This is a genomic window from Aeromicrobium sp. IC_218, from assembly GCF_004336805.1.
Taxonomy (GTDB): domain Bacteria; phylum Actinomycetota; class Actinomycetes; order Propionibacteriales; family Nocardioidaceae; genus Aeromicrobium.
In genome coordinates, this window is sequence record NZ_SJXM01000009.1 from 57,400 (window position 1) to 112,481 (window position 55,082).

56 protein-coding genes and 2 riboswitches (2 of these 58 only partly in view) are annotated in these 55,082 nt (G+C 74.7%); of the genes, 29 read left to right on the plus strand and 27 right to left on the minus strand.

Features of this window, described 5'->3' with window-relative positions:
• Positions 1-230, plus strand: partial view of a hypothetical protein gene (locus tag E0W78_RS11330; protein WP_131404066.1) — the end only. It extends 319 nt beyond the left edge of the window; the window shows 230 of its 549 coding nt (coding positions 320-549); its start codon lies off the left edge, out of view; it ends in the stop codon at positions 228-230.
• 33 nt (positions 231-263) lie between these two features.
• Here E0W78_RS11330 and E0W78_RS11335 read toward each other — a convergent pair whose 3' ends face one another.
• Positions 264-719: a hypothetical protein gene (locus tag E0W78_RS11335; protein WP_207392729.1), complete on the minus strand. Its 456-nt coding sequence runs from the start codon at positions 717-719 to the stop codon at positions 264-266.
• Positions 720-829: 110 nt separating this feature from the next.
• Here E0W78_RS11335 and E0W78_RS11340 point away from each other — a divergent pair, with 110 nt between their 5' ends.
• From E0W78_RS11340 to E0W78_RS16970, 4 genes are all read left to right on the plus strand, one after another.
• Complete coding sequence (locus E0W78_RS11340) at positions 830-1,945, plus strand: AI-2E family transporter (protein WP_131404067.1); 1,116 nt, start codon at positions 830-832, stop codon at positions 1,943-1,945.
• A complete protein-coding gene (locus E0W78_RS11345) occupies positions 1,935-2,861 on the plus strand; it encodes a YhjD/YihY/BrkB family envelope integrity protein (protein WP_131404068.1) in 927 nt (308 codons plus the stop codon). The genes E0W78_RS11340 and E0W78_RS11345 overlap by 11 nt, the downstream gene beginning before the upstream one ends.
• A gap of 80 nt (positions 2,862-2,941) precedes the next feature.
• Entirely contained in the window at positions 2,942-4,219 is a 1,278-nt protein-coding gene (locus E0W78_RS11350; protein ID WP_131404069.1) for a hypothetical protein, read from the plus strand.
• 77 nt (positions 4,220-4,296) lie between these two features.
• Positions 4,297-5,661 carry a LuxR family transcriptional regulator gene (locus E0W78_RS16970; protein WP_278249433.1) on the plus strand — a complete coding sequence of 455 codons (1,365 nt, stop codon included), beginning with the start codon at positions 4,297-4,299 and terminating at the stop codon, positions 5,659-5,661.
• A gap of 16 nt (positions 5,662-5,677) precedes the next feature.
• Here the strand turns inward: E0W78_RS16970 and E0W78_RS11360 are convergent, their stop codons facing one another.
• Genes E0W78_RS11360 through E0W78_RS11375 form a run of 4 tightly spaced genes read right to left on the minus strand, consistent with a single transcriptional unit; the run spans position 5,678 to position 10,401 of the window.
• Positions 5,678-6,166 (minus strand): RDD family protein, encoded by a 489-nt coding sequence (locus E0W78_RS11360; protein ID WP_131404070.1) that lies wholly within the window; start codon positions 6,164-6,166, stop codon positions 5,678-5,680.
• Positions 6,163-6,933, minus strand: a complete 771-nt coding sequence (locus E0W78_RS11365) for a hypothetical protein (protein ID WP_131404071.1) — start codon at positions 6,931-6,933, stop codon at positions 6,163-6,165. Before E0W78_RS11365 ends, E0W78_RS11360 begins: the two co-directional genes overlap by 4 nt.
• A gap of 60 nt (positions 6,934-6,993) precedes the next feature.
• The gene (locus E0W78_RS11370; protein WP_131404072.1) at positions 6,994-7,599 is read right to left on the minus strand and encodes a hypothetical protein; all 606 of its coding nucleotides are present in this window, start codon (positions 7,597-7,599) and stop codon (positions 6,994-6,996) included.
• 15 nt (positions 7,600-7,614) lie between these two features.
• On the minus strand, positions 7,615-10,401 hold the full coding sequence (locus tag E0W78_RS11375; RefSeq protein ID WP_131404073.1) for a cation-translocating P-type ATPase: 2,787 nt from the start codon (positions 10,399-10,401) through the stop codon (positions 7,615-7,617).
• Positions 10,402-10,607: 206 nt separating this feature from the next.
• Here E0W78_RS11375 and E0W78_RS11380 point away from each other — a divergent pair, with 206 nt between their 5' ends.
• The 3 genes from E0W78_RS11380 (at position 10,608) to E0W78_RS11390 (ending at position 12,792) form a co-directional block, all read left to right on the plus strand.
• A complete protein-coding gene (locus E0W78_RS11380) occupies positions 10,608-11,096 on the plus strand; it encodes a DUF6325 family protein (protein ID WP_242686324.1) in 489 nt (162 codons plus the stop codon).
• Positions 11,097-11,239: 143 nt separating this feature from the next.
• The gene (locus E0W78_RS11385; RefSeq protein ID WP_131404074.1) at positions 11,240-11,527 is read left to right on the plus strand and encodes an SHOCT domain-containing protein; all 288 of its coding nucleotides are present in this window, start codon (positions 11,240-11,242) and stop codon (positions 11,525-11,527) included.
• Positions 11,524-12,792: a LuxR family transcriptional regulator gene (locus E0W78_RS11390; protein WP_131404075.1), complete on the plus strand. Its 1,269-nt coding sequence runs from the start codon at positions 11,524-11,526 to the stop codon at positions 12,790-12,792. Before E0W78_RS11385 ends, E0W78_RS11390 begins: the two co-directional genes overlap by 4 nt.
• Here the strand turns inward: E0W78_RS11390 and E0W78_RS11395 are convergent.
• The 8 genes from E0W78_RS11395 to E0W78_RS11425 all read right to left on the minus strand — a co-directional run bounded on the left by E0W78_RS11395 (position 12,789) and on the right by E0W78_RS11425 (position 19,429).
• Positions 12,789-13,247 (minus strand): hypothetical protein, encoded by a 459-nt coding sequence (locus E0W78_RS11395; RefSeq protein WP_131404076.1) that lies wholly within the window; start codon positions 13,245-13,247, stop codon positions 12,789-12,791. The genes E0W78_RS11390 and E0W78_RS11395 overlap by 4 nt on opposite strands.
• The gene (locus tag E0W78_RS11400; protein WP_131404077.1) at positions 13,244-13,624 is read right to left on the minus strand and encodes a PLDc N-terminal domain-containing protein; all 381 of its coding nucleotides are present in this window, start codon (positions 13,622-13,624) and stop codon (positions 13,244-13,246) included. Before E0W78_RS11400 ends, E0W78_RS11395 begins: the two co-directional genes overlap by 4 nt.
• An 89-nt stretch (positions 13,625-13,713) precedes the next feature.
• Positions 13,714-14,235: a DUF1269 domain-containing protein gene (locus tag E0W78_RS11405; protein ID WP_165570482.1), complete on the minus strand. Its 522-nt coding sequence runs from the start codon at positions 14,233-14,235 to the stop codon at positions 13,714-13,716.
• Between the two features lie 31 nt (positions 14,236-14,266).
• A complete protein-coding gene (locus E0W78_RS16575; protein WP_165570483.1) occupies positions 14,267-14,683 on the minus strand; it encodes a hypothetical protein in 417 nt (138 codons plus the stop codon).
• Between the two features lie 96 nt (positions 14,684-14,779).
• On the minus strand, positions 14,780-17,449 hold the full coding sequence (locus tag E0W78_RS16880; RefSeq protein ID WP_242686325.1) for a LuxR C-terminal-related transcriptional regulator: 2,670 nt from the start codon (positions 17,447-17,449) through the stop codon (positions 14,780-14,782).
• A 177-nt stretch (positions 17,450-17,626) separates the two neighbouring features.
• Positions 17,627-18,046, minus strand: a complete 420-nt coding sequence (locus E0W78_RS11415; RefSeq protein ID WP_131404079.1) for a hypothetical protein — start codon at positions 18,044-18,046, stop codon at positions 17,627-17,629.
• A 177-nt stretch (positions 18,047-18,223) separates the two neighbouring features.
• Positions 18,224-18,721, minus strand: coding sequence for a DUF1269 domain-containing protein (locus E0W78_RS11420; protein WP_131404080.1), 498 nt, complete (start codon positions 18,719-18,721; stop codon positions 18,224-18,226).
• 120 nt (positions 18,722-18,841) lie between these two features.
• Positions 18,842-19,429 (minus strand): DUF4203 domain-containing protein, encoded by a 588-nt coding sequence (locus E0W78_RS11425; protein WP_131404081.1) that lies wholly within the window; start codon positions 19,427-19,429, stop codon positions 18,842-18,844.
• Between the two features lie 250 nt (positions 19,430-19,679).
• Between E0W78_RS11425 and E0W78_RS11430 the strand changes: the two genes are divergently transcribed.
• The 9 genes from E0W78_RS11430 (at position 19,680) to E0W78_RS11470 (ending at position 32,155) form a co-directional block, all read left to right on the plus strand.
• On the plus strand, positions 19,680-19,883 hold the full coding sequence (locus E0W78_RS11430) for a hypothetical protein (RefSeq protein WP_131404082.1): 204 nt from the start codon (positions 19,680-19,682) through the stop codon (positions 19,881-19,883).
• Positions 19,884-19,886: 3 nt separating this feature from the next.
• Complete coding sequence (locus tag E0W78_RS11435; RefSeq protein WP_131404083.1) at positions 19,887-20,420, plus strand: potassium channel family protein; 534 nt, start codon at positions 19,887-19,889, stop codon at positions 20,418-20,420.
• An 81-nt stretch (positions 20,421-20,501) separates the two neighbouring features.
• Positions 20,502-21,302: a CPBP family intramembrane glutamic endopeptidase gene (locus E0W78_RS11440; protein ID WP_131404084.1), complete on the plus strand. Its 801-nt coding sequence runs from the start codon at positions 20,502-20,504 to the stop codon at positions 21,300-21,302.
• A 64-nt stretch (positions 21,303-21,366) separates the two neighbouring features.
• Positions 21,367-24,063 carry an Ig-like domain-containing protein gene (locus tag E0W78_RS11445; protein ID WP_131404085.1) on the plus strand — a complete coding sequence of 899 codons (2,697 nt, stop codon included), beginning with the start codon at positions 21,367-21,369 and terminating at the stop codon, positions 24,061-24,063.
• Positions 24,064-24,147: 84 nt separating this feature from the next.
• Complete coding sequence (locus E0W78_RS11450; RefSeq protein ID WP_131404086.1) at positions 24,148-27,891, plus strand: nitrate reductase subunit alpha; 3,744 nt, start codon at positions 24,148-24,150, stop codon at positions 27,889-27,891.
• Positions 27,891-29,558 (plus strand): nitrate reductase subunit beta, encoded by a 1,668-nt coding sequence (gene narH, locus E0W78_RS11455; RefSeq protein ID WP_131404087.1) that lies wholly within the window; start codon positions 27,891-27,893, stop codon positions 29,556-29,558. The genes E0W78_RS11450 and narH overlap by 1 nt, the downstream gene beginning before the upstream one ends.
• Complete coding sequence (gene narJ, locus E0W78_RS11460; RefSeq protein ID WP_131404088.1) at positions 29,555-30,199, plus strand: nitrate reductase molybdenum cofactor assembly chaperone; 645 nt, start codon at positions 29,555-29,557, stop codon at positions 30,197-30,199. The genes narH and narJ overlap by 4 nt, the downstream gene beginning before the upstream one ends.
• On the plus strand, positions 30,196-30,939 hold the full coding sequence (gene narI, locus E0W78_RS11465) for a respiratory nitrate reductase subunit gamma (protein ID WP_131404089.1): 744 nt from the start codon (positions 30,196-30,198) through the stop codon (positions 30,937-30,939). The genes narJ and narI overlap by 4 nt, the downstream gene beginning before the upstream one ends.
• Positions 30,940-30,952: 13 nt before the next feature.
• Positions 30,953-32,155, plus strand: a complete 1,203-nt coding sequence (locus E0W78_RS11470) for an MFS transporter (RefSeq protein ID WP_131404090.1) — start codon at positions 30,953-30,955, stop codon at positions 32,153-32,155.
• A 53-nt stretch (positions 32,156-32,208) separates the two neighbouring features.
• Here the strand turns inward: E0W78_RS11470 and ykgO are convergent, their stop codons facing one another.
• The 4 genes from ykgO to E0W78_RS11490 are packed head-to-tail and all read right to left on the minus strand — an operon-like array spanning position 32,209 to position 33,852.
• Positions 32,209-32,331, minus strand: a complete 123-nt coding sequence (ykgO, locus tag E0W78_RS11475) for a type B 50S ribosomal protein L36 (RefSeq protein ID WP_019145831.1) — start codon at positions 32,329-32,331, stop codon at positions 32,209-32,211.
• Positions 32,328-32,519, minus strand: coding sequence for a 50S ribosomal protein L32 (gene rpmF / locus E0W78_RS11480; RefSeq protein WP_131404091.1), 192 nt, complete (start codon positions 32,517-32,519; stop codon positions 32,328-32,330). The genes ykgO and rpmF overlap by 4 nt, the downstream gene beginning before the upstream one ends.
• Before the next feature lie 29 nt (positions 32,520-32,548).
• Positions 32,549-33,610, minus strand: coding sequence for a GTP-binding protein (locus E0W78_RS11485; RefSeq protein ID WP_131404092.1), 1,062 nt, complete (start codon positions 33,608-33,610; stop codon positions 32,549-32,551).
• A complete protein-coding gene (locus E0W78_RS11490; RefSeq protein WP_131404093.1) occupies positions 33,607-33,852 on the minus strand; it encodes a type B 50S ribosomal protein L31 in 246 nt (81 codons plus the stop codon). The genes E0W78_RS11485 and E0W78_RS11490 overlap by 4 nt, the downstream gene beginning before the upstream one ends.
• Positions 33,853-33,912: 60 nt before the next feature.
• Between E0W78_RS11490 and rpmB the strand changes: the two genes are divergently transcribed.
• From rpmB to E0W78_RS11515, 5 genes are all read left to right on the plus strand, one after another.
• Positions 33,913-34,149, plus strand: a complete 237-nt coding sequence (rpmB, locus tag E0W78_RS11495) for a 50S ribosomal protein L28 (RefSeq protein ID WP_131404094.1) — start codon at positions 33,913-33,915, stop codon at positions 34,147-34,149.
• Positions 34,149-34,319: a 50S ribosomal protein L33 gene (gene rpmG, locus E0W78_RS11500; RefSeq protein WP_131404095.1), complete on the plus strand. Its 171-nt coding sequence runs from the start codon at positions 34,149-34,151 to the stop codon at positions 34,317-34,319. The genes rpmB and rpmG overlap by 1 nt, the downstream gene beginning before the upstream one ends.
• Positions 34,319-34,624 carry a 30S ribosomal protein S14 gene (gene rpsN, locus E0W78_RS11505; protein WP_131404096.1) on the plus strand — a complete coding sequence of 102 codons (306 nt, stop codon included), beginning with the start codon at positions 34,319-34,321 and terminating at the stop codon, positions 34,622-34,624. The genes rpmG and rpsN overlap by 1 nt, the downstream gene beginning before the upstream one ends.
• A gap of 97 nt (positions 34,625-34,721) precedes the next feature.
• Entirely contained in the window at positions 34,722-36,185 is a 1,464-nt protein-coding gene (locus tag E0W78_RS11510) for a cobyric acid synthase (protein ID WP_131404136.1), read from the plus strand.
• On the plus strand, positions 36,182-36,922 hold the full coding sequence (locus E0W78_RS11515; protein ID WP_131404097.1) for a cobalt-precorrin-6A reductase: 741 nt from the start codon (positions 36,182-36,184) through the stop codon (positions 36,920-36,922). Before E0W78_RS11510 ends, E0W78_RS11515 begins: the two co-directional genes overlap by 4 nt.
• Here E0W78_RS11515 and E0W78_RS11520 read toward each other — a convergent pair.
• From E0W78_RS11520 to E0W78_RS11545, 6 genes are all read right to left on the minus strand, one after another.
• The gene (locus E0W78_RS11520; RefSeq protein ID WP_131404098.1) at positions 36,861-37,820 is read right to left on the minus strand and encodes a cobalamin biosynthesis protein; all 960 of its coding nucleotides are present in this window, start codon (positions 37,818-37,820) and stop codon (positions 36,861-36,863) included. The genes E0W78_RS11515 and E0W78_RS11520 overlap by 62 nt on opposite strands.
• On the minus strand, positions 37,817-38,248 hold the full coding sequence (locus tag E0W78_RS11525; protein ID WP_131404099.1) for a histidine phosphatase family protein: 432 nt from the start codon (positions 38,246-38,248) through the stop codon (positions 37,817-37,819). Before E0W78_RS11525 ends, E0W78_RS11520 begins: the two co-directional genes overlap by 4 nt.
• The gene (cobA, locus tag E0W78_RS11530) at positions 38,245-39,015 is read right to left on the minus strand and encodes a uroporphyrinogen-III C-methyltransferase (protein ID WP_242686328.1); all 771 of its coding nucleotides are present in this window, start codon (positions 39,013-39,015) and stop codon (positions 38,245-38,247) included. The genes E0W78_RS11525 and cobA overlap by 4 nt, the downstream gene beginning before the upstream one ends.
• Positions 39,016-39,209: 194 nt before the next feature.
• Entirely contained in the window at positions 39,210-41,630 is a 2,421-nt protein-coding gene (locus E0W78_RS11535; RefSeq protein ID WP_131404101.1) for a cobyrinate a,c-diamide synthase, read from the minus strand.
• Complete coding sequence (cobO, locus tag E0W78_RS11540; protein ID WP_131404102.1) at positions 41,627-42,241, minus strand: cob(I)yrinic acid a,c-diamide adenosyltransferase; 615 nt, start codon at positions 42,239-42,241, stop codon at positions 41,627-41,629. The genes E0W78_RS11535 and cobO overlap by 4 nt, the downstream gene beginning before the upstream one ends.
• Positions 42,241-44,271 (minus strand): VWA domain-containing protein, encoded by a 2,031-nt coding sequence (locus tag E0W78_RS11545; protein ID WP_131404103.1) that lies wholly within the window; start codon positions 44,269-44,271, stop codon positions 42,241-42,243. The genes cobO and E0W78_RS11545 overlap by 1 nt, the downstream gene beginning before the upstream one ends.
• A 44-nt stretch (positions 44,272-44,315) precedes the next feature.
• Positions 44,316-44,459, minus strand: a riboswitch (cobalamin riboswitch).
• Between the two features lie 71 nt (positions 44,460-44,530).
• On the opposite strand from E0W78_RS11545, the gene cbiE reads away from it, so the two are divergent.
• Both cbiE and cobM read left to right on the plus strand, forming a co-directional pair.
• Positions 44,531-45,739 (plus strand): precorrin-6y C5,15-methyltransferase (decarboxylating) subunit CbiE, encoded by a 1,209-nt coding sequence (cbiE, locus tag E0W78_RS11550; RefSeq protein ID WP_131404104.1) that lies wholly within the window; start codon positions 44,531-44,533, stop codon positions 45,737-45,739.
• The gene (cobM, locus tag E0W78_RS11555) at positions 45,736-46,491 is read left to right on the plus strand and encodes a precorrin-4 C(11)-methyltransferase (RefSeq protein WP_131404105.1); all 756 of its coding nucleotides are present in this window, start codon (positions 45,736-45,738) and stop codon (positions 46,489-46,491) included. Before cbiE ends, cobM begins: the two co-directional genes overlap by 4 nt.
• A gap of 99 nt (positions 46,492-46,590) precedes the next feature.
• Here cobM and E0W78_RS11560 read toward each other — a convergent pair whose 3' ends face one another.
• From E0W78_RS11560 to E0W78_RS11575, 4 genes are read right to left on the minus strand one after another with little or no spacing between them, the layout of a single operon-like run.
• A complete protein-coding gene (locus E0W78_RS11560) occupies positions 46,591-46,956 on the minus strand; it encodes a hypothetical protein (protein ID WP_131404106.1) in 366 nt (121 codons plus the stop codon).
• 3 nt (positions 46,957-46,959) lie between these two features.
• Positions 46,960-48,468 (minus strand): precorrin-2 C(20)-methyltransferase, encoded by a 1,509-nt coding sequence (locus E0W78_RS11565; RefSeq protein WP_131404107.1) that lies wholly within the window; start codon positions 48,466-48,468, stop codon positions 46,960-46,962.
• A complete protein-coding gene (locus tag E0W78_RS11570; RefSeq protein ID WP_131404108.1) occupies positions 48,465-49,130 on the minus strand; it encodes a precorrin-8X methylmutase in 666 nt (221 codons plus the stop codon). The genes E0W78_RS11565 and E0W78_RS11570 overlap by 4 nt, the downstream gene beginning before the upstream one ends.
• Positions 49,127-50,005, minus strand: a complete 879-nt coding sequence (locus E0W78_RS11575) for a sulfite reductase subunit beta (protein ID WP_131404109.1) — start codon at positions 50,003-50,005, stop codon at positions 49,127-49,129. The genes E0W78_RS11570 and E0W78_RS11575 overlap by 4 nt, the downstream gene beginning before the upstream one ends.
• 49 nt (positions 50,006-50,054) lie before the next feature.
• Positions 50,055-50,235: riboswitch (cobalamin riboswitch) on the plus strand.
• 53 nt (positions 50,236-50,288) lie between these two features.
• On the opposite strand from E0W78_RS11575, the gene E0W78_RS11580 reads away from it, so the two are divergent.
• The 5 genes from E0W78_RS11580 to cobN form a co-directional block, all read left to right on the plus strand.
• Positions 50,289-51,278, plus strand: a complete 990-nt coding sequence (locus tag E0W78_RS11580) for an ABC transporter substrate-binding protein (protein WP_207392731.1) — start codon at positions 50,289-50,291, stop codon at positions 51,276-51,278.
• A 62-nt stretch (positions 51,279-51,340) separates the two neighbouring features.
• A complete protein-coding gene (locus tag E0W78_RS11585) occupies positions 51,341-52,339 on the plus strand; it encodes an iron chelate uptake ABC transporter family permease subunit (RefSeq protein WP_207392739.1) in 999 nt (332 codons plus the stop codon).
• Positions 52,336-53,097 (plus strand): ABC transporter ATP-binding protein, encoded by a 762-nt coding sequence (locus E0W78_RS11590; RefSeq protein WP_131404111.1) that lies wholly within the window; start codon positions 52,336-52,338, stop codon positions 53,095-53,097. Before E0W78_RS11585 ends, E0W78_RS11590 begins: the two co-directional genes overlap by 4 nt.
• Positions 53,094-53,780, plus strand: a complete 687-nt coding sequence (locus E0W78_RS11595) for a (2Fe-2S) ferredoxin domain-containing protein (protein ID WP_207392732.1) — start codon at positions 53,094-53,096, stop codon at positions 53,778-53,780. The genes E0W78_RS11590 and E0W78_RS11595 overlap by 4 nt, the downstream gene beginning before the upstream one ends.
• A protein-coding gene (gene cobN, locus E0W78_RS11600; protein ID WP_131404112.1) for a cobaltochelatase subunit CobN crosses the window boundary here: on the plus strand, positions 53,777-55,082 show its start. It continues 2,294 nt past the right edge of the window; 1,306 of the gene's 3,600 nt are visible here — the first part of the coding sequence; its start codon is at positions 53,777-53,779; its stop codon lies beyond the right edge, outside the window. Before E0W78_RS11595 ends, cobN begins: the two co-directional genes overlap by 4 nt.

Consider the following 55,082-nt stretch of genomic DNA (forward strand, 5'->3'; position numbering starts at 1 on the left):
TGCTCGGCGGGGTGCCGGCGCTGGCCACGGTCGGCATCCTGACGACGTCGGGCGTCGCGCTCACGACGGCCATGACCGCCGGCCTGTGGGTGACGGTGGTCCTCATGGGGGCGTACGGCTACCTCGCGGCGCACCTGGCCGGGGTGTCGGGCTGGCGGACGGTGGTCGAGACCGGGTTCGCCGCGGTGCTCGGGCTGGTCATGGTCGGCCTCAACATGCTGCTGCACTGAGCCGGCGTCGCGGACGGCCGCGGTGCCCCCGCGTCACGCGTCCTTCATCTCGGTGCCGTGCACGATGACGGCCCAGATCACCAGGACGTCGAGGGTGATCATGATCGTCGACCAGAACGGGTAGGCGGCCAGGAACGAGAAGTTGACCACGGCGCTGGCCATCGCCACGAGCGCGGCCACGATGCGGGCCCACAGGTGCCCGGTCAGCAGGCTGACGCCGGCCGCGACCATGATCAGGCCGGCACCCAGGTGCACCCAGCCCCACACCGTGTAGTCGGCGGTGACCACCAGGCCGTTGCTCTCGACGACGAAGTACTGGTCGCGGAACAGCGCGACGAGCCCGGTGATGGCGTGCAGGATGCCCAGGAGCACGAGCATGAACGTGGCGAAGAAGATCCAGGCCGCCCAGCCGGTGACGGGCGTCGAGCGGACGCCCTGGTACGGCGGGGTCGACTCGAGGCTGCCGGGGATCGGGTCGGTGCGGGACATGGTGGTGCCTCTCTGTGTGGGAACCGGCCCAGTCTCGGCGCCGGCGCCGGGCCCCGGCCTCACCCGACGCGAGTGATCCGCCCCGGCCCGGGCGCGCCGTCAGATGAGGCATGGACGCTTCGGACCCCGGTCGTGACGCCCCCGCCGGCGTGCCCGCGAGCAGGAGCGGCCGCGCGTGGCCGCTCGGACTCGTCGTGCTCGTCGCGCTGGCCGCCGCGACGATCACCGTCGGTGGGCTGCACGCCATCTCCGACCTCGTCGGGCCGGTCTTCCTCGGGCTCGTCATCACCGTCACCGTGCACCCCGTCCGGCGCTGGCTGGAGCGGACGTCGATGCCGGAGTGGCTGGTCTCGGTGCTGATGCTGGTCACCGCCTACCTGCTCATCGTGGCGATGACCCTCGCCCTCGTCGTGTCGGTCGCCCAGCTCGCCTCGTTGCTGCCGGAGTACTCCGACGACCTGGCCGACCTCGCCGCCGACGTGGGGGGCGTGCTGCGGTCGTTCGGGGTCGACGAGGAGCAGATCGACACCGTGGTGGGTGCCGCCGACGCCGCGCAGCTGGTCGAGATCGTGGTGTCGCTGCTCGCGGGCACGCTCGGGGTGCTGACCGACGTCTTCTTCCTGTTCACCGTGCTGCTGTTCATGGCGTTCGACACCAACTCGTCGCGGCGCAACCTGGCCGTGCTCGGGCACCGGTTCCCGGACGTCGTCGCGGCCGCCGGCGGTTTCGCGGCCGGGACCCGGCGCTACATGGCGGTCGCCGCGATCTTCGGCCTCGTGGTCGCGGTGGTGGACGGTGCCGCCCTCTACGTGATCGGCGTCCCGGGGGCCTTCGTGTGGGCGGTGCTGTCGTTCGTCACGAACTTCATCCCCAACATCGGGTTCGTCATCGGCCTCGTGCCGCCGGCGCTGGTGGCGCTGCTCGAGGACGGCCCCGGCCTCATGCTGACGGTCATCGTCGTCTACTGCGTCGTCAACTTCGTGATCCAGTCGATCATCCAGCCGCGGGTCGTGGGGGAGAACGTCGGCCTGTCGCCGACCATCACCTTCCTGTCGCTGGTGTTCTGGGCGTGGGTCCTGGGTCCGGTCGGCGCCCTGCTCGCCGTGCCGCTGAGCCTGCTCGCGCGGGCCGTGCTGGTCGAGGCCGACACCCGGACGGCCTGGGCGCTGCCGCTGATCTCCGGCCGGACCGACGCGTCCGCGCCGGTGCGGGCCGATGGCGGCTGACCCGCTCCGGGACGAGCACCCGGAGCCGCTGCTGGGCACGCGTCGCGTCGACGAGCTGCTGGCCCGGCTGCCCGCCCGGGCCCGCCGCCCGGTCGACTGGCTCCTGTCCCGCTGGGTCGGCCGGACGCTGCTGCGCACCACCGTGGCCTGCGTGCGCGTGGAGATCTTCGACCGGTCGATGACGATCGCGGCCCAGTTCTTCACGTCCGTCCTTCCCCTGCTCATCGTCACCGCGACGCTCGTCGCCTCCGGCAGCAGCGACGCGGTGTCCGACCTGGTGGGCGCGTCGGACTCGTCGGGCGAGCTGATCGACCAGGCCGTCGACGGGTCCGGCGACGCGGCGTTCGGCGCCGTCGGCGTGCTGCTCGTGCTGGTGTCGGCGACCAGCCTCTCGCGCGCCCTCACCCGGGCCTTCGCGGTGATCTGGCAGGTCGCGCGTCCGCAGGTCGGCCTCCGGTCGGCGTGGCGCTGGCTCGCGGTGGTGCTGGTGATGGTGCTGGCCGTGGTCGTCACGCAGAACCTCGCGCAGCAGGTGCGCCTGCTGCCGCCGCCGGTGGTGTGGCCCGCGGCCCTGTCGCTGGCCACCGACGTCGCGGTCACCCTGTTCGTCCCGTGGGTGCTGCTGTCCGGGCAGGTCGCGGCCCGCGTGCTGCTGCCGGCCGCGGTGTGCTTCGGCGTGGTGATGCTCGGCCTGCGCCCCGCGGCGGACGCGTGGCTGCCCTGGGCGCTGGAGGTCAGCTCGGACCGGTACGGACCCATCGGCATGGCGTTCACCTACCTCGCCTGGCTGTACGTGGTGTCGTTCGTGCTGCTGGCGACCGCCGTGCTCGGACGGGTGCTCGCCGGCGACGAGGGCCGGCTCGGGTCGTGGATCCGCGGGGGCGCGGACCGGGACGCGCCGGGTGGCTCGGACTGACCGATCTCACTCGTCGCGTACGAGGTCGGGGCCCGGCGCCGCGCGCGACGATGGCCGCCCGACCCAGGAGGGAGCCGACCATGGTGACGAACGGTCCGGTCGTCGACGAGCGCGCGGCGCCGCGCTCCACGTGGGGCCGCACGGCCGGTGCGGTGCTGTGCCTGGTGCTGGCCGCGGTGCTCACCACGCCCGCTGCCATCGCCTACTGGGGCCAGCGCACGCTCAACGACGGCCAGCGGTACGTGGCCACGGTGGGGCCGCTCGTGCAGGCCCCGGAGGTGCAGGAGGTGCTCGCCGGGACCGTCACCGACGCGATCCAGCAGCAGGTCGACGTGGACGCGCTGCTGGAGGAGGCGTTCGCGAGCGTGAGCGACCGCGCCCCGCGGCTGCAGCTGCTGGTCGGTCCGCTGTCCGCGGCGATCGACAGCGCCGTCGAGCGTCAGGTCCGCAGCTTCCTGGCCTCGGACGCCTTCGCCGAGATCTGGACGCGGGTCAACACGCGGGCCCAGCAGGCGCTGCAGCGCGTCCTGGAGGGGCGCGACGGCGGCGCCGTCTCCCTGCAGGGCGACGACGTCGTGCTGGACGTGTCGGAGGTCGTCGACCAGGTGAAGCAGCGGCTGGCCGACCGGGGGATGACCTTCGTCGAGAACGTCCCGGTGCCGCAGACGAGCCGCGAGATCGTCCTGATGGAGGCCCCTCGGGTCAAGCAGATGCGCACCATCTACGCCTTCACCGACCCGGTCGCGCGCTGGCTGCTGCCGGTCGTGGGCGTCCTCTACCTCGCCGCGTTCGTCCTGGCCCGGCGGCGCCCGCCGATGGCGGTCGCGATCGGGGCCGTGGTGGCGGCGAACGCGCTGCTGCTGGCGCTGCTGCTCTCGGTGGGCGGGCAGCTGTTCGACACCGAGCTCTCGGGGACGCGGTTCGGCCCGGCGAGCACCGTGTTCTACGAGACGATGATCGCGTACCTCCAGCGCGCCCGGGAGGTCGTGCTGTGGCTCGGCCTGACGCTCGTCGCCGCCGGCTGGTTCGCCGGCGCCAACCGGTCCGGCACGGCCGTCCGCACCACGGTGGCGCGGGGCCTGGAGCGGGCCGGCGCCGCGCTCCCCGCCGCGCAGCTCGCCGGTCCGGGGACGTGGGTCGCCGCCAACGTCCCCTGGTTGCGGGTCGTGGTCGTCGTCCTGGCCGGCGTCGTGCTGCTGTGGGGCAACGAGGCGACCCCCGAGCGGTGGTGGTGGTCGCTCGCGCTCGCCGTCGTGCTGCTGGCGGTGCTGCAGGTGCTCGTGGGCGCGGGGCGAGCCGCCGGCAGCGGGACCGACGCCCGTCGCCCGGGACCGACCGTGCCCGTCGGCGCAGCCTGACCGCGCACCGGGGTCACCCGAATCGGGTGAGCCCGCCCCGGCCCGCGCTCGCTACCTTCCCCGCGGAGGTGCGACAGGTGCAGCTGCAGCCCGGGGAGTCCTCACGTCGAGGCGCCGCACGGCCGGCCCGCGAGGAGCCCGCGGCCGCCGGCTGGCCCGGCGTCCCCGACCGACCGCGTCGGCTGCTGCGTCGCGACCGCCTGCTCGACCGGCTCGACGCCACGCCCCGCACGCCGCTGGTGCTGGTGAGCGCGCCCGCGGGCACGGGGAAGACCACGCTCGTCGCCGACTGGGTGTCCACGCGGTCCCGGGAGCGGACGGAGTGGCAGACGCTGGAGCGTGAGGACCCGTTCTGGGCCGGCGTCGTGGGCGGCCTGGCCCGGCTCGGCGTCCCGGTGCCGACCAGCGGACCGCCTCCGGACGGCGGACCGCTCGGCCCCGCGACGCGCCGGTCCCTCGCGCTCTCGCTGGCGTCCGAGGCCGAGCCGATGACGCTCGTGGTGGACGGCCTCGGACCGGTGTCGGCGGCCGTGGCCGGCGACGTCGACTTCCTGCTCCGGCACTGCGGGCACCGGCTCCGCCTGGTGCTGCTGACGCGGACCGACCCGGCGCTCCCGCTGTACCGGTACCGGCTCGAGCAGACCGTGACGGAGGTGCGGACGGCCGATCTCGCGCTCACCGACGACGAGGCCGCGGCGCTGCTGCGGGCGATGGGCGTGCCGCTGCCGGCAGCCTCGGTGCACCGCATGAACGAGCACCTCGCCGGCTGGGTGGCGGGAGTGCGGTTCGCGGGCCGCACCGTGGCCGGACGCGAGGACGAGCCCGGGCTTGCTCTCGGCGGCGGGTGGGACGACGACATGGCCGCCTACCTGCGCAGCGAGGTGCTCGGGACGCACCCACCGGACGTCCGGGCACTTCTCATGGCGCTGAGCATCCCGGACACCTTCGACCCGGGGCTCGCCGAGACGCTCGGTGGCCCGTCCGCCCGGCGGACCCTCGCCCGGCTGGGCGCGGCCAACGCGTTCGTCGAGGACGTGCCGGGCCGGCCGGGCCACCACCGGTTCGCCCCGTTCTTCCGCGACCTGCTGCGGGCCGAGCAGGCGTACGCCTCCCCGGCGACCACGGCCGACCTGGAGCGACGGGTGCGCGAGTGGTGGCAGGCCCAGCGCAGTCCTGCCGTGCGACGGCTCTCGGCTGCGCGCCCGCGGCCGGCGCGCGACCCGGTCGGCGCCGACGTGCCGGTGGAGTCGCTGACCGAGAAGGAGCGGGAGGTGCTGGGCCACCTGGCGGAGCTGCTCACGACCGAGGAGATCGCCGCGACGATGTTCATCTCGGTCAACACCGTGCGCACCCACGTGCGGAACATCCTGCGCAAGCTGGGTGTCTCGCGCCGCAACGCGGCCGTGCGCGTCGCCCGCGAGCGCGACCTGCTGGCCGGCTGAGCCGGCCGCTTCCGCGTCAGGTCCAGGTCGCCCAGTCGTACCGGACGCTCGTGCGCAGCACGAGGTCGTGCCAGGCCGCGTCCCGCCGGCTGACCGCCACCCACAGCAGGCCCACGGGGACGAGCACGCAGAGCAGCGCCCGCGCCGCGGCGCGGGCGAGCCCGAGCCGCCCGCCGTCGAGCGTGGTGACCCGCAGCCCCATCACGTGCTGCCCGTACGACCGTCCGCGCAGGCACCACGGGACGGACAGCGAGACGACGGCGACGGCCACGTACGAGAGGCCGACCAGTCCCGTCGACGGCCGGGGGAGGTGGAAGCCGCGGGAGTCGAGCACGAACCGCAGCCCGGCCCACGCGAGGTAGACCGAGACGAGCACGAGGACCACGAGCGCGAGGTCGATCGTCGCGGCGAGCAGCCGGCTGACGACGCCGGCCTCCCGGCCCTGGTGCGGACGCGCCTCGGTGGGCACCATCGGGACGTGACCGACCGGTGGACGCGCGCTCATGGTGCTGCTCCGCCGGGCAGGCCGTCCGGTCCGGGCCGGCGGTGCAGCCGGAACCGGTCGACGACGCGGTCCACCGCCCGGTCGGCGCTGATGCCCTGCATCCGCACCGAGCGGACCGTCTCGGCGGCCAGGGACCCGCTGGACTCCCGGATGATCTCGGGCAGGTCCACCGCGGCGATGACGTCGCCGGCCAGGGCCGCCAGGTCGATCCGCGCGACCACGGCGTCCAGGTCGATCCGCGCCACGACCGCGTCGACGTCCAGACCTCGCACCACGGCGTCGAGGTCGACGTGTCGGGCGACCACCTCGGTCAGGTCGAGCCGCCCGAGGACGGCCTCGAGATCGAGCCGGGTCGCCAGCGCGTCCAGGTCCAGCCGTCCGGCCACCGCGTCGAGGTCGACGTCGGCCACCAGCGCCTGCAGGTCGAGGTGCCGCCGCACGAGGTCGGTCAGCGGCACGAGCCGGGCCACGTAGGCGACCAGCGCCGGGAGCAGGGCGGCGACGGCGCGGTCGCGCGCGGCGACGGACGCGGCCCGGTCCCGGCGGCCGCGGCGGGCCAGCTCGTCCACCACCCGCGCCGGCCGGCGTCGGTGCGGGACGAGCGGGGGGTCGAGCAGCAGCCGGACGCCGGGGGCCGCGACCCGCGCCCCGACCCGCACGCCGCGGCCGAGACCGGCGACGGCGACGGAGCCGGCGCCCCACAGCGCGTCCGGCACGCGCGGCAGGCGGGGCGGCGGAGGATCGGGCGCGGGGGACGAGTCAGCCATCGTCGCCGCCTCCGGCCCTGCGGTGCGCGGGACGAGGCGCCGGGCAGGCTCGTGGGCCGGTCATGGCGTCAGGTCCTGGCACTCGTCGCTGTTCCTGAACGCGGCGCGCAGCTCGTCGGCGCCGTCGAGCGTCCGCAGGTCGTCCACGGCGTCCGAGACCTGGCTGATCATCACGCCGACCGCGCGGCCGATGCTGGCCGCCTGCATGACCTGGGCCTCGAGCGACCCGGCCGGCTGCGCCGCCGCGTCCGCGACGATGCCACGCTGCTCGGCGAGGTCGTCGGACAGGGCGATGAGGCGCTGCGTGGCCTCGTCGCCCGCCTCGGTGTCCGGCGCGTCCAGGTCCGCGAGGTCGTCGACCAGCTCCGCCGTGGCGTCGTCGACGTCCTGGATCGTGCTCGTGAGGTCGTCGACGCTGACCTGCCGGGGGTCGGCCAGGATGGTGCGCGCCGTGGCCAGCACGCCCAGCCAGTCGGCGGCGCTGGAGCACACGTCGTCGGCCCAGGCCTCGGCCGACGTGGTGTCGTCGACGGGGTCGTCCTCGGAGCAGCCCGCGACGACGAGGGCCAGGGTCAGCGCGGCCGCGACCGCCGCCGCACGGTGGGCCCGGGTGCGCCCGGGCGCGTCGGTGGGGGCGGTGGTGCTGGGACGGGGCAGGGACGTCATCGGGGATCCTTCGCTTCAGGCGGTCCGGTGCGGGGAGGACGGTCGCGCGACCGACGACGCGACCGGCGGAGTGGGCCTGCGGTGGCGCAGGACGAGCTTCACGAGCTCCTCGACCACGACGAGCGACGCGGCCAGGCCGAGGCACACGCACCACTGGTCGAGGGTCAGCGCCGCGGTGCCGACGATCCGCTGGAGGAGGTCGAGCGACGTGACCAGGACGATCGCGGCCAGCGCGATGCCGTACCGCCGCAGCTGCGCGAGGGCCGGCACGGCGTCCCGGTCGAAGATCGTGCCGTCCTGGTCACGGCACAGCAGCGCGGCGACGAGATGGAACAGCGACAGGGTCGTGAGCAGCATCGTGGACGCCACGACCGCGTCGTCCAGCGACGGGTCGTCCTGGGCGACGCCGACCTGGTAGGCCACGAGCGAGCCCACCGTCATCACGGCACCCTGCACGCACAGCCGGACCCAGCTGCGGGCCGACAGGACGGGGGCGCCGACCGGCCGGGGCGGCCGGGCCATGAGGCCGTGGGCGGGGCGGTCGAACCCCAGGGCGATCGCCAGCGGGATGTCGACGACCATGTTCAGCCACAGGATCTGGAGCGGGTTCAGGGGCGCGCCGTCGGCCACGTCGAAGATGCCGGCCCCCAGGAACACCGCGATGTACGCGACGAGGGTGGACATCTGGAACCGCAGGTACTTGAGCAGGTTGTCGTAGAGGGTGCGGCCGTAGGAGACGGCGCCCACGATCGTGGCGAAGTTGTCGTCGGTCAGGATCATCACGGCGGCCTCCTGCGAGACCTCGGTGCCGGTGATGCCCATCGCGACGCCGATGTCGGCGGACTTGAGCGCCGGGGCGTCGTTCACGCCGTCACCGGTCATGGCGACGACCTCGCCCTTGCGCTGCAGCAGCCGGACGAGCCGCACCTTGTCCTCGGGCGCCACTCGCGCGACGACGCCGATGTCGTCGAGCCGACCGGTCAGCTCCTCGTCGCTCATCGCGGCGAACTCGTGCCCGGTGACCGCCCGGCCGGGGATGCCGAGCTCGGACGCGATCGCCGCCGCGGTCGTGGCGTGGTCGCCGGTGATCATGCGCACGCGGATGCCGGCCTCGCGGCACTCGGCGATGGCGTCGCGGGCCTCCGCGCGCGGCGGGTCGACGATGCCGACCATCGCGAGCAGGGTCAGGTCGTCGACCAGTGCGAGCAGGTCGCCGGTCAGCGGGGTCGCCGGGTCGAGGTCGCGGCGGGCGACGACCATGACGCGCTCGCCCGCCTCGGCGATGCTGTCGTTGGTCTCCGCCGCCAGCCGCCGGGACTCGGCGGTCAGCGGCACCAGCGTCCCCTCGGGGTGGCGGAGCGTGGACGAGCGGGCGAGCAGGACGTCCGGTGCGCCCTTGACGAAGCAGCGCAGGACCGGGCGACCGTCCTCGTCGGCCATCTGGTGGAAGGTCGCCATGAACTTGTGCTCGGAGTCGAACGGGACCTCGGCCACGCGCGGGAGCGCCGCCCTCGTCTGCGTGATGTCGAGGCCGCCCTTCGCGCCGAGGACGATGAGGGCGCCCTCGGTGGGGTCGCCGATCAGTCGCTCGCCGTCGAGCACGGCGTCGGCGCACAGCACCATCGGCAGGAGGTAGGGGTCGAGGTCGTGGCGCTGGCCGCCGACGTGGCTGATCGTGCCCCGGGTGCTGTAGCCCTCGCCCGAGACGGTCCAGCGGTGGTGCCCGGGGACGACGAGCTGGCGGGCGGTCATCTTGTTCAGCGTGAGCGTGCCGGTCTTGTCCGAGCAGATCGCCGACGTCGACCCGAGGGTCTCGACGGCCGGCAGCCGCTTGACGATGGCGTGGCGCCGGGCGATCTCGCGGGTGCCCATCGACAGCAGGGCCGTCACGACCGCCGGCAGCCCGGTGGGGATGGCCGCCACGGCGAGGGCCACGGCGGTGACGAAGAGGGTGTCGAACTCCTCGCCACGACCCAGCCCGAGCAGCAGCACCAGGACGAGGGCGGCTCCCGCGATCGCGGCGATGACCTTCGACAGCGAGTCCAGCTGCTTCTGCAGGGGCGTCTTGCCCGACTCGGTGCTGGCCAGCATGTCGGCGATGTGGCCGATCTCGGTGGCCATGCCGGTCGCGGTGACGACCAGCTCGCCTCGGCCGCGGGTCACGGAGGTGTTCATGTACGCCATGCACGTGCGGTCGCCCAGCGGCACGTCCCCGCCGGACACCGGGTCGGGCGACTTGGCCACCGGCAGGCTCTCCCCGGTGAGGGCGGCCTCCTCGATCTCGAGGGTCGCGGCGACGCAGACCCGGCCGTCGGCGGGCACGCGGTTGCCGGCCTCCACCAGCACGACGTCCCCGGGCACGAGCTCGGCGGCGTCGACCTCCAGCACGCGGCCGCCGCGCCGCACGCGCGCGACCGTGCGCATCATCTGGGCCAGCGCCTTCACGCTCTCCTCGGCCTTGGCCTCCTGGCGCAGGCCGATGACGGCGTTCAGCACGGTCAGCCCGGCGAGCACGAGGGTGGTGCCGGTCTCGCCCGTGACGACCTGGTTGACCACTGCGGCGGCGAGCAGGACCAGCTGCATGAAGTCCTGGTACTGACGCAGGAACGCCCGGAAGCCGGACTCGCCGGCCGACTCGGTCAGCCGGTTGGGGCCCACCGACGCCAACCGGTCCGCCACCTGCTCGGGGGACAGCCCGGTCGCGAGGTCGACGTCCAGCGCGGCGGCGACGCCGGCGGCGTCGGTGCTCGCCGGGTCGCTCGCGGTGCCCGGGTCTCGGTGCGGGGCGTGGTCCGTGGTCATCGGCGCCTCCCGTCGTGCCCGCGGGTGCGGGTCCCTCCACCTTCGCCACGAGGCGCCGGGGAGGCCTCACCCGGCGCGGGGGATGAGTGGTCGGTGCCCACCCCGCCGGGGGTGGGGACGGACGGGGCCGCGCGTGCCAGCGTCGAGGAGCGGCCGTCGGGGCCGCAGCCGCACCGCGCGAGGCGCGGGGACCCAGGGAGGAAGCCATGACCGATCAGATCGACGGAAGCCAGGACGCGGACGGCGCCGGCGGCGAGGAGGGGACGACCCTCGGACCCATCGACTACCTCGCCGTCGAGTTCCCGGGCGGACGCCTGGAAGGGCGCGGGCTCGCGGCCCTGCTCGACCTCGTGGACCGGGGGATCATCCGGCTGCTCGACCTGCGGGTGGCCAAGGTCGCCGAGGACGGCAGCGCGGTCGCGGTCGAGCTCGCCGACCTGGACGCCGACGGCACGATCGACCTGGCCGTGTTCTCCGGGGTGGAGTCCGGCCTGCTCGACGACGACGACGTGGCCGAGAGCGCCACGCTGACGGCGCCGGGCAACGCGGTCGGCGTGCTGGTCTACGAGAACACGTGGGCCCGTCCGTTCGTCGCCGCCCTGCGCGGGGCCGGCGCCGAGGTCGTCGCCAGCGGCCGCATCTCCGCCGACGAGGTCGCGGCCGCGCTGGACGACCTGGACGGCGGGCAGGCCTGAGCGTGGTCCGGGACCGTCCGTCGCGGGTGTTCACCCGCGACGGACGATCCCGCGCGCGACGGAGCCGCCTTCACTGGGACCCGGGCGGTCGTGGTGCCTGCCACGGGTGACCCGCCCGAGTGGTCGGACGGAAGGAACGGACCATGGGACTTCTTCGAGGAATGGCGCGCACGGCCGTGGTGGCGGGGACGGCGACGGCGGTGTCCAACCGCGTCTCGCGGCGGCAGGCCGGCCGGTGGGCCGAGCAGGACGCGCTGCACGCGCAGGCGCAGTACGAGGCTCCGCCGCAGTACGCGGCGCCGCCACCCGCGCCCGCCTCGTCGGGCGACGACGTGATCGCCCAGCTGGAGCGGCTCGGCGAGCTGCGGGAGAGCGGTGTCCTGACGGACGCGGAGTTCGCGGCGCAGAAGGCACGTCTGCTCGGGTCATGAGCGGGGCGGGCTCGGCGGCGCTGGACCGCGTCCGGACCGCCTCCGACCGGCTCGCCCACGGTGACTGGTCCGGGGGCGGCGACGCGCTGCGCGAGGCCCTGCGGCACGTGCCGGCGAGCCATCGGTCGCACCCGCTCGTGCGGCGGGGCTGGCGCGACGCCGGGACGGCGGTCGCCCTCGACGAGCGGTGGGACGACGCCGGAGCGGTGGAGCGCGAGCTGCGCGGGGCCGCCGGTGGCGACGTCGCGCGCCGGCTCGCCCTGGAGGGCACCCGTGCCGTGGGGCTGGCGCTCGCCGGGCGACCCCGCGACGCCCTGCGTGCGGTGACCGGCGTCCGCCGCATCGCGGTCGACGCCGGGATGACCTCGTTGTGCGCGGCGCTCGACCTGGCCGAGACGCTCGTCGCCCGGGAGACCGGCGATCGCGAGCTGGCCGAGTCTGCCCTCGAGCAGGCCGCCCGGGACTCGCGGACGACAGGGTTCGGGCCGCTCGTGCCGACCCTCGCGCTCGTGCAGCTGCGGCTCGAGACCGGACGTCCGGAGCAGGCGGCGGTCGCGCTCGCCCGCGCCGACGCGACGGCCTGGGACCGGAGCGAACCGTCGCCGGGCAGCGGCGTCCGCAGCTGCCTCGGGTCGGCGCACCTGACGCTGTGCCTCGTGCGTGGCGACGTCGACGGCGCCCGGTCGTGGGTCGAGGTCGTCACCGACCCGTTCTGGGGTCCCGCCGGGGAGGCGAGGATCCTGCTCGCCCAGGGTCGTGGTGACGCGGCCGCGACCGTGCTCGCCCGGGCCCGGCCGCGCGGGCCGCGGCACGAGGTCGTCGGTGGTCTGCTGACGGCCCGCGCGCTGGCGGGGCGCGACCGGGAGGCGGCGCTCGGACGAGCGGGGGTCGCGGCCGAGGTCGCCGTGCGCCACGGGATGGTGCGGTCGGTCGCCGCCGAGGGAGGGACCGCGACCGACCTGCTCGAGCGCGAGGCGTGGCGGGTGCCGTCGGCCTGGATGGACCGGGTGCGGCACGCCCAGGCGCCGGTGCCGGTGGCGGAGGTCCCGCCGACGTGGCCGCTCGAGGGGCTCACCGGACGCGAGCGCGAGGTGCTCCGTCTGCTGCCCGGCCGGCTCACCCTGCGGGAGGTCGCCGACGAGCTGGTCGTGTCGCCGAACACGCTGAAGTTCCACCTGCGGACGGTCTACCGCAAGCTCGGCGCCGGCTCGCGCACCGAGGCGGTCGCCGTCGCGCGCCGGGCCGGGCTGCTGCCGCGCGTCTAGGCTGCGTGGCCCCCGCTGCCCGGCGCCTCGACGTCGCGGAGCAGCGTGCACAGGGCCCGCACCACGAGCACGTCGAAGGCGATGACGATCGACGTCCACAGCGGGTAGACCGGCAGGAAGGCGAAGTTCGCCAGCATGGACGCGCCGGCGACGACGAGTCCCGTCACGAACCCCCACGACTGCCCGGTCAGGATGCCGGCGGCGACGGCCACGGACAGCAGGCCGATCACCAGGTGCACCCAGCCCCACGCGGTGAGGTCGAAGGCGTAGGCGTAGTCGTCGCCGCCGGTCAGCAGCTCGTCGTCGGCGAGCGCAGCGACGCCCTGGACGATCGACAGCAGCGCGGTGACCAGCAGCACGACCGCGGCCACCTGGCTCATGACCCGGGCGCGGGCCACGGCCGGGGCCGGGCGGTCCGGTCCGGCCGTCGCCCCCGACTCGTGCCGGCCGTTCACGCCAGGGCCTTGGCCTTCAGCGCCGCGTACTCGGGCTCGGAGATGGTGCCGTCGTCCAGCAGGGCCTTGGCCTGGGCGATCTGGTCCGGTGCCGAGGGCGTGCTGCTCGCGACCGAGCGGATGTACGCGTCCTGCGCCGCCCGGTTGCGGCTGACCATCTCGGCCTGACGCTCGGCCATGCCCCGGCCACGTGCGATCAGGTACACCAGCGCGGTCAGGAAGGGCACGAAGATGAGGCACACGACCCAGACGGCCTTCAGGCCGCCGGAGAGGTCCTGGTCGCGGAAGACGTCCGCCAGGATGCTGAACATCACCATGAGGTAGGCGATGAAGGCGAAGCTGACGACGATGAACCAGATGACGTCCCAGAAGTCCATGGGAACCACTCCTTCGGCTTGACTGATCCCTGGATAGTCCCCGCGCCGGGTCTGCCGTCTCACCCGGTCCGGGCGAGATGCGCGGTGACTCAGGCGTCGCGGCGCGCGAGGTCGCGGACGGCGGTCGCGAGACGGGGCGGCGCGTCGTCGCGCAGCATCGCGTGCTCCAGCCGGACGTCGCCCCGGGCCCGCCCGCGCTCGATGACCAGGCGGATCTCGTCCAGGTCGGCGTCGGAGGAGAGCACGAGCAGCGCCGACGTGCCCGGTACGAGCCCGTCGCGGACGTCGGCCAGGAAGTCGCGCTCGATGCCCGTGCCGGCCAGACGCGTGGCCAGCAGGTCCAGGCCGGCCGCGGGGGTGCCCGGCGTCGAGCCGGCGACGAGCACGGCCACCAGGGGTCCGAGGACCGACTCCGGTCCGCGAGCCCAGGGCCCGCGGTGCCGCAGGTGGACGACCCGGGGCGCATGGGCGCCGCGCACCCACGTCACGGTGACGGCGTCGACGACGGTGACGTGACCACGTTGCTGCAGGTCGCGGAGGCGCACCTCGCCGGCGGCCGCACCTCGCGGCGAGTCGTAGTGCCACACGGTCAGCGCGCTCGTACCGGGCACGATCAGTCCCTCCCGCACGCCGGTCCGGGCCTCACTCGTCGGCGATGAGCCGGCACAGCGACCACAGCACGAGCACGTGGAACGCGACGGCGGCGAGCGCCCAGAACGGGAAGTACGGGACGAACAGGAAGCTGACCACCGCGCCGACGACGGCCAGCAGCAGCCCGGCCATGCGGGCCCAGCGCGCACCCATCAGCAGTGCCCCGCCCACGAGCGTCGTGAGGGCACCGACGGTGACGTGCACCCAGCCCCAGGTCTTCAGGTCCAGCTCGGCGAAGTACCGCGGGCGTCCGGTGAACAGGTCGTCCCCGGCCAGGGCGGCGACGCCCTCGAGCGCCATCATGATGCCGACCGTCGCGAGCAGGAACCCGGCGAACGCGGCGGTCTCCCAGGCGAGGCCGCCGGGTCGAGGACGAGCGCCCTCGGTGGTGGGTGCGCTGGTGGTCATGGTCCCTCCGGTCGTCGACGGGGGTGGATGCGTCGCACCGTAAGGCCGTCACCGCGCCCACGGGCTCGCCCGAACAAGGCGAGTGCGGTCAGCAGGTCACAGCAGGTGCTGCGTCCGGGCGACGGCCAGGGCCTCGCTACGACGGGAGACGGAGAGCTTCGCGTACAGGTTGGACACGTGCGTCTTCACGGTGTTCTCCGACACGACGAGGGTCGCCGCGATGTCCGCGTACGTGGCGCCCCGGGCGAGCTCGGCCAGCACGTCGCGCTCGCGCGAGCTCAGCCCGACGTGGGCGACCGGCTGCGTGGCTCGTTCCCGCTCGGCCTGGGTCGCGATAGCCGGCGCGAAGGTCGCTGTCGTGTCCGGCAGACCCGTCCGGGCTGCGACGAGCATCGCGAGCCACGAGCTCGCCGCCGGCGCGTCCCGCTCGGCGAGGACGTCGAGCAGCGTCGACAACGGCGTGCCGTGCCGTGACCAGCCGAGGAACGGCACCGCGTTGTTGCGGACGGCCGTGCCGACGACCGCGTCCCGCAGGTCGTCCAGCGCGGACTCGCGGTCGCCCAGGACGTCGAGCAGCTGCGCCCGGCAGGTGAGGGCCAGCTCGCGGGAGGCGGGCTGGGCGAACCGGGCCGACGAGACGGCCTCGGTGAACCGCGCGACCGCGGTCCGGACGTCGCCGCTGAGGTCGGCGTCGAGGCCGCGGGCCAGGGCCAGCTCGCCGGGCGCGTCGACGTCCGAGAGCTCGCTCTCGACCGCGCGCAGACCGGGCCGGTCGAGGGTCAGGTAGGCCAGGAACGCCCGCTCGACGAGCACCACGGTCCGCAGGTGGTCCGGGAGCGCGCCGGCACCGCCGGGCACGTCGAGCGGGACCGACAGGATGCGCTCGGCCTCGTGGACCGAGCCGGCGCGCAGGGCCAGTCGTGACTGCAGCAGGCGCAGCCAGAACCGGGTGGCGGGGTCGGCGGGGTGGGCGGCCACCGTGTCCGGAGGGACGGCCAGCGGGTCGGACGGCCACGGCAGCCCGGGGAGCCCGGCCAGGAGCAGCGCGACAGCGACCCGCGTCCGCGCGTACCGCGGTTGCCACGCGGGGGAGCGGTCGAGCATGGCCGCGGCCTGGCGCGCGACCTCGGTGCAGGCGCGTTCTCGACCGAGCATGTACTCGGTCAGCGCGAGGTGGGTGGTGGCAGCCAGGCGGAGCGCGGGCAGGTCGCGGGTGCGACCCAGCTCGATCGCGGACGTCAGGTTGCGTTCGGCGGTCGTCAGGTCGCCGGTCCAGTTCTGCGTGATGCCCAGCTCGGTCAGCAGCTGGGGGAGCAGCGCGTGGTCGACGGCACCGGTGGCCGGGGACGCCGTCACGTCGTCGGCGAGACGCTGGGCGTCGGCGACCGCACCGGTGAGGGGCAGCAGACCGAGCCGGGCGAGCACCAGCCCGGTGAGCGCGAGGACCATCCGGCGCGACGGGGTGTCGGGCTCGTGGGTCCCGGCCGGAAGTGCACGCAGCCGCTCGCTCCAGCGACGGGCGGAGGCGGTGTCACCCGCGACCCAGCGCTCCAGGGCGACGGCGAGCCAGGCGTCCGGCTCGGCCTCCACGTCGCCGGCCTGGTCACGGGCGAACCGGGCGATGGCGGCGCCCTGCCCGCGCATGAGCATCGTGACGCCCTCGCGACCGAGGAGCCGTGCGGCCTGCTCGTGGTCGTGCACCGCGACGAGACGCCCGAACGCCAGCTCGACGTCGCCACGGGCCACGTCGAGCGCGACCGCGCGGGTCACGGTTGCGCGGGCCCGCACGACGTCCACGCCACCGGAGACGAGCCGACGGCGGACGACCTCGACGAGCAGCGGATGTATGCGGAACCGGGCGTCGGGGTCGAGGGCGAACGGTCCCTCGACCGACGCCCCGTCGAGGCGGGTGACGAGCAGGCCGGTGCTCTGCAGCTGGCCCAGGAGCTCACCGGCGTCCTGGTCGCCGGACAGGTGCACGGCCGTCGCGGGCGTGACCACCTGCTCCGGTGCGATGCACAGCAGCAGGTGACGCTCGCGCGGCGTCAGCGACGCGAACACCTCGCCGATGACCGGGCCGGCGATGCCGGTCGCGCCACGCGCGTAGCGCTGCGCGGCCGCGACGGGGTCCGCCGCGGTGGCGACCGCACGGGCCATCAGCACCACGGCCGCGCACCAGCCCTCGGCGTGCCGGGTGATCGTCTCGACGACGGCGGGGGAGTCCGTCCGCACGTGCGCGGCGACCAGCTCGGCCGCCTCGTCGTCGTCCAGGCGCAGCACGTCGCCGCGGAGCAGGCTGAGGTGCCCGAGCAGCTCCGGCACGAGTCGGCGGATCGGCAGGTCCCAGCGGCTCAGCAGCACGACGCGCATCGAGGCGGGGTCCGTCGAGAGCCGGTGCTCGAGCAGGTCGAGCGCCTCGCTGGGCAGCAGGTGGGCGTCGTCGACCACCACCACGCGGGGGCCGGACCCGTCGGACGCAGCCAGGTCGAGCTGCTCGGCCAGCCGCTCGGCGTCCCACTGCGGGTCCGCCTGCACCCAGCCGACCGGGGCCCGGTGCCGCAGCCTCGCCCAGCCGCCGACGCCGAGCGTCTTCCCCGTGCCCGCCGGGGCGACGAGCAGCGTGAGCGGACCCCGGACCGCCGCGTCGAGACGGTCGAACAGCGCGCGGCGCCGGACGTACGCCCGGGGCAGGTGGGGCGGGGCCCCGCCGGGACGTTCCGCCGGTTCGAGGATCCTTGTCCGTTCTTGCTGTCGTTCGTCAACCATGACCGGGCTCCCTCCCGGGTCGTCCACGCTCGGAACGATGATCCGCGGGTTCCTGGCGCGCTGGACAGGACGGCCGAGACCGTCCCTGTCAGCCACCGTACGCACGCGCGGGTCCGATCGGCCTCGTCCACGGCGGACGAGGAGCGCGGTGTCGTCCGCCCGGGCGCGGGCGGTCGGTCACAACCGGGTGCCGCGGCTGACCTGCGTGCACAGCGCCCAGATGACGGCGACGTTGAACACGATGATCGCCAGCGACCACCACGGGTAGTAGGGCAGGAACACGAAGTTGCTGACGCACGCCAGGGCCGCCACGACGACACCGGCGATGCGGGCGACGTCGTTGCCGACCAGGATGCCGATCGCGACGAGCACGGCGATCACGCCGACGACGAGGTGGACCCAGCCCCACGTCGTGACGTCCAGCTCGTACGTGTACTTCGGGCCGTCGACGAACACCTCGTCCTCGCCGATGGCGGCCAACCCCTGCAGCACCTGGAACAGTCCGACGATCGCCAGCATGAAGCCGGCGAAGGCCGTGACGCCCAGCGCCACCAGCTCCGACGTCGATCCGTCCAGTCGTGAGGTGCTCGTGCTCATCGGTGCCTCCCGGTTCGTGCCGGCGACGGTCCCGCCGGCCGTGGTCGCAGGCTAGGGACGCGCGAGGCGCCCGGACCTCACCCGCAACGGGCGAGTCCAGGCGTCGGGAGCGGTCCCTGGACGGACGCGGTCCGGCCCGGGACCTCGTGGTCCCGGGCCGGCGCTGGGCGCTGGGGATCAGGCGTCGGCGAAGACCTGACGCAGCGCCTGCTCCTGGTCCTCGGACAGGTGCGTGAAGATGAGGTCCGAGGGCTGGTGGCTGGCGAAGGCGTCCTTCACCTTGTCGATCACCGCGTCGGACGTCATCACGAACAGGGCCGAGGTGCCGGGGGTCACCTGGTCCCGGACCTTGTTGATGAACCCGTCGTCGATGCCGACGTCGGAGAGCGAGCCGGCCAGCGCGCCGGTGGCGGCGCCCACCGCGGCTCCGAGCAGCGGCACGAAGAAGATGAGGCCGAAGAGCATGCCCCAGAACGCGCCGCCGAGCGCCCCGACGCCGGTGGTCGGCGTCCCTTGGTGCGTCTTCGGCTTCTTGCGTCCCTGCTCCCACGAGACGGTGGCCGAGTCCAGCACGGTGATCACGTTCTGCTTGGCCAGCTGCTGCAACGTGCGTGCCGCCTCGTCGGCGCCGGACGGGGAGTCGAACTTCCAGACGGTGAGAGTGGCCTGTGCCATCGCTGCTCCTGGGTGTGGGTGCGACGCCGGGCGTCGCGGTCGGTCGGTTGACGTCCTCAGTCCATCCACGACGCCCGGGCCCGGCCTCCCCCGTGAGGGGTGAACGTGGGCGGCGTCGGGTCAGGTCCGGGCCGTCCGGTCGTCGTCGGCGTCGTGGCTGCGGACGGACTGCGCCCGGTGGCCGGCGAGGGTGAGCGCGACCCAGGCGAGGGCGAACAGCACGGCGGCGCCGCCGGACTCGGGCCGCCAGAGCAGGTCCGCGTCGCCGTCGAGCAGCCGGCCGAGGCCGGACAGCAGCAGGGCGGCACCGGCGAGGGCGGTGCCCCAGCGCAGGAACCGGACGCGGAACCGGTTCGCGAGCAGGCCGCCGAGCACCGCGACGGTGGGGACGAACACGGCCGCCAGCACCCAGCTCGTCCGGTCGTCGCCGCCGGAGGAGTCCGCGAGCACGAAGACCTTGGCACCCACGACGGCACCGACGCAGGCGCCCCCGACGAAGAAGACGAAGGCCGCCATGAGGAACATGCCGGCCAGGGCGAGACCGGCCCCGCAGGCCGACACCAGCAACGCCGTGCCGGTGGAGGCGTGGAACGCCTCGGCGAGCAGCCAGCCCGCGCCGAACCCGGCGACGAGCACTCCCGCGCGGACCGACACCACGCCGAAGAAGCACAGGACCGCGCCGAGCACCACCAGCACGAGCTCGCTCATCGTGGGCCTCCCGGCGGTCGTCGTCCGGACGCCATGGTGGTGCGCCGCGGCGTGAAGGGTGCTCGCCCGATTCCGGTGAGCCAGCGTCGAGGACCCGAGCCGTACGGTCACGGGGACGTCGGTGACCGGCAGGGACACCTGACGGGGCGGCCGTCGACGAGGTTCGAGCCACCAGCCGGACGCCGGCCGCAGGCCCGGCCGTCGCCTCGGCGAGGGAACGACACGGGGAGCGACGATGAGGGGCGAGGCGATGGCGAGGATGCTGATCCGGGTCGACGCCGACCTCAACGAGGACCTGCTCACCGCCTTCCCGCAGCTGGTCGCCCGCCACCACCCGGCCTCGACCACGCTGAGCGGGGACGTCGCCGACCAGCAGGAGCTGCAGGGCATCCTCAACCTGCTGACGTCGTTGGGCGTGGACGTCGTCGAGGTCGTCACGATCCCCGAGGCCTGATCGGTGGACGGCACGCGCTGGCTGCGCCTCGGGACGGTCGTCGGCCTGCTCCTCGCCCTGTTCATGACGGTGCCCGTGCGTCCCGGTGACGGCGGGACGACGGTGGTCCGGTCGCTCGGCGCCCTGCTGCTGCTCGTCCTGGCCACGGCCGTGCTGCTGTGGCAGCTGCGCCTGACCGCCGAGGACGGCGACCGGCGGGTGGACGGGCTGGTCGCGTCGGTGGGGCTGGTGGTCATGGCGTTCGCGCTGGGGTTCTACGCGCTGGAGGTGCACCGGCCGGGCGAGGTCGCCGGGCTCACGACGCGGGTCGACGCGCTGTACTTCACCTGCTCGACGATGCTCACGATCGGTTACGGCGACGTCCACGCCGTCGGGCAGGGGGCTCGCGTGCTGGTGCTCGTCCAGATGCTCGTCGACATCGTGCTGGTCGCGGCCGCCGGGAGCCTGCTCGCCAACCGCCTGCGCGAGCGCGCCCGGGCGCGGGCCCGGCGCGGCGAGCCCGAGGACGTGGCGGGCGAGCCGGCGCGCGACCGGTGAGGTGCGTGGCCGCGATGCCGACGCCCGGCTCGTGGCGCCGGTCACGGACGCGGGGCCGTGGTCGCCGCTAGTGTCCGCGCCATGAGCACACCCTCGAGCGGTCCCGACGTGACGTCCGGCGGCGAGCCTCTCCGGCCGCTCGCGCTGTGGCAGTTCGGCGTCGTCGTCGTGGTCTACCTGGCGATCATCCAGCTGGGCGGCCTCGTGCTGTCGCGCGTCGGCGACCACGACGACGACCTCACGACCGTCGAGGGCGTGCTGTGGAGCATGTGGCTTCCCTTGGGCGTCGCGCTGGTGTTCACGTACGCCGTCGTGGCGGCCCTCGGCTGGTGGCGGCCGGTGCTGCGCGACGACCGGCCGGTCCGCCGCTGGCTGTGGGTCGTGCCGGTCGTGTTCCTGCTCTGCAGCCTCGTCGCGGTCGACTACGGCGCGCTGAGCGAGAAGTCGGTCGGCTTCGTCCTGGCCCTGTTCCTGGCCACGCAGCTCGTCGGGTGGGGCGAGGAGGGCATGTTCCGGGGCATCGGAGTCACCGCCCTCCGTGTCCACGGGCTCACCGAGGGCAAGGTGGCGCTGTGGTCGAGCGTCGTCTTCGGCGCGGTGCACCTCACCAACGCGATCGGCCACGGCGCGCAGGCGATCCCGCAGGCCCTGGCGGTCAGCTTCGCGGGGTACTTCTTCTACCTGACCCGTCGGGTCTCCGGCGGCAACGTCGTGAACTCGGTCCTGCACGGGCTGTTCGATTTCTCGCTGCTGACCGGCACCGCGATCCTCGTGGACCAGGAGACCTACCTCGGGTCGCTCGCGGCCGTCGCCGCCTACCTGGTGGTGGGGCTGGTCGTGCTGGTGGGGCGCCGCCGGATCGAGCCCGTGCCGGCCACGTGACCGGACCCGGCCACCGAGGGACGTCCCGGTTCCCAGGGCTCCGGTCCGCCCCTACGGTGTTGCCATGACGCGCGGGTGGGGACGGGCCTGGACCATCGCGACCGCGATGGCGGTCGCCTCGGCGACGGCGCTGGTCGGCGCGGCGGCCCCGGCGTCGGCCGACTTCGCCTCGGAGTGCTCCGCGCCCACGCGCACCCTCACCGGTGACCGCACCGCGTCCGTGCAGGTCGCGGCCGGGGAGACGCTCCTGCTCCGCGGCGGCACGTTCTCCGGCGGCGTCGACGCGCTGCCCGAGACCGGACGGCTGTGCGTGGCCGCGTCCGCCGAGCTGGACGCGGCCTACCTCAACAACGCGTCCGGCGCGCTCGTGGTGGCGGCCGGCGCCGAGGTCTCGCTGCCGAGCATCGCCGTGTCGACCGGGTTCCGGCTCGACAACGCCGGCACCGTCGTCGTCCAGGGGCTCAACGTGAACGGATCGAGCCGGTTCCTGAACCGTCCGGGCGGCACGGTCGAGATCGCCTCCGGGTTCTCGCCCGCGGCCGGAGCGATCGTCAACGACGGCACGCTACGCGTCCGCGGGGCGCTCAACCTCAACGGTGCCGCCTCGCTGGAGAACAACCGCGTGCTCACCGTCGAGGGCCCGGCCACGGTCAGCGGCCGGTTCACGAACACCGGCGCGGCCGCGGTCGCCGGGACCGTGCAGGTCGACGGCTCCGGCCGCCTCGCGAACCGGTGCGCCCTGGTCGTCCAGGGCGGCCTGACCAACAACGGTCCGTCGACGAACGACGGCTACGTGCTCGCCTCCGGGACGTTCGGCAACAACGGCTCGTGGCGCCAGTCGCTCAGCGGCGGCCTGGTGGCGACGGCGCTGACCAACGACGGAGCGGTCACCGGCTTCGGGCGCTACGGATTCACCGGCACCACGCGCACGCAGGGGACCTTCGCCGGCGACAGCGCCGGCGCTCCGATCGTCGTGGACGACCGCACGCCGCCCGCCTCGCCGCAGGTCTTCGACGTGCAGTCGGGCACGGTGGCCAACGTCGTCCGCGACGACGTCGCCACGCCACCCGCCGACGGCTACCCGGCGCCGCAGTGCGCCGACCCGGTCGTCCGGCCCAGCGCGGACCTCGTGGTGTCGAAGACCGGTCCGGCCACGGTCGACGCGAACGGGACCCTGACCTACACCGTCACCGTCACGAACGACGGGCCGGCGAGCGCCGCCGGGGTCGAGGTCACCGACGACGTCCCGGCCGAGCTGACCGGCGTCACGGCCAGCGACGGCGGCACCGTCGCCGGGGGCACGGTCACCTGGGACGTCGGGACGCTCGCCGCCGGGTCCACGGTCACGCGGACGATCACGGCCACGGCACCGTCCTCGGGCGTGTTCACCAACACGGTGCGCGGCACGTCCACGACGCCCGACCCCGACCCGGGCAACAACGACGGGACCTCCTCCGCGGCGAGCGTCGAGACGGTCGTGACCGCGGCCGCTCCGACCAACAGCCCGCCGGTGGCCGACCCGGTGACGGTGACCACGCCCGTCGACCAGACGGTCGTGGGCCGGCTCGACGTCTCGGACCCGGACCCCGGGCAGAACCTGCAGACCCGGGCCACCAGCGACCCCGCGAACGGCACCGCGATCGTCCTGCCGTCGGGGGTGTTCGGCTACCTGCCCGACGACGGGTTCACCGGGGTCGACACGTTCACCTACCAGGTCTGCGACAACGGCGACCCGGTGCTGTGCGACGACTCCAGCGTGACCGTCGACGTCGTGCCGGTGGCGACGGACGACCGCCTGGTCACCCCGCAGGACGTGCCGGTCACCGTGCCGGTCCGCGCCAACGACCTCGGTGACGACGTCGTCGTCACCCTCGTGAGCGGCCCCAGCCACGGGCTCGCGGCCGTGCTGCCCGACGGCAGCATCCGCTACACCCCGGGCCCGGGCTACCTCGGCACGGACGTCATGCGGTACCGGCTCTGCGCGGCGTCGGCCCCGACGCTGTGCGCCGAGGCCGAGGTGGACGTCGTCGTCCGCCCGGCCAACACGCCGCCGGTGCTGCCCGACCAGGTGCTGCGCACCGTCACCGGCCAGCCCGTGGACGGCACGCTGGCCGGCAGCGACCCCGACGGCGACGCGCTCACCTACGTCGTCGCCCAGGACCCCGCACACGGGACCGCCACGATCACCGGGTCGCGGGTCGACTACCGCCCCGCCGCCGGGTTCTCCGGACGCGACGAGGTGGCGGTCATCGTCTGCGACGACGGCATCCCGAGCCTGTGCGCCAGCGGTACCGTCCGGGTCGAGGTGTCGCCGCTCGCCGTCGACGACCGGGCGCGGACGGACGCCGGGACGCCGGTCAGGATCGACGCGCTGGCCAACGACGCGGGCGCCTCGGGCGCACCCACGGTGACCGTCGACCCGCAGGACGGCTCGGTCCGCCGGGCCGGTGGCCGGTTCGTCTACACGCCCGACCAGGGCTTCACGGGACGCGACCGGTTCACGTACCGCATCTGCTCACCCGGCCCCGACCCGTTGTGCGCGAGCGCCGAGGTCGTCGTGGACGTGGCGGCGGACGACGTCGTCCCGGACGACGAGGGCGGCACCGGCACCCCGCCCGACGGGAGCACCACGACCGACGACCTCACCGGCGGGCTCCCGGACGCCGGCGGACCGGCACTCTGGCTCGGCGTGCTCGGCGCGGCGCTGCTCGGGGCCGGTGCGTGGCTCGTGCGCCGCGGCCGTCCGCGCGTCCGGGCCTGACGCGCGGCGCCGACCCCCGGTGAAACGCAGAGTTCACCTGCGGTCCGTTGCCGGTGGTCCCCGCGCGGACGTAGCGTCCCGAGCATGGCCTCACGGGGGAGAGGGCGGGCCGCTGACGGCCCGGCGAGCCAGGCGCTGCTGGACGCAGGACGGTTCTTCACGCGCTGGGACGAGACGGACGACGGCCGGGCGGTCTTCCGGGAGGGCGGGCGCGCGGGCGACGTCTTCTACCGGGACCGCTGGAGCCACGACAAGGTCGTGCGGTCCACGCACGGCGTGAACTGCACCGGGTCCTGCTCGTGGAAGGTCTACGTCAAGGACGGGATCATCACCTGGGAGACCCAGCAGACCGACTACCCCTCGGTCGGACCCGACCGACCCGAGTACGAGCCCCGCGGATGCCCCCGCGGGGCTGCCTTCTCCTGGTACACCTACTCGCCGACGCGGGTGCGCTACCCGTACGTGCGCGGCGTGCTGCTCGAGATGTACCGCGAGGCCAAGGCCCGGCTGGGCGACCCGGTGCTGGCGTGGGCCGACGTGACGGCCGACCCCGAGCGACGCCGTCGCTACCAGCGCGCCCGGGGCAAGGGCGGCCTCGTGCGGGCCAGCTGGGAGGAGGCCGTCGAGATCGCGGCCGCCGCGCACGTCCACACGATCAAGACCCACGGGCCGGACCGCTGCGCCGGGTTCTCGCCGATCCCCGCGATGTCGATGGTGTCGCACTGCGTCGGCACCCGGTTCATCCAGCTCATCGGCGGCGTCATGACGTCCTTCTACGACTGGTACGCCGACCTGCCGGTGGCCAGCCCGCAGGTCTTCGGCGACCAGACGGACGTGCCGGAGTCCGGAGACTGGTGGGACGCGACCTACCTGATGATGTGGGGCTCGAACGTCCCGGTCACCCGCACGCCGGACGCGCACTGGATGGCCGAGGTGCGCTACCGCGGCACCAAGGTCGTCACGGTCAGTCCCGACTACGCCGACAACACCAAGTTCGCCGACGAGTGGATGCCGGCCCAGGCCGGCACCGACGGCGCGCTGGCGATGGCGATGGGGCACGTCATCCTCACCGAGCACTACGCGCAGGGCCGCACGCCGTTCTTCGCCGACTACGTGCGCCGGTACTCCGACCTGCCGTTCCTGGTGCGGCTCGACGAGCACGCCGACGGCGGGCTGGTGCCCGGCAAGTTCCTCACCGCCGCCGACCTCGGCGGAGCCGAGGACGAGGACGCCTGGAAGACGGTCGTGCTCGACGGGGCCACCGGCGAGCCGGTGGTGCCGAACGGCTCGCTGGGGTTCCGCTACGCCGAGTCCGGCAAGGGACGCTGGAACCTCGACCTGGAGGGCGTCGAGCCGCTGCTGTCCGTCGCCGACGGGGAGGGGGCGGTGGACGCGGAGCCGGTCGAGGTGCTGCTGCCGGCGTTCGTGGCCGCGGACGGCGAGGGCTCGGTGCTGCGCCGCGGCGTCCCCGCCTCCCGTGTCGGCGGCCACCTGGTCACGACGTCGCTGGACCTGATGCTCGCCCAGTACGGCGTCGTCCGCGAGGTGGCCGGGGCGCCGCTGCCGGGGGAGTGGCCGACCGGGTACGACGACGCGAGCACCCCCTACACGCCCGCGTGGCAGGCCGAGATCACCAGCGTCCCGGCCGAGCAGTGCCTGCGGGTCGCGCGCGAGCTGGCCCAGAACGCCGAGGAGTCCGGCGGACGCTCGATGATCATCATGGGCGCCGGCGTCTGCCAGTGGTTCCACGGCGACGCGACCTACCGGGCGATGCTCGCGCTGCTGATCCTCACCGGCTGCATGGGCCGCAACGGCGGCGGCTGGGCGCACTACGTCGGGCAGGAGAAGTGCCGGCCGGTCACCGGCTGGATCTCGCTGGCCAACGCGCTGGACTGGTCGCGCCCGCCGCGCACCATGACGGGCACGTCCTACTGGTACATGCACACTGGGCAGTGGCGCCAGGACGGCTACTCCGCCGACTCGCTCGCCTCCCCGCTCGCGAAGGGCCACCTCCAGGGCAAGCACACCGCCGACGCGATCGCGCAGTCCGCGCGGCTGGGCTGGATGCCGTTCTACCCGCAGTTCGCCACCAACCCGCTGCAGGTCGCCGAGGACGCCGAGGCCGCGGTCGCCGAAGGACGGGCGCAGGACGCCGCGTCGTACATCGCCGAGGCCCTGCACCGGCGCGAGCTCACCCCGGCCATCGAGGACGTGGACGCCCCCGAGAACTGGCCGCGCACCCTCGTGCTGTGGCGCTCGAACCTGCTCGGCTCGTCGGCCAAGGGCAACGAGTACTTCCTCAAGCACCTCCTGGGCACCCACTCCAACGTCCGCGGTGTCGACGGCGAGGGCGGTGAGGCGCCGGACGTCCCGCGCCCGAGCGAGGTCGCCTGGCACGACGAGGCGCCCGAGGGGAAGCTCGACCTGCTCGTCTCGGCCGACTTCCGCATGACGTCCACGACGCTGCTGTCGGACGTCGTCCTGCCGGCGGCGACCTGGTACGAGAAGCACGACCTGTCGTCCACCGACATGCACCCGTTCGTGCACGCGTTCACCCCGGCGATCGACCCGCCGTGGCAGGCCAAGAGCGACTTCGACACCTTCCACCTGCTCGCCCAGCGGTTCTCCGAGATGGCCCGCACGCACCTGGGGGTGCGCAAGGACCTGGTGAGCGTGCCGCTGCAGCACGACACCCCCGGTGAGACCGCCCAGCCCGGCGGCCGCGTCGTCGACTGGCGCGACGCCGACCGGCCCGGACGCCCGGGCCGCGACATGCCGGTGTTCACCGTCGTGGAGCGCGACTACACCGCCATCGCCGACAAGCTGGCCACGGTCGGCCCGCTCGCCGACCGGCTCGGGTTCACGGTCAAGAACGTGACCTACCGGCTCGAGGAGGAGGTCGAGCGGCTGGCGCGCAAGAACGGCGTCATGCTCGGTGGCGCCGGCGACGGACGTCCGGCGATCGACACCGACACCAAGCTGGCCGAGGCGATCCTCTCCTTCTCCGGCACCACCAACGGCGAGCTCGCGGTGCAGGGCTTCCGGACGCTCGAGGAACGGGTCGGCAAGCCGCTCGCCGACCTGGCCGAGGGCTCCGAGGAGCGGCGCATCACGTTCGCCGACACCCAGAAGCAGCCGGTGCCGGTCATCACCAGCCCCGAGTGGTCGGGGTCGGAGACCGGCGGCCGCCGCTACGCGCCGTTCACGGTGAACATCGAGCGGCTCAAGCCGTTCCACACGCTCACCGGGCGCATGCACTTCTACCTCGACCACGACTGGATGTCCGACCTCGGCGAGTCCATGCCGACCTACCGGCCGCCGCTGGACATGCACCGGCTGTTCGGCGAGCCGCGGCTCGGGCCGGACGGCGCCACGGTGACCGTCCGCTACCTGACGCCGCACTCGAAGTGGTCGATCCACTCCGAGTACCAGGACAACCTGCTCATGCTGTCGCTCTCGCGCGGCGGCCCGACGGTCTGGATGAGCCCGCAGGACGCCGACAGCATCGACGTCCACGACAACGAGTGGGTCGAGTGCGTCAACGCCAACGGCGTGCTCGTGGCCCGGGCGATCGTCAGCCACCGGATGCCGGCCGGTGTCGTGTACGTCTACCACGCGCAGGAGCGGACGATCGACGTCCCGAAGTCCGAGGCGACGGGCCGCCGCGGCGGCATCCACAACTCGGTCACGCGGCTGCTGGTCAAGCCCACCCACCTGATCGGCGGCTACGCGCAGCTGTCGTACACGTTCAACTACCTCGGTCCCACCGGCAACCAGCGCGACATGGTCACGACGGTCCGCAAGCGGTCCCAGGAGGTCGAGTACTGATGCGTGTGATGGCCCAGATGGGCATGGTGATGAACCTGGACAAGTGCATCGGGTGCCACACCTGCTCGGTGACCTGCAAGCAGGCGTGGACGAACCGTGCCGGCACGGAGTACGTCTGGTTCAACAACGTCGAGACGCGGCCCGGCCAGGGCTACCCGCGGCGCTACGAGGACCAGGAGCGCTGGCGCGGCGGCTGGGAGCTGAACCGGAACGGGAACCTGCGGCTCAAGGCCGGCGGCCGGGTCAAGAAGCTGTTCGGCATCTTCGCCAGCCCGGTGCAGCCAGAGCTCGGCGACTACTACGAGCCGTGGACGTACGACTACCAGACGCTCGTGGAGGCGCCGCTGGGCGATGACTTCCCGGTGGCCCGGCCCAAGTCGCTCATCACCGGCGAGGACACCAAGATCACCTGGTCGGCCAACTGGGACGACAACCTGGGCGGCTCGAGCGAGACGCTCGGCCTCGACCCGGTGGTGGAGAAGCTGCGCCGCGAGTCCGAGGACAAGGTCCGGCTCGAGCTCGAGCAGACGTTCATGTTCTACCTGCCGCGCATCTGCGAGCACTGCCTCAACCCGTCGTGCATGGCCTCGTGCCCGTCCGGGGCGATCTACAAGCGCGCCGAGGACGGCATCGTGCTGGTCGACCAGGACCGCTGCCGCGGCTGGCGCCAGTGCATCACCGGCTGCCCGTACAAGAAGATCTACTTCAACCACCGCTCGGGCAAGGCCGAGAAGTGCACGTTCTGCTACCCGCGGGTCGAGGTCGGCCTGCCGACGGTGTGCTCGGAGACCTGTGTCGGCCGGCTGCGCTACCTCGGCCTGTTCCTCTACGACGCCGACGCCGTGTCGGCCGCCGCCTCGGTCGAGGACCCGCAGGACCTGTACGAGGCCCAGCTCGACCTCATGCTCGACCCGCACGACCCCGAGGTGGTCGCCGAGGCGCGGCGCAGCGGCATCCCGGACGACTGGCTCGACGCGGCGCGCCGGTCGCCGGTCTACGCGCTGGCCAAGACGTACCGGGTCGCGCTGCCGCTGCATCCGGAGTACCGGACGATGCCGATGGTCTGGTACGTCCCGCCGCTGTCCCCGGTCGTCGACCTGCTGTCGTCCCAGGGCCACGACGCCGAGGACGCGGGCACGCTGTTCGGCGCCATCGAGGCGCTGCGCATCCCGGTCGAGTACCTGGCCGAGCTGTTCACCGCCGGCGACACCGACGTCGTCACCGGGGTGCTGCGCAAGCTCGCCGCGATGCGCTCGTACATGCGGGGCGTGTCGCTGGGCCGCGAGCCCGACGCGTCCATCCCGGCCTCGGTCGGGATGAGCGAGGAGGCGCTCTACGAGATGTACCGGCTCATGGCGATCGCCAAGTACGAGGACCGGTACGTCATCCCCACGGCCCACGTCGAGGACGCGCACCGGCTCGAGGAGATGGGCTGCTCGCTGGACTTCGACGACGGCCCCGGCATGTACGACTCCGGTCCGTTCGGCGAGGCGAGCGGCAGCCCGGTGCCCGTCGCGGTCGAGACCTTCCACGCGCTGCGCGACCGGCAGACCGCCGACGAGCCGGCCTCGGACGGATCCATGCGCGGCCGGGTCAACCTGCTGAACTGGGACGGCAACGGACGTCCGGACGGCATGTTCCCGCCCACCGCCAAGGACGCGTCGTGAGGCGGCGCCGGGCCGACGAGACGGCGACCCGCGTGACCTACCAGGTCGCGTCGTGGACGCTGGGCTACCCCGACGAGGACCTGCTCGCGCGGGTGCCTGCGCTGCGGGCCGCGCTCGACGAGCACCCCGGCGTCCACCCAGGGCTGCGCGAGCTCGTCGACCACCTCGCGAGCACGCCGCTGGACGTCCTGCAGACCGGGTACGTCGACCTGTTCGACCTCAGCCGCAAGCACGCCCTGCACCTGAGCTACTGGACCGACGGCGACACGCGCCGCCGCGGCGAGGTGCTGGGCCGGTTCAAGTCCGCGTACCGCGCGAGCGGCTTCCTGGTCGACACCGGCGGCGAGCTGCCCGACCACCTGTCGATGGTGCTGGAGTTCGCAGCCGTGGCCGACCTGGCCGCCGGCAGCGAGCTGCTGCTGGACTTCCGGCCGGCCCTGGAGCTGGTGCGGCTGGCACTGCTCGACCGCGGCACGCCGTACGCCGGCGCGCTGGCGGCGGTGTGCGCGACCCTGCCGGGGGAGTCGCCCGCCGACCGCCGGGCGGCCATGGCGATGGCCGGCCCGCCCGCGCCGGAGGCCGTCGGGCTGGAGCCCTACGACCCGCGGCTGCTGCCGGTGCTGGACGGGACGCGCGCATGAGCACCGTGCTGTGGGGCGTCCTGCCGTACGTGATGCTCGCGGTGCTCGTCGGCGGCACGTGGTGGCGCTACCGGTATGACAAGTTCGGCTGGACGACCCGCTCGTCGCAGCTGTACGAGTCGCGGCTGCTGCGGATCGGCTCCCCGATCTTCCACATCGGCATCCTGGTCGTGCTCATCGGTCACGTCATCGGCCTGGTGATCCCCGAGTCCTGGACCGACGCGATCGGCGTGACGCAGGAGATGTACCACGTCAACGCGCTCGTCATGGGCGGCATCGCCGGGCTGTTCACCCTCGGCGGGCTGCTGATCCTCGTCTACCGCCGGCGCACGACCGGACCGGTCTTCATGGCCACCACGCGCAACGACAAGCTCATGTACGCCGTGCTGGTCACGACCATCGCGCTCGGACTCTGGACGACGCTCAAGGCGGTGGGCGCCGGGCACGAGGCGCACGACTACCGCCAGACCGTCTCGCCCTGGTTCCGGTCGCTGTTCACCTTCCAGCCGGACGTCGACGCGATGGCCGCCGCCCCGATCCAGTTCCACGCCCACGTGCTGATGGCGATGGTGCTGTTCACGATCTGGCCGTTCACCCGGCTCGTCCACGCCTTCACCGCACCGCTGCACTACCTGTTCCGTCCCTACATCGTCTACCGCAGCCGGGACGACCTGGCCTCGGCCCGCCCGCCCCGCCGGGGCTGGAGCGCGGTCGGCACCAGCGACCGGGCCCGCCGCTGACCCAGGAGCCGAGATGACGAGCACGCGCACCACCGAGACCACCCCCGACCTGCGCGGCCAGGGCCGCAACCTCGCGCTCGCGACGCTCGCGTTCGCGGTCAGCTTCTGGGCCTGGAACGTGGTGGGGCCGCTCGGCGTCCGCTACGCCCAGGAGCTCGACCTCACGAGCTCGCAGAAGTCGCTGCTCGTCGCCATCCCCGTGCTGGTCGGCTCGCTCGGCCGCATCCTGGCCGGCGCGCTGACCGACCGGCTCGGCGGGCGGCTCATGTTCCCGGTGCTGCTCGCGGCGTCCGCCCCGTTCGTCCTGCTGGTGGCGTTCGCGGGCGACCGGGGGTCGTACGGGCTGCTGCTCGTGTTCGGGTTCTTCCTCGGCGTGGCCGGCACGACCTTCGCGGTGGGCGTGCCGTTCGTCAACGCCTGGTACGAGGCGCCGCGGCGCGGGTTCGCGACCGGCGTCTTCGGCGCCGGCATGGGCGGCACGGCGCTGTCGTCGTTCTTCACGCCGCGCATGGTGGAGTGGTTCGGCTACACCGCGACGCACGTGCTGGTCGCCGCGGCGCTGCTCGTGACGGCGGCCGTCTGCTGGCTGCTCATGCGCGACTCGCCCCTCTGGCAGCCCAACCACAACCCCGTCCTGCCGAAGCTCGCCCTGGGGTTGCGGCTGCCGGTGACGTGGCGGATGTCGTTCTTGTACGCCGTCACCTTCGGCGGCTTCGTCGCGTTCTCCACCTACCTGCCGACGTACCTCACGGACGTCTACGCTTTCGACCTCAAGGCCGCCGGCGCCCGCACGGCCGGGTTCGCCATCGCCGCCGTCGTCGCGCGCCCGCTCGGCGGCGTGCTCTCGGACAAGGTGGGGCCACGGACCGTCGTCATGACGTCGCTCGCGGGCACCGCGGTGATGGCCGTCGTCGTCGCGCTCGAGCCGCCGGTCGAGGTGCCGGCCGGCCTCGCGTTCATCCTGCTCGCGCTCTTCCTGGGCCTGGGGACCGGCGGCGTGTTCGCCTGGGTGGCGGTGCAGTCGCCGCCGGAGAAGGTCGGCACCGTGACCGGTCTCGTCGGCGCGGCCGGCGGCCTGGGCGGCTTCTTCCCGCCGCTGGTCATGGGCGCGACCTACGGCGTGGGGCTGGACGACTACGGGCTCGGGCTCGCGCTGCTGGTGGTCGTGGCGCTCGGCGCGCTGCTGTTCACCGTCCGCCAGCCGTCCGGCCGCTGACGCGGGACGGCCCCCGACCTGGCATCAGGTCGGGGGCCGTCGTGCGTGGGGGCTCAGCCCTGGCGGGCCTTGAGGCGCGGGTTCTGCTTGTTGATCACGTAGGTGCGTCCGTGACGGCGCACGACCTGCGAGCCCGGCTGGTTCTTCAGCGAGCGGAGCGAGTTCCTGACCTTCATGCGATCCTCCTGTTCCGGCCGGTCGTGGGATCGACCAGCCCTGCGTGGACGGCGGCGACGAGGCGTCGGGGGACGCGGTGCTCGCGGCCGTCGACCGTCACGGTCACCAGCTCGGGCGTGGACGCCTTCCACTGGGACCGTCGGTGACGGGTGTTGCTGCGCGACGTGCGGCGCTTCGGTACTGCCATGGGTCCTCCTGCGGTGGTGTGAACAGCGATCAGGCCGAGATGCTTCCCAGCCAGGGCTCGAAGCCGTCGTGGGTCGTGCTCCAGTCGTCCAGGACGGCGTCGGGCGCCACGAGCAGACCGTGGAACGCGTCCTCCAGCCCGTCCGGGACGTCGCCGGTGCCGGTCAGGACGAGCCGGGTGCGCGGCGCGCGCGGACCCCACGACTCGCCGTCGCCGATGCTCAGCTGGCCGCCCGCGCCGTCCCACACCAGGGCGCGCTCGGGACGGGTCGGCAGCCAGAAGCAGCCGCGCGAGCGGAACGGCCCGGACGCGAGCGTCTCCAGGTCGTCGAGCAGGCGCGCCGGGTCGAACGGACGGTCCGAACGCAGGTCCAGGCGCCAGACGTGCGGCGACCGCAGGCTCGGCAGCTCGCAGTCCAGCACCGTGCCCGTCCAGGCCGCCGTGCGGCCGTAGTCGTGGACGTGCCCGGTCAGCGCCGCCGCGTCGACGTGCTCGGTGCCGGCCACGACCCGTGCCCCGGGACGAGCGAGCGCGGCCAGCAGGTCGAGCCCGGCGTCGGACGGCTCGCCGACCGCGACCGTGACGTCGGCGTGCTCGATCATCGCGCAGGTGACCTCGGCGACGCCGCGACGGTCGTCCGGGCCGCAGTGGGTGCCCCGCTCGGCCAGCAGGTCGTCGCCGAGCAGGTCCTGCTCGACACCGGTGCCGGGCAGCGCGGCCACGACCGACGCGACGCGCAGCCGGCGGGCGAGCCGCGAGTCCAGCGCCAGCACGTGGCACACCTGGTCGGCCTCGGCGCCCACGGGCAGGTGGGCCACGATCGTCGACCAGCGTCCGTCGGTCGCCAGCCGCTCGAGCGTCGGCAGGACGTCCTCGCGCAGGGCGCAGCTGACGCAGGCGTGCTCGAGGTGCACCTCGTGCTGCTCCAGCACGCCGCTCATGTCGCTGACGACGCGGCGCAGCACGCCCGCGTCGACGTCGATGTGGTGGCGCACCGCGACCGCCCCGGGCAGGTCGAACAGCAGGCCCACCATCGTCGTGGCCAGCGCGTCGCGGTCGGTGCCGGTCAGCAGGACGACGGGCGTCCTCATGCGCGGCTGCCGTAGCGACGCCGGAAGCGCTCGACGCGTCCCTCGCTGTCGACGACGCGTCCGCGACCGGTCCAGAACGGGTGGCTGGCGGTGGTGACGTCCACGTCGACGACGGGGTAGGTGGTGCCGCCGAGCTCGATCGTCTTGTCGCTGGTCATGGTCGAGCGGGTCAGCGTGAGGTCGCCGGTCGAGCGGTCCCGGAAGACCACCGGGGCGTAGGGCGGGTGGATGCCGCGGCGCATGCTGCTCCTTCCGTGTGTGAGAATGAGAATCATTCCCAATAGTACGCACAGGAGGAAGTCATGTCACGCACGTGCCAGGTGACCGGCGCCGAGCCCGGGTTCGGTCACCACGTCTCGCACTCGCACCGGCGGACCAAGCGCCGCTTCGACGTCAACGTCCAGCGCAAGCGGTACTGGGTGCCGACGCTCGGGCGCCACGTCACGCTGCGGGTCAGCGCCCGGGGCATCAAGACGATCGACCAGCGCGGCATCGACGCCGTGGTGGCCGACATCGTCCGGCGCGATGGGAGCGTGTGATGGCGAGCCGCAGCAGCGACGTCCGGCCGGTCGTGAAGCTCCGGTCCACCGCGGGCACGGGCTACACGTACGTCACCCGCAAGAACCGCCGCAACGACCCCGACCGGCTCGAGCTCATGAAGTACGACCCCCGCGTGCGCCGGCACGTGACGTTCAAGGAGGAGCGCTGATGGCCAAGCAGAGCAAGATCGCCGCCGACCGACGTCGCCGTGAGGTGGTCGCCCGCTACGCGGAGCGCCGCGCCGCGCTCAAGGAGGGGGTGCGACAGGCCGCGCCCGGCTCACCCGAGCAGGTGGCCGCCGTCCGCGCCCTGTCGCGCCTGCCTCGTGACGCGTCGCCCGTGCGGCTGCGCAACCGCGACCAGGTCGACGGACGTCCGCGCGGGTTCGTGCGGCTCACCGGCACGTCACGCATCCGGTTCCGCGAGATGGCCCACCGCGGCGAGCTGCCCGGGATCACCAAGTCCAGCTGGTAGACCGGCGCCCAGGGCTCGGCGAGGCGGCTCCCGGCGGCTCGCGGGCGACCGCGATACTGGGGCCGTGGACGCACAGGCTCGCCGCACCGCCCGGCTCATGGTGGCCGGCACGACCTCGGACGCGGGCAAGAGCCTGGTCACGACCGCGGTGTGCCGGGCCCTCGCCCGCCGCGGCGTGCGGGTGGCCCCGTTCAAGTCGCAGAACATGTCGAACAACTCGATGGTCTGCGCCGACGGCGCCGAGATCGGTCGCGCGCAGTGGGTGCAGGCGCTGGCCGCCGGTGCCGAGCCCGAGGCCGCGATGAACCCCGTGCTCCTCAAGCCCGGCGGCGACCGGCGCAGCCACGTGGTGGTCATGGGACGTCCGGCGGGCGAGATCAGCAGCGCCGAGTTCGTCGGTGGGCGCACGCACCTGGCCGAGGCCGCGTACGCCGCCTACGACGACCTGGCCTCCCGCTACGACCTCGTCGTGGCCGAGGGCGCGGGCAGCCCCGCGGAGATCAACCTGCGGGCCGGCGACTACGTGAACATGGGCCTGGCCCGGCACGCCGACATGCCCGTCGTGGTGGTCGGCGACATCGACCGCGGGGGCGTCTTCGCCGCGCTGTACGGCACCGTCGCGCTGCTGGAGCCCGCCGACCAGCGGCTGGTCGCCGGGTTCGTGATCAACAAGTTCCGCGGCGACGAGACGCTGCTCGCCCCCGGCCTGCGGAGCCTCGAGCAGCTGGCCGGACGTCCCGTGCTCGGCACCCTGCCGTGGAGCCCGGACGTGTGGCTGGACTCCGAGGACGCGCTCGACCTGGAGGGCCGGCGCACCGGCTCCGAGGGCGCCCTGCGCGTCGTCGTCGTGCGGCTCCCGCGCATCAGCAACTTCACCGACGTGGACGCGCTCGGGCTCGAGCCGGACGTCGACGTCGTCTTCACCGCGGACCCGCACGACCTGGCCGGCGCCGACCTGGTGGTCCTGCCCGGCACGCGCGCCACGGTCTCCGACCTGGCCTGGCTGCGTTCCCGCGGGCTGGACCGGGCGATCGTCCGGCACGCCGAGGCCGGACGGGCCGTGCTGGGCATCTGCGGTGGGTTCCAGATGCTCGGCCGCGACGTGCACGACCCCGAGGGCGTCGAGTCCGGCGCGCCCACGAGCGTCCCTGGCCTGGGGCTGCTGCCGGTCGCGACGACGTTCGCCGCGAAGAAGACGCTGCGCCTGCCCCAGGGCGAGGCGCTCGGCGCCCAGGCGTCCGGCTACGAGATCCACCACGGGCGCATCATCCGCGAGCCCGGCGCGACCGAGTTCCTCGGCGGAGCCCAGGACGGGGCGGTGCTGGGCACGATGTGGCACGGCAGCCTGGAGTCCGACGCGCTGCGCACCGCCGTGCTCGACCTGGCCGCCCGCACGCGGGGCGGCTCGTTCGCGGCGTCCGGCGTCAGCTTCGCCGCGGCGCGCGAGGCCCGGCTCGACCTGCTCGGCGACCTGGCCGAGAAGCACCTGGACGTCGACGCGCTGCTCGCCCTGGCCGAGCGCGGCGCCCCGCCGGTGCCGGTGATCGGGCCGCACGCGTGAGGGTGCTGCTGCTGGGCGGGACGCGCGAGGCGCGCGCCCTGGCCGCGCTGCTGGTCGACGACGGCGACGACGTCACGACGTCGCTCGCCGGACGCGTCGCCCGACCCCGGCTGCCGGTCGGCGACGTCCGCGTGGGCGGCTTCGGCGGGATCGACGGCCTGGTGACGCACCTGCGCGACGAGCGGGTGGACGTCGCCGTCGACGCCACCCACCCGTTCGCCGAGCGCATCAGCGCGAACGCCGCCGCCGCGTGCCCGCAGGCCGGCGTGCCGCTGCTGCGCCTGGAGCGTCCCGGCTGGTCGGTGCGCCCGGACGCCGCCGGCTGGCACTGGGTGGACGACCACGACGAGGCCGCCCGCGTCACGGCCGGGCTGGGGGAGCGGCCGTTCCTCACGATCGGCCGGCAGTCGCTCGGCCGGTTCGTGGAGCCGCTGCGCGACCACGCCTGCGTCGTGCGCGTCGTCGATCCGCCCGAGCTCGCGCTGCCGGACGCGTGGACGCTCGTGCAGAGCCGCGGCCCCTACACGGTCGAGCACGAGCGCGACGCGATGCGCGGCACCGACGTGCTGGTGACCAAGGACTCCGGCGGCGAGCACACCGAGGCCAAGCTCGACGTGGCCGCGGAGCTCGGCGTCCCGGTCGTGGTCGTCCGGCGCGCGGGAGCGCCGGCGGGCGTCAGCGTCGTGACCGACGCTGCGGACGCGCGCGCCTGGGTGCGAGCGCAGCCAGCACGCTGACCCCGGCCGCCGCCCACGCGACCGCCGTCGCGAGCCGCGTGGCCCGGGGCAGGTCGCGGACGGTGGGGGCGGGACCGTCGCCCATCTCGGCGCGGTGCTCGACGCGTCCGGCGTAGTCGTTCACCCCGCCGAGCGTGACGCCGAGCGCCCCGGCGAACGCGGCCTCGACCGGTCCGGCGTTCGGGCTGGGGTGACGGCGCGCGTCCCGGGCCCAGGCTCTGGCCGCGTCGGCCGGACGTCCCCCGACCGCCGGGGCGAGCACGGTGGCCAGCAGGGCGGAGACGCGCGACGGCACGAGGTTCGCGACGTCGTCGGCCCGGGCGCTCGCCCAGCCGAACCGCTCGTACCGCGTGCTGCGGTGGCCGACCATCGCGTCGAGCGTGTTCACGACGCGGTAGCCGACCAGCCCGGGCACGCCGAGCGCCGCGCCCCACAGCAACGGAGCGACGACGGCGTCGGACGTGTTCTCGGCCAGTGACTCGACCGCGGCGCGGCTCACCCCGTCGGCGTCCAGCCGGCTCGGGTCGCGTCCGACCAGGTGGGTGACCTGCTGCCGGGCCGCGGGGAGGTCGCCGCGCTCGAGCTGCCGGGCGATGGTCGTCCCCTCGCGCACCAGTGAGCGTCCGCCGACGACCGACCAGGTGGCCGCCGCGGTCAGCGCGACCTGCTGCCACGGACGGCGGCACGCCCGCTCGGCGACCACCGCGCCGGCGACCAGCGGCGCCACGACGGCGACGTGGTGCACGACGCCCGCGAGGCGGCGGTCGGCGTACGTGCGGCGCTCGACCGCGGCCGCCCACCGGCCCAGGCCGGCCACGGGGTGGAACCGGGCCGGGTCGCCGAGCGCACGGTCGAGCACGAAGCCGAGCGCCAGCCCGGCGGCGAGGGGCGTGGTCACAGGCCCTCCCGCGAGGTCACGATCGCCTGCGCGTTCCCGGGCACCTCGCACGGGCTCCCGGTGAGCAGCTCGACGGCGACCGCGATGGTGTCGCCGTGGGTGACGACCAGCAGCTCCCCGTGGTGGTCGGCCAGCAGGGCACGGACGCGGTCGCGCACCTGGCCGGCGGACTCGTCGTGGTCGCGCTCGACCAGGCGGTCGTCCACCTGGACGGTGAGTCCGAGGGCCTCGGCGACGACGTCGGCGGTCTGCCGGGCCCGCACGGCGGGCGAGCAGAGCAGCGCGTCGAAGGCGGTGCCACGCAGGTGCTCCGCGGCGGTGCGCGACTGCAGCCGGCCGAGCTCGGTGAGCGGGGGCCTGGGGTCGCGGTGCTGCATCCGGCCGGCGGCGTTCCAGGTGGACTCGCCGTGGCGCAGCCAGCAGATCACGGCTCGAGCGCGGCGACGTGACCGATGACCGCGACCGCCGGGGCGCCGACGCCGGCGGCCGTCGCGTCCGCGACCGCGTCGGCCAGGGTGCTGCGCACGACTCGCTGGCTGGCCAGGCTGGCGTCCGCGACCAGCGCGCACGGGGTGTCGGCGGCCAGGCCGCCCTCGACCAGCGCATCGACGATCGCCGGCAGGGTCCGGACGCCCATGAGCACGACGAGCGTGGTGCCCGACCGAGCGAGGGCCGTGTAGTCGAGGGTCGAGTCGGGGTGGCCGGGCGGCACGTGGCCGGACACGACCGTGAAGCCCTGCACGAGACCGCGGTGCGTGACCGGGATGCCGGCCAGCTCCGGCCCGGCGACGCTCGACGTCACGCCGGGCACGACGGTGGTGGGGACGCCCGCGGCCGCGCAGGCCTGGACCTCCTCGAAGCCGCGGCCGAAGACGAACGAGTCGCCGCCCTTGAGCCGCACGACGTGCTTGCCCGCCAGCGCGTGCTCGACCAGCACGCGGTTGATCTCGTCCTGGCTGGTGGAGCGGCCGAACGGGATCTTCGAGACGTCCACGACCTCGACGTCCGGCCGGGCCCACGCGACCGACTCCCACGGCGCGAGCCGGTCGGCGACGATCACGTCGGCCGCCTCGATGGCCGCCCGGCCGGCCACCGTCACCAGGCCGGGGTCGCCGGGGCCGGCACCGACGAGCGTCACGCGTCCGCCCCCGGACGGCGCGGCCGGGCGGGTCTCCTCGCGGGCGACGGCGCGCAGGACGACGTCGTGGGCGGACTCGTCGACGGGGCCCGAGGTCCAGTCGAGCCGGCCGCGCTCGGCCAGGTCCTGGATCGCGGTGCAGACGGCGGGGGCGGCGACGGTGACCTTCGCGCCGTCGCGCAGCAGGGCGGCGACGGTGGGGACGGCGGGCTCGCCACCGTCCAGCACGAGGACGGAGCGTCCGGCGACGTTCAGCTCCATGCGGCTTCGACTCCCAACGTGGTCAGCAGGTGGCGGGTGACGGCGGGCTCGCGGACGGCCAGCCGCGCCCAGGTGTCGTCGAGCCCGGGGAAGGTGTCGGCGCGGCGCACCGCGACGCCGGCGGCGCGCAGGCGGGCGTGGCCGCCGCTGCCGAGGCGGGCGAGCACGAACGGGGCCTCGGTCGGGACGACCTCGACGCCGAGCTCGGCCAGACCGTCGACGAGCACGCGGCGGTGCTGGACGGCGAGCCGGGCCCGGTGGTCGGCCTCGGCGAGCGCCTGCGGTCCGCTCGTCGCGACGACGGCGTGCAGGGCGGCGGTGCCGACCGACCACGGCGGCTGCTGCTCGCGCAGGTCGGCGACCACGGCCGGGTCGCCGACGACGTAGCCGGCGCGGACGCCGGGCATCGACCAGGTCTTGGTCAGGCTGCGGACGACGACCAGGCCGGGCAGCCGGTGCGCGGTGAGCGTCTGGCGCTCGCCGGGGACGTGGTCCATGAACGCCTCGTCGACCACGACGACGCGTCCGGGCCGGCACAGCGCACGCAGGGTCGCGGCCGGGTGGAGGCGTCCGGTGGGGTTGGTGGGGTTGCCCACCACGACCAGGTCGGCGTCGTCGGGCACGAGGGCCGGGTCGAGCGCGAAGTCGTCCGCGGCGCGGCACAGCACGTGCGCGACCCGGTGACCGGCGGCGCGCAGCGCGACGTCCGGCTCGGTGAACTGCGGGTGCACCACGACCGGGCGGTGCCAGCGGCGGGCGCGGGCGACGAGGAAGAACGCCTCGGCGGCGCCGGCGGTCACCAGCACCTCGTCGACGTCGCGGCCGTGCCGGCGGGCCACGGCCGCGTGCGCGGCGGTGGCGTCGGGGTAGGCGGTCGACGCGGCGGTGCCGTCGCGCAGCGCCTGCTCCAGCCACTCCGGGCGGGGGAGCCGGCTGACGTTGACGGCCAGGTCGAGCAGGCCCTTGGTGGCCTCGACGTCGCCGTGGTGGCGCAGTGGGTCGCTCGGGGCGGCGACCGGCTCGACCACGGCGACGGTGGCGGCGACGGGCGTCGCCGGCCGGGCGGTCGCCGTCGAGCCATGGACGGCGTCGGCGAAGGACTGGGCGAGGTGGGGGTGGCCGGCCCAGTGCAGGTGCAGGTAGGACGCGCTGAGGGTCGGCCCGGCGAACCCGACGTCGCCGGCGTCGAGCGACCAGGCCGGGCGGTCGCCGTGGACGGGGTGGACGGTCGTGCGGTGGAACTCGTGGGCGGTCGCGGCGGTGCCGGCCGCGCCGAGCAGCTGGTCGGTGCCCAGGCGCGGCGTCCGGTACGACAGCGTCAGCCGCGGCGTCATCACGGCGTCCGCGTCGAGCGCACCGATCATCGGGTGCCCGTCGACCGAGCGGCACAGGTAGAGCAGGCCGGCGCACTCGGCGACGGTCGGGACGCCGTCGAGCACCGCCTGGCGCAGGTCGGCGCGCAGGCTCGAGTTCGCGCTCAGCGCCGCGGCGTGCACCTCGGGGAAGCCACCGCCGAGGTACAGGCCGCGGGTCCCGGCGGGCAGGTGCCGGTCGCGGGCCGGGTCGAACGGCACGACGGTGCAGCCCGCCGCCTCGAGCAGCTCGGTGGTCTCGGCGTAGCGGAACGTGAACGCGCGTCCGGCGGCCACGGCGACGACCGGGGCGTCCGTGCCTGCAGGACGCACGTGGTCGGTGGGGTCCCAGGCCGTCTCGGTCAGAGGGGACGCGCTGCGGGCGATCTCGAGCACGGCGTCCAGGTCGACGTGCTCGGCGACCTGGGCGGCGAGGCGGTCGAGCGAGCCGGCGGCCTCGTCGCGCTCCTCGGCCGGGACCAGACCGAGGTGGCGCGAGGGCGCGCTGACGCCGTGGTCGCGCTGCAGCACGCCGAGCACGGGGATGCCCGTGCGCTCGACCGCGGCCCGCGCCTCGGCAGCGTGCCGCGGCGAGCCGGCCTTGTTGAGGATGACGCCGGCCACGGTCACGCCGGGCTCGAACGTCGCCATGCCGTGCACGACCGCGCCCACGCTGCGCGAGGCGTGCGAGACGTCCACGACGAGCACCACCGGGGTGCGGGTCAGCGTCGCGACGTGCGCGCTCGAGGCGAAGCCGTCGCCACCGATCTGCCCGTCGAACAGGCCCATGACGCCCTCGACGACGGCGACGTCCGCGCCTCGGGCGCCGTGCAGCAGCAGCGGCACCATGAGGGCGGGGTCGGTCAGGTGCGGGTCGAGGTTGCGGCCCGGACGGCCGGTGGCCAGCGCGTGGTAGCCGGGGTCGATGTAGTCGGGCCCGACCTTGTGCCCCGAGACCGCGTGGCCGCGGGCGGCGAGCGCCGCCATGAGCCCCGTGGCCACGGTCGTCTTGCCGTGCCCGGACGCGGGCGCGGCCACGAGGACGCGTGGCAGGCTCACCACTCGATGCCTCGCTGGCCCTTCTGGCCCACGTCCATGGGGTGCTTGACGTGCTGCATCTCGGTGACGAGGTCGGCCACCTCGACCAGCCGCGGGTCGGCGCGGCGGCCGGTGACCACGACGTGCTGGGTGCCGGGCCGGTTGGCGAGCGTCTCGACGACGTCGTCGACGTCGACCCAGCCCCACTGCATCGGGTAGGTGAACTCGTCGAGCACGTAGAGCCGGTGCCGCTCCGCCTGGATGCGGCGCTTGACCTCGGCCCAGCCCTCGGCGGCGTCGGCGGCGTGGTCGGCCTCGGAGCCCTCCTTGCGGCTCCACGACCAGCCCGAGCCCATCTTGTGCCACTCGATCGGGCCGCCCTCGCCGGTCTCCTCGTGCAGCCGGGCCAGGCGCTCCAGCACGGTCTGCTCGCCGATGCGCCACTTGGCCGACTTCACGAACTGGAAGACGCCGACGTCCCAGCCCTGGTTCCAGGCGCGCATGGCCAGGCCGAAGGCGGCGGTCGACTTCCCCTTGCCGTCGCCGGTGTGGACCATGAGCAGCGGCCGGTTGCGGCGCTGGCGGGTGGTGAGTCCGTCGTCGGGGACGACGAGCGGCTTGCCCTGCGGCATCAGGCCACCCCCTCGCGCGGCGCGGTGGCGGCGTGGACGACGCCGGTGAGGCCGTCGGCGGTCACCTCGCCCAGCGGCACGTGCTCGGCCCCGAGGTGCTGGGCGAGCTGCCCGGCCAGGCCGAGCCGGAAGCGTCCGGTCTCGCAGTCGACGACGATGCTCTGCACGCCGGTGGCGGCCAGGTGCGCAGCGGCGCGGTGCGCCCGGCCCAGCGCGTCGGCGCCGGACGTCGCGCGTCCATCGGTGACGACGACGAGGAGCGGGCGGCGCGACGGGTCGCGCAGGGCCTCGCGGCGGAGCACGTCGGCACAGCGCTCCAGGCCCTCGGCGAGCGGGGTGCGGCCGCCGGCGGGCAGGTCGGCCAGGCGGCGGGACGCGACGTCGACCGAGCCGGTCGGGGGCAGGGCGACGTCCGCGGCGTGCTGACGGAACGTCACCAGCGCGACCTTGTCGCGGCGGCGGTAGGCGTCCAGCAGGAGCGACAGGACGGCGGTCTTGACCTGCTCCATGCGGCGCCGCGCGGCCATCGAGCCGGACGCGTCGACGCAGAGCAGGACGAGGTTGGACTCCTGGCCGACCGTCTCGGCCCGGCGCAGGTCGGCCGGGGCGAGGACGACCCCGCGGCCGTCGGCGAGCCCGCCGCGGTCCTGCTGGTGCGGCGCGGCGGCGGTGATGGTGCCGGTCAGGTGCAGGCGGCCGGGCGCGGTGCGGTCGCGCTGCACGCCGACGACCCGTCCCTGCGGGGTGCGGGCGCGCGAGCGGCGTCCGGCCTGGCCCTCGCCGGTGCCGCGGACGACCAGCAGCCGGGCGCGTCCGGGCGTCCCGGCCGAGGCGACCGTGCCGGCGCCGGCGGGCTGCTTCTCGCCCTGCTCGCCGGACTCGGGCTGGGGCGGCTGCGGGGTCTCGGGCCGGACGGACGCGTCGTCCGCCGGGCCGTCCTGGGGACCCTCCTCGGGGCCGCCGTCACCGGGTCCGCCGTCGTCCGGTCCGTCGCCGTCGGGCTCGGGCCCCGGGTCCGGCTCGTCGTCGCCGAGCAGGTCGTCGAGCTGCTGCTCGTCCAGGCCCGGCTCGTCGAAGGGGTTGCGGCGGCGCCGGTGCGGCAGGGCGAGCCGGGCGGCGACGCGGACGTCCTCGCGGGTGACGTGGGTGCGGCCCTGCCAGGCGGCGTGGGCCACGGCGGCACGGGCGGTGACCAGGTCGGCGCGCAGGCCGTCGACGTCGAACGCGGCGCAGATCTCGGCGATGGTGACCAGGGTGTCGTCGTCGAGCTCGACCTCGGCGACCAGCGCCTGGGCGGCGGTGAGCCGGTCGCGCACGGCGTCCTGCTCGGCGGACCAGCGGGCGGCGAAGCCCTCGGGGTCGGCGTCGAACGCGAGCCGGCGGCGGACGACCTCGACCCGCAGGGCCGGATCGCGCGGCGCGGCGACCTCGACGGTCAGGCCGAAGCGGTCGAGCAGCTGCGGGCGCAGCTCGCCCTCCTCGGGGTTCATCGTGCCGATGAGCACGAACCGCGAGGCGTGCTCCATCGACAGGCCGTCGCGCTCGATGCTGACCCGTCCGGTCGCGGCGGCGTCCAGCAGCAGGTCGACCAGGTGGTCGTGCAGCAGGTTGACCTCGTCGACGTAGAGCAGGCCGCGGTGGGCCCGGGCCAGCAGGCCGGGCTCGAGCTCGACCTTGCCCTCGCGGAGCGCGGAGTCCAGGCGCAGCGAGCCGGTGACGCGGTCGTCGCTGGCGCCGACGGGCAGCTCGACCAGGCGCACCGGACGCTCGACGACGGGCGTGCCGGCCGCGAACGGGCCGTCGGGGGAGACCGCGGCGGCGTCGTCGGGGTCGGCCGAGAACCGGTCGCCCTCGAACGTCCGCACCGGCGGCAGGACGTCGGCGAGGCCGCGGACGGTGGTGGTCTTGGCGGTGCCCTTCTCCCCGCGGACCAGGACGCCGCCGATGAGCGGGTCGATCGCGACCAGGGTGAGGGCGAGGGTCATGTCGTCCGCGCCGACGACGGCACAGAAGGGGTACTGCGCTGGCATGTGAGGCTCCCGCTCGATTGCCACGACGGTCCGCGACGCGGTTGCGTCGCGGGTCGGAGCGAGGCCGGTCTTCGGACTTCCCAGGTCGTGCCTGAGTCACCGCAGCGGGCCTGTGCCGGACTCTCACCGGCTTCCCAGATTCTCCCCGTGGCCGTCGGCCGTGGGGCACCTCGTTCCTTCGTCGGACACCCTAGACGCCGCGGGGCCGTGCGGGACAGGGGGTCCGCGGGCCGGACCGGCGCGGCTAGGGTGCTCGACCATGGATGCGCACGTGACCGTCGTCGGTGTCGGGGCCGACGGCTGGGCCGGACTGCCCGAGGCGTCCCGCGGGCTCGTGCGCGCCGCCCGGACCCTGCTCGGCGGCGCCCGCCACCTCGCCGACGTGCCCCCGGTGGACGGCCAGGAGCGACTCCCGTGGCCGTCGCCGCTGCGCGAGAACCTGCCCGGCCTGCTCGCCTCCGCCGGGGCGCCGGTCGTCGTGCTGGCGTCCGGCGACCCGCTCGTGTCGGGCATCGGCACCACGCTGCTGGAGGTGCTCGGGCCCGACCGCGTGACGATCGTCCCGGCCGTCTCGTCGCCCGCGCTGGCCCGCGCCCGCCTGGGCTGGCCGGCCGAGAGCGCGACCGTCGTCTCCCTGGTGGGCCGCGACGTGCGGCTCGTCGTCCCCGCGCTCGCCGCCGGCCGTCGGCTGCTCGTGCTGTCCAGCGACGAGACGACCCCGGGGCTCGTGGCCGCGCTGCTGACCGGCCTCGGCTGGGGCGACAGCCGGCTCACGGTGCTGGGTGACCTCGGTGCAGCGTCCGAGTCGCGCACGTCCGGCACGGCCGCGACGTGGGACGTCGAGGACGTGCCGCGCCTGCACGTCCTCGCCGTCGAGGTCGCGGGGTCCGGGCTCGGCTGGACGTCCGGCGGCGTGCTGCCCGACGACGCCTTCGAGCACGCGGGCCAGATCACCAAGCGCGACCTGCGGGCCAGCGCCCTCGCGCGCCTCGCCCCGGCTCCCGGACAGCTGCTGTGGGACGTCGGCGCGGGCAGCGGCTCGGTCGGCGTCGAGTGGATGCGCGCGCACCCCACCGCACGGACCGTCGCGATCGAGCCGCGTGCCGACCGTGTCGCGCTCGTGCGGGCCAACGCCGAGCGGCACGGCGTCCCCGGCCTGACCGTCGTCGAGGGCGCCGCGCCGGACGCGCTGGCCGGGCTCGAGCGTCCGGACGCCGTCTTCGTCGGCGGAGGAGCCACGGTGCCCGGGGTGCTCGACGCCTGCTGGGACGCCCTGGGGCCGGGCGGACGCCTGGTCGTCCACGGCGTCACCGCCGAGACCGACGCCGTGCTGCTCGACCGCTACCGTCGCCACGGCGGCGAGCTCGTCCGCCTGTCCGTCGAGCGCGCCGAGCCGCTCGGGAGCTTCACCGGCTGGACGCCGGCTCGCGCCGTGAGCCAGTGGTCCGTCACCAAGGGAGAGTCATGACCGTCCACTTCGTGGGGGCCGGGCCCGGCGCCGCCGACCTGCTCACCCTGCGCGCCGTGCGCCTGCTGCAGGCGGCGGACGTCGTGCTGTACGCCGGCACCTACCTGGACGCCGAGGTGCTCGGCCACTGCCGCGACGACGCGCGCCTGGTCGACACCCAGCACCTGGACCTGGACGAGATCACCGCCCACCTGGTCGACGCCCACGCCCAGGGGCGCGACGTCGTGCGGCTGTGCTCGGGCGACCCGTCGCTGTACTCGGCCGTGCACGAGCAGGCCCGCCGGCTCGACGCCGCCCAGGTGCCGTGGGACGTCACGCCCGGCGTGCCCGCCTACGCCGCGGCCGCGGCGATCCTGGGCGCCGAGCTGACGGTGCCCGAGCTGGCGCAGTCGGTCGTCCTGACCCGCACCCAGGCGCGCTCGACGGCGATGCCCGAGGGGGAGAGGCTCGCAGCGTTCGCCGCGACCGGCGCGACGCTGGCGCTGCACCTGGGCATCACCCGCACCCGCGAGCTGGCCGCCGAGCTGGCCGAGCACTACGGAGCGGACTGCCCGGTGGCCGTCGTCTCGCGCGCCACCCAGCCCGAGGAGCTGGTCATCCGCGGCACGCTCGCCGACATCGCCGACCAGGTCGAGGCGGCCGGGCTGCGCCAGGCCGCGGTCATCCTCGTCGGGCCCGCGCTGGCCCCGGACGTCCGCGGTGGCGAGTCGTTCCTCTACGCCGCCAGCCGCGAGCGCCGCGCCCGGGGCTAGGCGCTGGCGGCCCGCCGGGAGCGGTGAGTGGGCAACCGAATCAACCCCTCGTAGGGTTGCCTGCTCACCGCTCAGCGGGGGAACGGGGCGGCTCCCTGGTCAGGCGAGGTGTGAGGGCGGGCCTGCCGCGTGCCGGCTTGTCGTGAGCGCGCCGACGACCAGACCGACGAGCGCCACGAGAGCCACCAGGCCCGTGCCGACCGACGTCCCGTCCTCACCCGCCGACAGGGCCAGGTGGACGAGCAGCGCGCCGAGGCCCACGATGCTCCAGATCACGGCCAGGCGGTTGGACGGCGTGGGCTGCCGACGGTGGATCGCCACGCACGTCCACGGGACCGCTGCGGCGACCGCGAGTCCGAGGACGAGCAGCACGCCGTCCACCGCGGGGAGCCCGAGCGGCGCGACGGCCGACCGCAGCATGAGCAGCAGCGCGAGCGCGACGACGGCGATGCGGGACGTGTCCACGGCTCAGTCCTGCTCGACGAAGCGGGGGCTCCAGACACGTCCGCCGGGGGTGACCCGGGTGGACGAGGCACCGATCAGCAGCAGGCACTTCATGTCGACGGTCTCGGGGTCGAGCTCGCCGAGCGTGGTGACGGTGAGGCTCTCCTCGGCGCGGCCGACGTCGCGGCCCACGACCACGACGGTCTCGGCTGCCTTGTGCTCGAGCAGCACCGCCTGGGCCTGCGCGACCTGCTCGGTGCGCGAGCGCGAGCGCGGGTTGTAGAGCGCCAGCACGAGATCGGCCTCGGCGATCGCGCGCAGCCGTTTGACCACGACGTCCCACGGCTTGAGCCGGTCCGACAGGCTCATCACCGCGAAGTCGGCCCCGATCGGCGCCCCGGCCCGGGCCGCGACGGCCTGGACGGCGGAGATGCCGGGCACGACGCGCACGGAGACGCCCGCGTAGCGCTCGTCCTCGGCCGCCTCGAACACCGCCGACGCCATGCCGAAGATGCCCGCGTCGCCGCCTGACACCACGGCGACCCGCTCGCCGGCCAGGGCGAGCTCGAGCGCCTCGCGGGCGCGGTCGACCTCGACCGTGTTGCCAGAGGCGTGCCGGACGAGACCGGGACGCTGCGGGACGCGCTGCACGTACGGGCCGTAGCCGATGACGTGGCCGACCTCGGCCAGCACCTGCGACGCCTCGGGGGAGAGCCAGCGGTCCGGGCCGGGGCCCAGCCCCACGACGACGACCTCAGCCGCGGCGGCCGGAGCGACCGCCTCGGGGGCCGGGCTCTCGTACCGCTTGACGCCCGGACGGGTGTCGCCGGGCACCAGCACGATCGAGAAGTACGGGACGGTGTCGGGGTAGACGTCGGCCACCGGCAGCACCCGCTCGGCATCCATGGACGCGCGCTCGACGTACCAGGAGCCCTCGACGCGTCCGGCCTGCTCGAGGGCCGAGCGCACCTTGGCGAACGTCCGGCCGAGCTTCATGATCACGGCGCCGTCGGTGTCGGCCAGGCGGCGCGCGAGCTCGGGCTCGGGCAGCGTGCCGGGCAGCACGGTCAGCACGTCGGTCTGCCGCACGAGCGGCAGCGCGGTCGTGGCGGTGGCGGCGGCGAACGCCGGGACGCCGGCCACGACCTGGGTCTCGAACTCGTCACTGAGCCGGTCGTGCAGGTACATGAACGAGCCGTAGAGCATCGGGTCGCCCTCGGCCAGCACCACGACGTCGCGACCGGCGGCCAGGTGGGCGCGCAGCCGGTCGGCGCACTCGGCGTAGAAGTCAGCCATCGCGCCGGCGTAGCCGCCCGGGTGGTCGGACGTCTGCGTGGTGACCGGGTAGACGAGCTCCTCCTCGACGACCCCGTCGGCGATGAGCCCGGACGCGATGCGCCGCGCGTTCGACTGCTTGCCGACGCCGGAGTGGTAGACCACGACGTCCGCCGCGCCGATGAGCCGGGCCGCCTTGAGCGTGATCAGCTCCGGGTCGCCGGGGCCGACGCCGACGCCGCACAGCCGCCCGCTCACTCGCGCTCCTGGGCGAGGGCGTTGAGCGCGGACGCGGCCATGGCCGACCCGCCGCGGCGTCCGGTCACGACCAGGTACGGCACGTCGAGGCCGGGCTCGTCGGCCGCCAGGTCGATGAGCGCCTGCTTGGACTCGGCCGCGCCGATGAAGCCCACCGGCGTGCCGATGATCGCGGCCGGACGCGGGGCGCCGTCGCGCAGCATCTCCAGCAGGTGGAACAGCGCGGTGGGCGCGTTGCCGAACGCGACGACGGCGCCCTCCATCCGGTCGGCCCACAGGGAGACCGCGGCGGCCGAGCGGGTCGTCGACCACGCCCGGGCGAGGTCCGGCACGCGCGGGTCGCGCAGCAGGCACATCACGTCGTTCTCGCGCGGCAGCCGGGCGCGGGTGACGCCCGACGCGACCATGTTCGCGTCGGTGAGGATCGGCGCGCCGGCCTCCAGCGCGGTGCGCGCGGCCGACACCAGCCCGGGGTGGATCACCAGGTCGCGGGTCAGGTCGGTCTGGCCGCACGCGTGGATCATCCGCACGGCGACCTTCTCGGCGTCCGCCGGCACGCGCGACAGGTCGGACTCGGCGCGGATCGTCGCGAACGAGTCGACGTAGATCTGGGACCCGTCCGTCTCGTAGTCGTAGCGGCGGGTCGGCGGGGCGGTCGTCATGCGTTCTCCAGGTCGGGGACGATCAGGGTGCGCCACGGCGTCACGACGACGTCCGGGGCGCCCAGCGCGCGGACCTCGTCGAGCAGGCGCCGCTCGAGACGGCCGTCGGGCGCCGCGAGGTGCTGCGCGTGCCGGCCGTCGTCCTGGGGGATCCTGCCAAGTGGCGGCGGGTCGGAGGTCACCCGGGTCTCGGGGCGTGGGTCCTGCGCCTCGTCCAGCAGGCCGGCCCCGCCGCCGGGCAGCTCGTCAACGTGCCACGGGGACGTCGGCTGGGCGCCGGCGGCCGCGACGAACCGGACGGCGAGGGACGCCAGGGCCGTGGCGGCGTCCGCCAGCGGGACGACGCGACCCCATCCGGACGCCCCCGCGCGCAGCTGCACCGCGTCGGCGCCCACCGCGACGAGCCCGAGGTCGAGGTCGCGTCCGGCCACGTCGCCACGTCCGTCGTCGAGCACGAACAGGAAGCGTCCGGCCAGCGCGGCGAGGGTCGGGTCGGCGCACACGAGCGCGTCCAGCTCGCGCACGACGGGACGCAGGTCGGCGCGGCCCCCGGCGCGTCCGGTCAGTGGCGAGGCCATGACGTTGCGGACCCGCTCGTGCGACGCCGACGGCATCAGTCCGGTGGCCATGACGGCGTCGACGACGTCGTCGGACAGGCAGCCGTCCTCGTGCCCGATCGCCCGCATCTGCAGGTTGGCGCGGCTGGTCAGGTGCACGGCGCCGTCACCGTGCCGCTCGGCGACGTCGACCAGCCCGGCCAGCGCGTCGACCGGCAGCATCCCGCCGGGCACGCGCACCCGCACCAGGGCGCCGTCGTCGGCGATCCAGGGGCGCAGCAGGCCGGGGCACAGGTCGCGGCGGGTCCGTTCGGTCACGCGGTCATGGTGCCAGGGGCCGGACGCGTGACCCAGCGGCGGCCGGGCTGCTAGGTTCCTCACTGCCAGTCAAACTCAGCGATGAGCCAGGGAACCCGGTGAGAGTCCGGGACTGACGCGCAGCGGTGAGGGGGACGGGCGGAGCACGACGCCACTGGACGGGAGTCCGGGAAGGCGCTCCGTCCGGACGATCCCGAGTCCGAAGACCTGCTGGCACCTGCGGCGACCGCCGCCAGGTTCCGCCGGGCTTCGCGAACGAGCCCCGACCTCGAAGGACCGCCCCGTGCGTCTTCCCACCCGTTCCCTCGGCCTCGGCCTGGCCGCCCTCCTGATGACGTCCGCCTGCGCGGGCGCCCCGACCGAGGAGGCGGACGCGACGCAGGCCTCGGACGGCTTCCCGGTCGACGTCACCAGCTGCGGTCACACCACCACGGTCGAGCGGGCCCCGGAGGCGGCCATCACGATGAACCAGGGCGCCACCGAGGTCGCCCTGGCGCTCGGCCTGCAGGACCGTCTCGCGGGCACCGCGTACCTCGACGACGCCGTCTCGCCCAGGTACGCCGAGGCCTACGAGGCCGTCGAGGTGCTCTCGGCCGAGTACCCCGACCACGAGACCGTCCTGGCCGCGGAGCCGGACTTCGTCTACGGCTCGTACGCCAGCGCCTTCGAGGACGCGGCGGCCGGCACCCAGCGCGAGCTCGACGAGCTCGGCGTCGGCTCCTACCTGTCGCCGTTCGGCTGCCCCGACGACGGCCAGAAGGCGCCGGTCTCGTTCGACTCGGTCTGGGCGGAGGTGCACGACGTGGCCACGGTGTTCGGCGTGCCCGAGCGCGCGGACGCGATCGAGGACGAGCAGCAGGCCGTCGTCGAGCAGCTCGCCGAGCAGCGCGTCGGCGAGGGCCTCGACGTGTTCTGGTTCGACTCCGGCGACAAGACCGCCCTCGCGGGGGCCGGCGAGGGCGGCCCGCAGGTCGTCCTCGACGCCGTCGGGGCCACCAACCTGTTCGCCGACCTCGAGGGCGGCTGGGCCGACGTCTCGTGGGAGCAGGTCGTCAAGGCCGACCCGGACGTCATCGTGCTCGCCGACGCCTCGTGGTCCTCGGCCGACGACAAGCTCGCCTTCCTGCGCAAGGACCCCGTGCTGAGCAAGCTGCGGGCCGTCCGCGAGGACCGGATCGTCACGCTGCCCTACTCGGAGTCGACGCCCGGCGTGCGCCTCGCCGACGGCGCGAAGGCGGTCGCCGACCAGCTGCGCGAGCTGAACGCGTCCTGATGCTGCAGCGCAGGGAGCGGGGGGCACCGCTCCGGGTCCGGTACGCGAGCGGGGTCGCCGCCATGGCGGCCCTGCTCGTCGCGGCCATGGTCCTGGCGCTCATGATCGGCTCGGTGCACCTGCCCGTCGCGACCGTGCTCGAGGTCGTCGCCCGCCGTCTCGGCGTGGGCGGCCTGGACGTCTCGGTGCTCGACGACCGCATCGTGTGGGAGCTCCGCCTGCCCCGGGTGCTGGGTGCCGCTGCCACAGGCGCGGGCCTGGCGCTGTGCGGCGCCGTCCTGCAGTCGCTCACCCGCAACGACCTCGCCGACCCGTACCTGCTGGGCATCTCCGGCGGTGCCGCGGTGGGGGCGGTGAGCGTGATCGTCCTGGGCGTCTCGGTCGCCGGCCTCGTCGGGTCCGCGCTCGTCGGGGCGGGCGCCTTCGCGGGTGCCCTCCTGGCCCTGGTGCTCGTGCTCGGGCTCGCGGCGGGCCGGGCCGGCGACCTGCCACCCACCCGCGTGGTGCTGGCCGGCGTCGCGGTCGGCCAGGTGTGCGCCGCGTACACGTCCTTCATCGTCATCATGAGCGGCGACCACGACGCGGCGCGCCGGGTGCTGAGCTGGACGCTCGGCTCGCTGGCCGGCGTGCGGTGGACGGGGGCGATCACCCTCGTCGTCCTGGTGCTGCTGACCTTCGTGCTGGTCATGGCCTACACCTCGGCGCTGGACGCCTTCGCGTTCGGCGAGACGGCGGCCGGGTCGCTCGGCGTGAGCGTCCAGGCCACGCGCTGGACGCTCATGATCGCCACCGCGCTGGTCACCGCCGGGCTCGTGTCGTTCACCGGCGCCATCGGCTTCGTCGGCCTCGTGGTGCCGCACCTGGTCCGGCTGGCCTGCGGCCCGCTGCACAAGCGGCTGCTGCCGCTGAGCGCCCTGGCCGGAGCGCTGCTGCTCGTCCTCGCCGACACCCTGGCCCGCTCGCTGGTCGACGGGCAGGAGGTGCCCATCGGCATCGTCACCGCCGTCGTCGGCGCCCCGGTCTTCGCCTGGCTGCTGCGCCGCGAGGGGAGGACGTCATGAGGCTGAGCGTCCAGGACGTCACCTGGGTCCGGCGCGGCACCCGGGTGCTGGACCGGGTGACGGCGCAGGTGCCGGCCGGGTCCATCACCGGACTCATCGGTCCCAACGGCTCGGGCAAGACGAGCCTGCTCACCCTGCTCGCCGGACTGGCCCGGCCGACGTCCGGCCGCGTGCTGCTGGGGGAGCGGGACGCCGCGAGCGTCCCGTCCCGCGAGCGCGCCCGGCTGGTCGCGCTGCTGGAGCAGCACGCCACCACCTCGCTCGACCTCACCGCGCGGCAGGTGGTCGAGCTCGGCCGCATCCCGCACCGCGGACGCTGGGCCGGCTCGGCCGACCCCGACGCCGGCGTCGTGGAGCAGGCGATGGTCGCGGCGCACGTCGCCCACCTCTCCGGCCGCCGGTGGCAGACGCTCTCGGGCGGCGAGCGACAGCGCGTGCAGCTGGCCCGCTCGCTGGCCCAGCAGCCGTCCGTCCTCATGCTCGACGAGCCCACCAACCACCTGGACCTGGGCCACCAGATCGACCTGCTGCGCACCGTCCGGCGCTTGGGCGTCACGACCGTCGCCGCCCTGCACGACCTCGACCTCGCCGCCGCCTACTGCGACCAGCTCGTGGTGCTGGACAACGGCGGCGTCGTCGCCCACGGCCCGGTGGCCGAGGTGCTGAGCAGCCCGCTCGTGGAACGCGTCTACGGCGTCCGGGCCGAGGTCGAGCGGCACGCCGTCGCCGACCGCCTGACGGTGGTGTGGCACCCGTGAGCGAGCGCAGCGAGCGCAGCGAGCGAACGATCGAGGTGCTCGTCCACGTGGCGACCGCGCTGCCGGACGCGGCGCGGGTCGGCGTCCTGCGCCGGGCGGCGGACGACGCCGGGGCGCGGCTGGCCTTCCTCCAGGGCGGCGAGCCGAGCCTGACCCGCCTGCTGGACGAGCTCCACGCCGACGGCGTCACCGCGGTGCGGCTGGAGCCGGTCAGCACCGACGACCTCACCTACGCCCGGTCGTGGGTCGGCCGGGTCGCCGCGCACTGGCACCGCCAGCAGGTCGACCCGCCGGTGCTCCACTTCGGGTCGCGGACGATCACCGGCCGCGAGGCCCCGCTGTCGTCGCCGGCGTGGGAGCGCCCGCCGGCCCACCGCCACCACCTGCTGCTGTGCCGCGGCCCGCGCTGCAGCGCCCGCGGCTCCGACGCGACGTACCGCGCGCTCGTCGGCGCGGTCGTCGAGCACGGGCTGACCGACGACGACGTCCTCATGGCCCAGACCGGCTGCCTGTTCCCCTGCAACCACGGCCCCGTGGCCGTCGTCCACCCCGACGGCGCCTGGTACGGGCCGCTCACCCCCGACGACACCGACCGGCTCGTCCGCGAGCACCTCGTCGCCGGACGGCCCCTGGCCGACCTGCGCCTCGAGACCGAGACCGCCTCCATCGAAGGAGAAGCATGACCCGCATCGCCCTGCTGTCCACCTCGGACACCGACCTGCTCTCGGCCCGCGCCAGCGGCGCGGACTACGTCTGGGCCAACCCGACGCGCCAGGTCGAGGGACACCAGTCGATGGCCGAGGTCATCGAGGCGTCCGACCTGGTGATCTGCCGGCTGCTGGGCTCGCCGGACGACCTGTGCGGCGGCTTCGAGCGCATCCGCGCCACCGGCAAGCCGATGATCGTGCTGGGCGGCGAGCTGACGCCCAACGCCGAGCTCATGGAGATGTCGACGGTGCCCGTCGGCGTCGCGGCCGAGGCCCACCGCTACCTCGTCGAGGGTGGCCCGGAGAACCTGCGCCAGCTGCACGCGTTCTGCTCCGACACCGTGCTGCTGACCGGCACCGGCTTCGAGCCGCCGCTGACCGTGCCGGCCTGGGGCTGGCTCGACCGCCCCGAGCCGGCCGAGGCCGCGGCCGGCCTGCCCCGCGTCGGCGTGCTGTTCTACCGCGCCCACCACACCGCCGGCAACGAGGACTTCGCCCACGCGCTGGCCGACGCGATCGACGCGACCGGCGAGGCCGTCGGTCGTCCGATCTTCTCCAGCTCGCTGCGCTCGGCCCCCGACGACCTCTTCGAGGCGCTCGGCTCGCTGGACGCCCTCGTCGTCACGGTGCTCGCGGCCGGTGGTGCGACCCCTGCGGGCGCCTCGGCCGGCGGCGACGACTCCGCCTGGGACGTCGCGCGGATGGCGGCGCTGGACATCCCGATCCTGCAGGGCCTGTGCCTGACCTCCAGCCGCGAGGAGTGGCTCGCCAACGACGACGGCGTCACGCCGCTGGACTCGGCCAACCAGATCGCGATCCCCGAGTTCGACGGCCGCATCATCACCGCGCCGTTCTCGTTCAAGGAGGTCGACGCCGACGGGCTGCCGCGCTACGTCGCCGACCCCGAGCGCTGCGACCGCGTGGCGCGCATCGCCGTGCACCACGCGCGCCTGCGCCACGTGCCGGCGTCCGACCGCCGGATCGCGCTCATGCTGTCGGCCTACCCGACCAAGCACAGCCGCGTGGGCAACGCCGTCGGGCTGGACACGCCGGTCTCGGCGGTCCGCCTGCTGCGCCGCATGGCCGACGCCGGTTACGACCTCGGGGGCGACAACGAGGTCACCGGCATCCTGGCCATGGACGACGACACCGCCGCGGGCGACGCGCTCATCCACACGCTGATCGCGGCCGGTGGCCAGGACGAGGAGTGGCTCACCAGCGCCCAGCTCACCGACTCGCACGTGCGCATCACGCCCGAGGAGTACGCGGCCTGGACTG

What these genes read in the sequence shown, in the direction of transcription:
- E0W78_RS11370 (WP_131404072.1), bottom strand. Translation starts at nt 7,599, where the DNA reads ATGACGTCCCTGCCCCGTCCCAGCACCACCGCCCCCACCGACGCGCCC.
- ykgO (WP_019145831.1), bottom strand. Translation starts at nt 32,331, where the DNA reads ATGAAGGTCAGGAACTCGCTCCGCTCGCTGAAGAACCAGCCGGGCTCG.
- E0W78_RS11430 (WP_131404082.1), top strand. Translation starts at nt 19,680, where the DNA reads ATGGCGAGGATGCTGATCCGGGTCGACGCCGACCTCAACGAGGACCTG.
- narI (WP_131404089.1), top strand. Translation starts at nt 30,196, where the DNA reads ATGAGCACCGTGCTGTGGGGCGTCCTGCCGTACGTGATGCTCGCGGTG.
- cobM (WP_131404105.1), top strand. Translation starts at nt 45,736, where the DNA reads ATGACCGTCCACTTCGTGGGGGCCGGGCCCGGCGCCGCCGACCTGCTC.
- E0W78_RS11485 (WP_131404092.1), bottom strand. Translation starts at nt 33,610, where the DNA reads ATGAGGACGCCCGTCGTCCTGCTGACCGGCACCGACCGCGACGCGCTG.
- E0W78_RS11425 (WP_131404081.1), bottom strand. Translation starts at nt 19,429, where the DNA reads ATGAGCGAGCTCGTGCTGGTGGTGCTCGGCGCGGTCCTGTGCTTCTTC.
- E0W78_RS11385 (WP_131404074.1), top strand. Translation starts at nt 11,240, where the DNA reads ATGGGACTTCTTCGAGGAATGGCGCGCACGGCCGTGGTGGCGGGGACG.
- rpsN (WP_131404096.1), top strand. Translation starts at nt 34,319, where the DNA reads ATGGCCAAGCAGAGCAAGATCGCCGCCGACCGACGTCGCCGTGAGGTG.
- E0W78_RS11585 (WP_207392739.1), top strand. Translation starts at nt 51,341, where the DNA reads ATGGCGGCCCTGCTCGTCGCGGCCATGGTCCTGGCGCTCATGATCGGC.
- E0W78_RS11415 (WP_131404079.1), bottom strand. Translation starts at nt 18,046, where the DNA reads ATGAGCACGAGCACCTCACGACTGGACGGATCGACGTCGGAGCTGGTG.
- E0W78_RS11335 (WP_207392729.1), bottom strand. Translation starts at nt 719, where the DNA reads ATGTCCCGCACCGACCCGATCCCCGGCAGCCTCGAGTCGACCCCGCCG.
- narH (WP_131404087.1), top strand. Translation starts at nt 27,891, where the DNA reads ATGCGTGTGATGGCCCAGATGGGCATGGTGATGAACCTGGACAAGTGC.
- E0W78_RS11450 (WP_131404086.1), top strand. Translation starts at nt 24,148, where the DNA reads ATGGCCTCACGGGGGAGAGGGCGGGCCGCTGACGGCCCGGCGAGCCAG.
- E0W78_RS11380 (WP_242686324.1), top strand. Translation starts at nt 10,608, where the DNA reads ATGACCGATCAGATCGACGGAAGCCAGGACGCGGACGGCGCCGGCGGC.
- E0W78_RS11375 (WP_131404073.1), bottom strand. Translation starts at nt 10,401, where the DNA reads ATGACCACGGACCACGCCCCGCACCGAGACCCGGGCACCGCGAGCGAC.
- E0W78_RS11470 (WP_131404090.1), top strand. Translation starts at nt 30,953, where the DNA reads ATGACGAGCACGCGCACCACCGAGACCACCCCCGACCTGCGCGGCCAG.
- E0W78_RS16575 (WP_165570483.1), bottom strand. Translation starts at nt 14,683, where the DNA reads ATGACCACCAGCGCACCCACCACCGAGGGCGCTCGTCCTCGACCCGGC.
- E0W78_RS16880 (WP_242686325.1), bottom strand. Translation starts at nt 17,449, where the DNA reads ATGGTTGACGAACGACAGCAAGAACGGACAAGGATCCTCGAACCGGCG.
- E0W78_RS11390 (WP_131404075.1), top strand. Translation starts at nt 11,524, where the DNA reads ATGAGCGGGGCGGGCTCGGCGGCGCTGGACCGCGTCCGGACCGCCTCC.
- E0W78_RS11570 (WP_131404108.1), bottom strand. Translation starts at nt 49,130, where the DNA reads ATGACGACCGCCCCGCCGACCCGCCGCTACGACTACGAGACGGACGGG.
- E0W78_RS11445 (WP_131404085.1), top strand. Translation starts at nt 21,367, where the DNA reads ATGACGCGCGGGTGGGGACGGGCCTGGACCATCGCGACCGCGATGGCG.
- E0W78_RS11350 (WP_131404069.1), top strand. Translation starts at nt 2,942, where the DNA reads ATGGTGACGAACGGTCCGGTCGTCGACGAGCGCGCGGCGCCGCGCTCC.
- E0W78_RS11545 (WP_131404103.1), bottom strand. Translation starts at nt 44,271, where the DNA reads ATGCCAGCGCAGTACCCCTTCTGTGCCGTCGTCGGCGCGGACGACATG.
- E0W78_RS11590 (WP_131404111.1), top strand. Translation starts at nt 52,336, where the DNA reads ATGAGGCTGAGCGTCCAGGACGTCACCTGGGTCCGGCGCGGCACCCGG.
- cobO (WP_131404102.1), bottom strand. Translation starts at nt 42,241, where the DNA reads ATGCCGCAGGGCAAGCCGCTCGTCGTCCCCGACGACGGACTCACCACC.
- E0W78_RS11345 (WP_131404068.1), top strand. Translation starts at nt 1,935, where the DNA reads ATGGCGGCTGACCCGCTCCGGGACGAGCACCCGGAGCCGCTGCTGGGC.
- rpmB (WP_131404094.1), top strand. Translation starts at nt 33,913, where the DNA reads ATGTCACGCACGTGCCAGGTGACCGGCGCCGAGCCCGGGTTCGGTCAC.
- rpmG (WP_131404095.1), top strand. Translation starts at nt 34,149, where the DNA reads ATGGCGAGCCGCAGCAGCGACGTCCGGCCGGTCGTGAAGCTCCGGTCC.
- E0W78_RS11490 (WP_131404093.1), bottom strand. Translation starts at nt 33,852, where the DNA reads ATGCGCCGCGGCATCCACCCGCCCTACGCCCCGGTGGTCTTCCGGGAC.
- E0W78_RS11420 (WP_131404080.1), bottom strand. Translation starts at nt 18,721, where the DNA reads ATGGCACAGGCCACTCTCACCGTCTGGAAGTTCGACTCCCCGTCCGGC.
- rpmF (WP_131404091.1), bottom strand. Translation starts at nt 32,519, where the DNA reads ATGGCAGTACCGAAGCGCCGCACGTCGCGCAGCAACACCCGTCACCGA.
- E0W78_RS11360 (WP_131404070.1), bottom strand. Translation starts at nt 6,166, where the DNA reads ATGAGCGCGCGTCCACCGGTCGGTCACGTCCCGATGGTGCCCACCGAG.
- E0W78_RS11510 (WP_131404136.1), top strand. Translation starts at nt 34,722, where the DNA reads ATGGTGGCCGGCACGACCTCGGACGCGGGCAAGAGCCTGGTCACGACC.
- E0W78_RS11365 (WP_131404071.1), bottom strand. Translation starts at nt 6,933, where the DNA reads ATGGCTGACTCGTCCCCCGCGCCCGATCCTCCGCCGCCCCGCCTGCCG.
- cbiE (WP_131404104.1), top strand. Translation starts at nt 44,531, where the DNA reads ATGGATGCGCACGTGACCGTCGTCGGTGTCGGGGCCGACGGCTGGGCC.
- E0W78_RS11440 (WP_131404084.1), top strand. Translation starts at nt 20,502, where the DNA reads ATGAGCACACCCTCGAGCGGTCCCGACGTGACGTCCGGCGGCGAGCCT.
- E0W78_RS11340 (WP_131404067.1), top strand. Translation starts at nt 830, where the DNA reads ATGGACGCTTCGGACCCCGGTCGTGACGCCCCCGCCGGCGTGCCCGCG.
- E0W78_RS11400 (WP_131404077.1), bottom strand. Translation starts at nt 13,624, where the DNA reads ATGGACTTCTGGGACGTCATCTGGTTCATCGTCGTCAGCTTCGCCTTC.